The organism is Streptomyces sp. NPDC057010 (genome assembly GCF_042673805.1).
Lineage (GTDB): Bacteria > Actinomycetota > Actinomycetes > Streptomycetales > Streptomycetaceae > Streptomyces.
Map to the genome: position 1 here is coordinate 372,869 of NZ_JBHUSC010000002.1, position 41,510 is coordinate 414,378.

A 41,510-nucleotide genomic window follows, 5' to 3' on the forward strand; every position below is an offset into this window, starting at 1 on the left:
CGCAGGGTGCCCAGCAGGCCGAGTCCGGCCGTCAGCAGCACGCCGCCGACGACGAGCCAGGCCTTCCACTTGCCGGTCTTGGTGATCACCTGACCGGAAACGGTGGAGGAGACGAAGAGCCCGCCGATCATCGGAATGGTGAGGATTCCGGACATCGTGGGGGACTCGCCACGGGCCAGCTGGAAGAACTGGCTGAAAAACACGGTGCCCGAGAACATCGCGATGCCGACGAACAGCGAGGCGGCCGAGGCGAGCGAGATGGTCTTGTTGCGGAACAGCCGCAGCGGGATGATCGGGTCGCTCGCACGGGACTCGGTGAGGACGAAGAGCAGGCCAAGCACCACCGCGCCGCCGGTCATCGCCCAGGTCTGCCAGGAGATCCACTCGTAGGAGTCGCCGGCCTGCGTGACCCAGATCAGGAGCAGCGAGACGGCGCCGCTGATCAGGAAGGCGCCCAGCCAGTCGACCTTGACGTCGCGGCGGACGACCGGGAGGTGCAGGGTGCGCTGGAGCACGATCAGCGCGATGATCGCGAACGGCACGCCCACGTAGAAGCACCAGCGCCAGCCGAGCCACTCGGTGTCGGTGATGACACCGCCCAGCAGCGGGCCGCCGACGGTGGCGACGGCGAAGACGGCGCCGAGGTAGCCGCTGTAGCGGCCGCGCTCGCGCGGGGAGATCATCGCGGCCATCACGATCTGAGCGAGGGCGGACAGGCCGCCGACGCCGATGCCCTGGACCACGCGGCAGGCGATGAGCATGCCGGTGTTCTGGGACATGCCCGCGACCACGGAGCCGAGGACGTAGATCACGAGGGATATCTGGACCAGCAGCTTCTTGTTGAAGAGGTCGGACAGCTTGCCCCACAGCGGGGTGGCGGCCGTCATCGACAGCAGGGCCGCAGTGACCACCCAGGTGTAGGAGGACTGGGTGCCGCCGAGGTCGCTGATGATCTGGGGCAGGGCGTTCGAGACGATCGTGGAGGACAGGATCGCGACGAACATGCCGAGCATGAGCCCGGACAGTGCCTTCATGATCTGCGGATGGGTCATGGACGCGACGCCGTCGGACGTCGTCTCCGACTTGGCCATGTGTTTCCTTCGGTTCTAGAAGCTCGATCGGAGTCGGGCCAGCAGGGTGTTGAGTACGTCGATGTCCTCGGGGGACCAGTCGGCCAGCGCTCTTTCCAGCGCGGCCGTGTAGCGGGCGCCGAGATCGGCCAGCAGGGCCCGTCCGGCCGGGGTGAGCCGCAGGATCCGGCAGCGGCCGTCGCCCGGGTCGGGCTCGCGGTCGATCCAGCCGCGCCCCGTCACGTACGTGACGTGCCGGCTGGTGACCGAGATGTCGACGGCCATGAACTCGGCCAGCCGGCTCAGCCGCATCTCGCCGTGCCGGTCGAGCACGGTGAGGACGGCGGCGGCGCCGGGCGGGCAGTCCGGGGGCAGCATGCGGGCGAGGTCGCGCTTGACCGCGCCGATGCCGGTGAGCTGGCGGGCCAGCTCCTCGTGCCGGGAGCCCGGGCCGGAAAACGCCGTCAATGCCGTCACCGCCGCCCCCGTCGCTTCCGTCGTCTGCGTGGCCATCGGGCCGCCCCCCATCTCGTTGCTTTGAGCAACCATAGAACCGGATGGTTGCTACAGGCAAATGAATCCGGGGGGTGGGGCGGTAAAGGAATCGGAAAACCGGCTAGGGTCCTGCCCCATGGCTGACAACCACAACTCACAGGGCCCCGAGGGCAACTACGACCCCGCGGGCAGCACGCAGATGTTCCGCGCGTTCGTCGAGGAGGCCGCGCCGGCCCGGCAGGGGCCGACCGGCTCGCGCCGCCAGCGCCGCGAGGAGGCGCAGCAGGCCGCCGGCTCCGGGAAGGGCGCGTGGCTCGGGGTGGGCATCGCCCTCGTAGTCGCCATCGGCGCCGCCCTGTGGGTGGTCCTGCACTGACGGCGCAGGCCGTCCGACGGGCCCGGGCGGCTAGGCCGTCTCTTTCGGCCTAGCTCCAGGTGGCCGTGACCTTCTGCGTCTCCACCCGCATGCCCAGCGGGACCCGCCAGGCCTCCACGCACACCGTGTAGGTCTGCGTCCTCGCGCTTCCGCCCGCGATGGGCGCGGGCAGCGGCTGGGTGGTGGTGATCGTGGCCCAGTCGATGCCGAGGGCGCCGATGATGTGCGTCGCGAAGCCGACCGTGCCCGAACGGGCCGCCGTGCCGCCGGTGTTGGTGAACGTGACGGTGACCCGCTCGCACCAGCGGTCGGCCGCGGCCGCCCGGGCCGGCGTGGACAGCGTGAGCCGCGCGGGCGTGGCCGGGGGCGCCGGCGGGGTCGTGCCGGGCTTCGTCCCCGGCGCCGTCGGCGTGCCGGGGGTTCCGGGGGCGCTCGGCGTTCCGGAGCCGCCGGGGCCCCCCGACCCGCCGGGGCTCCCGGGTGGTGTGGTGGCCGGGCCGGCGCCGGGCGGGGTGCCGGGACCGTCCGCGGAGCCGCCGGGGCCGGTGGGTGTGGCTCCGCCCCGGGCGGAGCCGCCGGGCGGCTCGGACCCCGGGGTACCGGTCGACGTAAGGGACGAGGAGTCGGAGGATCCGCCCGCCGCTGACGGGCCGCCGAGCTGCTGGAACTCGACCCGGCCCTGGGGTGCCACGTTCTCCCCCGGCCCCCGCTCGGGGCCCGGGGCCGCGGCGCCCACGGCGACGTAGCCGCCGCGCGCAGGGCCGCCGCAGCCGGTGAGGCCGGCGACGGCCGTGCAGCACAGGGCGAGGAGGGTGGCTGCGCGAGGTCCCGTTCGCATCGCGCCAGTTTTGCTGACGCTCCGTCAATTGGGAACCCCGCGGCGCCCGGTCACTCCCCGATGAGGCCCACGCGCAGCTGCGCGAGCGTGCGCGTCAGCAGTCGGGAGACGTGCATCTGGGAGATGCCGACCTCCTCGCCGATCTGCGACTGCGTCATGTTCGCGAAGAACCGCAGCATGATGATCTGCCGCTCCCGGGGCGGGAGTTTGGCGAGCAGCGGCTTCAGCGACTCGCGGTACTCGACGCCCTCGAGCGCGGTGTCCTCGTAGCCGAGGCGGTCCGCGAGCGACCCCTCGCCGCCCTCGTCCTCGGGTGAGGGCGAGTCGAGCGAGGAGGCGGTGTACGCGTTGCCCACGGCGAGGCCGTCGACGACGTCCTCCTCCGAGACCCCGAGTACGGCGGCGAGCTCCGGGACGGTCGGCGAGCGGTCCAGCTTCTGGGCGAGCTCGTCGCTGGCCTTGGTGAGGGCCAGGCGCAGCTCCTGGAGGCGGCGCGGGACGCGCACGGACCAGGAGGTGTCCCTAAAGAATCGTTTGATCTCGCCCACGACCGTCGGCATCGCGAACGTCGGGAACTCCACGCCGCGTTCGCAGTCGAACCGGTCGATCGCCTTGATCAGGCCGATCGTGCCGACCTGGACGATGTCCTCCATCGGCTCGTTTCGGCTGCGGAAGCGCGCGGCCGCGTACCGCACCAGGGGCAGGTTCAGCTCGATCAGGGTGTCGCGTACGTACGCCCGGTCGGGGCTGTCCACGTCCAGGGCGGCAAGTCGCTGGAAGAGGGAGCGGGAGAGGGTGCGGGTGTCGATGGCTTCCGAGCGGTCAGACGCTGCAGGTGCTGTCGGCGCAGCGCTCTTGACGAGCGTGAGCACCTTGGAGCTGCCCTGGTCTACGGACATGCCACCCCCTTGAGGTCGCGGACGGTCGCGTGCGGCGCGCCCGTCGGAGGAACGCAGCCTCCACCTGAATACCGGAGGCGGGGCTGCGGCAAACGCGGTTCCAGCAGAATGTCACATGTCGGCAACACGCTGTAGCGCCAAGTCGACATATATCTCCAGCGACAGACGAGATCAGACGTGCCGTCAGCCCGATCTGTCGGGAAACGCGTGGATGATCTCCACCCGATCCGGTTACGCCTCGATCCTGTTTGCGGATCTCAGTCGGGCGAAGCTCCGGGCGAGCAGCCGCGAGACGTGCATCTGGGACACGCCCAGCTCGGCGCTGATCTGCGATTGCGTCAGATTGTTGTAGTACCGCAGGAGGAGGATCCGCTGTTCCCGCTCGGGCAGTTGTACGAGGAGGTGGCGGACGAGGTCGCGGTGTTCGACCCCGGCCAGCTCGGGGTCCTCGTAGCCGAGGCGGTCGAGCAGCCCGGGCATGCCGTCGCCCTCCTGGGCGGCTTCGAGCGAGGTCGCGTGGTAGCTGCGGCCGGCCTCGATGCAGGACAGCACCTCGTCCTCGGTGATGCGCAGCCGTTCGGCGATCTCGGGGGTGGTCGGGGTGCGGCCGTGGAGGGTGGTGAGGTCCTCGGTGGCGGCGTTGACCTGCACCCACAGCTCGTGGAGGCGGCGCGGCACGTGGACGGTGCGGACGTTGTCGCGGAAGTAGCGCTTGATCTCGCCGACGACGGTCGGCATCGCGAAGGTCGGGAACTGCACGCCCCGGTCGGGGTCGAACCGGTCGATCGCGTTGATGAGGCCGATCGTGCCGACCTGGACCACGTCCTCCATCGGCTCGTTGCGGCTGCGGAAGCGGGCGGCCGCGTACCGGACGAGGGGGAGGTTGGCCTCGATGAGGGCTCCGCGCACCCTGGTGTGCTCGCTGGTGCCCGGCTCCAGCCCTTTCAGCTGCCCGAAGAGGACCTGGGTCAGGGCCCGGGTGTCCGCGCCCCGGCTCGGCGGTCTGGGGGGCGCGGGGGCGGTCGCGGAGACGGTCGCGGAGGCAGCCACGGAAGTGGCCGGAAGCGGCTCCTCGGGAGGCTCCTGCCGGAGCTCGTGCCTCGGCTCGGGCGGCGGCTCGTGCCGGGGCGGTAGCTGGGGGTCCTGCTGGGGTGGCACCTGAGGCGCAGTACTGGCCGGCACGGTCACGCCACCCCTTCGGTCAACTCGGTCAACTCATCCGTCAAAAGCGGTCATAGCATCACAACACATGTGCACTGTGTGCAAGCACCGGATATCACCGTGTTGAAGGCAAGTTGGGCATATCGGGGCATTGCGCCCGACGGTGGGTACGCAAAAGCCCCCCACCCGTCGGAGTGGGGGGCCGGAAGTCCGGGAACCGGTTCAGCGTACGGGCTCAGCGCACCAGTTCGGTCATGAACTCGCCGATGCCGGAGGCGGCATCCGATATCCCCTGGAAACCGATTCCCACCATCTCGGCGGCCCGCTTGGGCTGGGTGATGATCACGAAGAGGACGAACACCGTGAGGGCGCCCGTGATGAGCTTCTTGGTGTCCATGAGCGGTGACGGCCTCCCCAACCGGTCCTGCACGGTCGGGTGAGTCTAACCGGTCAAGTTTGGACACTCACCCGGCCTTTAAGGACCAATGACCCGCCACCCCGGGTCCTTTGCCGCTGTGTCCCCGGTCGCGGTGGGCGCAGGATTGGTGTGAGCCCACCGGTTCTGGCAGGAAATCGGTGGGTGAGGGACCGGACCTCACTGCGGGGTCCGGGCCGCAGGCTTCCCCCTGATTGCGGCCCGGACTGGCAGGTCCCGTCCTCGTCGGGGGAAGTGGCTTTGTCCCCCCGATGCCACTTCCCCCGTCCCACACGTCGAAGGCCCCGACCCCGGTCGGGGCCTTCTTCGCGTTCCGCTACTCGATCGCGCCGGCGAGGTCGAGGACCGGCTGCACGGGGGCGATCACCGGCATCAGCTGGTCGGGGAGCGTCATCAGCTGGTTGAGCTGGTTGGCGCCCTCGCTGAGCTTCCCGCCGATCTCCTGGACGGAGGCGGGCTGGGCTCCCGCGGGCATCCCTGGGGCGGCCGTGGGGAGGTCCGGGAGGGTGAGGGGGGCGATCGGTGCGGCCGAGGCCGCGGGTGCGGCGAGGCCCGCGGCGGCCCCCGCGAGGGCGATGGCGGCGAGCATGCGCTGGGTCTTGGTCATGCCGTGACAACGGCCGAGGGGGCGGGCGGTCACGCCGGTGTCCTCCGGACAGGCGCCGGTTCCTCCGGGGTGCGGCCGCGGGTGCGGGTGCGGGTGCGGTCCGCGAACGCCGAGAGCCCCGACCCTTGCGGGGCGGGGCTCTCGATCGGAGCGGTAGTGGAGGGATTTGAACCCCCGATGGGTTGCCCCATACTCGCTTTCGAGGCGAGCTCCTTCGGCCACTCGGACACACTACCGAGATGGATCCTAGCCTAAGGAGCCTCATTCGCCGAAATCGGAATCCCCCGGCCGGTCACAGGCCGCGGAAGAAGTCCGTCAGCTGCCGCGCGCACTCGTCGGCGAGCACGCCGCGGACCACCTCGGGCCGGTGGTTGAGCCGGCGGTCCCGTACGAGGTCCCACAGCGACCCGGCCGCGCCCGCCTTCTCGTCGTCCGCGCCGTAGACGACCCGGGCGACGCGCGCCTGCACGAGCGCGCCCGCGCACATCACGCACGGCTCCAGGGTCACCACCAGGGTGCACCCCGGAAGCCGCCATTCCCCGAGCCGGGCGGCCGCCCGGCGCAGGGCGAGCACCTCGGCGTGCGCCGTGGGGTCGCCGGTCGCCTCGCGCTCGTTGTACCCGGTGGCCAGGATCCCGCCGTCCGGGCCGAGCACGAGGGCGCCGACCGGTACGTCACCGGCCGGCACCGCCCGGGCTGCCTCGGCGAGCGCGAGGCGCATGGGGTCCCGCCACGGCTCCGCTACGGGGTCGTGGCCGGGGTCGTGCGTGCCGTGCGCGCGGGCGCCGTGCACGTCGTACGGACGGGTCACTAGCGGACGGCCTCCAGGACCTCGGTGGCGCCGAGCGACTCGGCGATCTCCGAGAGCGCGTCGCCGTCCAGGCCCAGCAGCTGCTTGTGGGAGACCCCGAGGTCGTCGAGCAGCCGGGGGTCGCCGAGCGGTCCGGACGGCACCCGCTCCGCGCCGGTCCCCTCGTCCTCGTCCTCGTCGTCGTCCTGGCCGGAGAAGGCGGCGATGGCGTCCTCCTCGCCGTCCTCGGTGCCGTCCAGGTCCAGCGTGTCGAGTTCGTCCTCCTCCTCGTCGGTGCCCAGCAGCTCTTTGGTCAGCATCGAGCCGTAGGAGCTGCGGGCGGCCGCCGAGGCATTCGATACGAAGTACCGCGGGTCCTCCTCGCCGTCCACGCGGACGACGCCGAACCAGGCGTCCTCCTGCTCGATGAGGGCGACCACCGTGTCGTCTTCGACAGCGGCGGAACGGGCGAGATCGATCAGATCACTGAGGGACTCGACGTCGTCGAGTTCCATGTCGCTCGCTTCCCACCCGTCTTCGGTGCGCGCGAGCAGTGCGGCGAAATACACCGTGACTCTCCCACTGGTCTTAGGCGTGCCGGTTGGAGGTCCCCCCGGCCGGAGGTTGGGGCAAAGCGGCTGTGGTGCGCGCCGTCCTGCCCCGCCCAATCGGCATCGTGGCAGAAACGGCGGCTTTGCGAGAGGTCTTCGGCGCTTGCGTCGCGCCGCACGGCCTGTACGGGGGCCGTAAGGGGGAGGTGCCGTACGGGTCCGGGGGCCGGGGCGGGGCCCTTGCGCGTCGGGCGCGCCCCCGTCGTGTCGTACAGGCGGGGCGCCGCTTGCGGGGGCCGGCCCCGGGAAGCGCCGGGGACGGTCACCAGCGGAAGGTGCGCATGCGCATCTGCTGGCGCATGCGGGCCGCGCGGGCACGGCGGGGCTGGACACGGTCGCGGAGTTCGCGCGCCTCCATCAGGTCGCGCAGGAACTGCGCGCGGCGCGCTCGCCGCTGTGCGGCGGTCTCCGGCGCGTCGTCGCTCGGCTGTGTGTCGGGCATCGGCCACCACCCCGGCTGGTCGGTCGTCCCCCTCCGCTCCCACCTTCCCCCGGACGGGCCGTTTGATGCCACCCCGCTGCAGGTCAGACGTCGTCCGTGAGGGTCGGGACCACCGCCACCGGGCCGTGGGCGTGCTGGAGGACCGCGTTCGCCACCGAGCCGATCAACAGCGACATGGCGGTGCGCCGCGGGTGGTGGCGGCCGACGACCACCAGGGCCGCCGACCGGGAGGCGGTGACCAGCCGGCCCGCCGGGTCCCCGGGCACGGCGGCCTGCTCCACGGGGACGTCCGGGTAGCGGGCGCGCAGCGGCGCCAGACGCTCCGTCTGGGAGCGGAGCATCTCCCGCTCGGCCGGGACGCCGTCCCCCTCGTCGGCCAGGCCATCCGGCGGGATCACCGCGAACGGGCTGTCGATCACCATGGTCGGCGCCGGCGGCACGGCGTACGCGGACACCACCTGGACGGTGGTCCCCCGCACGGCCGCCTCCTCGAACGCGAAGGCCAGTACGTCGTCGGGCGTCTCCGCGGCGTGCAGCCCGAGCACCACCCGCCCGGCGGAAGCCCCCGTCTCGGCCTCCGCGCTCCGCTCCGCGTGCGGAACCACCACCACCGGGCACGGGGCCGTGGTCGCCACGGCCCTGCTGTTCGAGCCGAGCAGCAGGCTGGCGAAGCCGCCTCGCCCCCGGGAGCCCATCACCAGCATCCGGGCCTCCGCCCCGATCACTCGCAGCGCCTCCGGGACGGAGCCCTCCAACGACTCGTACTGCACCCCCTCCGGCAGTTCCGAGCGCCCGCCGAGCAGCGCCCGGATCCGCTCGCTCACCGGGTCGGTGAACTCCTCCGGCTCGGAGCGGTCGTGCAGTGCCGACCGGCGGCCCGCATACAACTGGGCGTGGTCGGGCAGTACATGGGCGATCAGGAGCCCCGTATCGTGCCGCAGGGCAGCGGCCCTGGCCCACTCCAGGGCCTTGAGGCTGTGCTCGGATCCGTCGACGGCTGCGACCACCGGTGCGTTGCTCGTCCCGTTGCTCATCAGTCCAGCCTGCTGGGCTCGCGCGCGGGTCGCATCCCCAGACCGACGCGAAGGGCCCGCTCCAGCGCGTAGCCTTTTGGGTGTGGGTCGCGTCTCGCGGCCGTTTTTGCAGGTCGCAGGCCGAGTTTTGGAGGATGTTGTGCGTTTGCAGGTAGTCGATCACCCCTTGGTGGCGCACAAACTCACCACCCTGCGCGACAAGCGCACCGACTCCCCCACCTTCCGGCGGCTCGCGGACGAGCTGGTGACCCTGCTCGCGTACGAGGCCACCCGGGACGTGCGCACCGAGCAGGCCGACATCGAGACCCCGGTCGGCCCGACCACCGGCGTCAAGCTCTCCCACCCGCGCCCGCTGGTCGTGCCGATCCTGCGCGCCGGCCTCGGCATGCTCGACGGCATGGTGCGGCTCCTGCCGACCGCCGAGGTGGGCTTCCTGGGCATGGTCCGCAACGAGGAGACCCTGGAGGCCTCCACGTACGCGACGCGCATGCCGGAGGACCTCTCCGGGCGGCAGGTCTACGTCGTCGACCCGATGCTCGCCACCGGCGGCACGCTCGTCGCGGCGATCCAGGAGCTGATCAAGCGCGGCGCCGACGACGTCACCGCCGTGGTGCTGCTGGCTGCGCCCGAGGGCGTCGAGGTCATGGAGCGCGACCTCGCCGGCACGCCGGTCACCGTCGTGACCGCCGCGGTCGACGAGCGGCTCAACGAGCACGGCTACATCGTGCCGGGCCTGGGCGACGCGGGCGACCGCATGTACGGCTCCGCGGAGTAGTCCCGGACGGGGGCGATCAGCACTTCTTGACGGGCGCGGGCTCGGGGTTGGCCAGGACGGCCAGCGCCTTGTCCGCGTCCTCCTTCGTGCTGAGCTCCTTGAAGGCGTCGCCGAGGATCAGGTCGATGTCGGCGGTCTCGCGGGCGTCGGTCTGCTGCGTGACGCCGGCCAGCTGGGTGCCCAGCACCGAGAAGGCCGCCTTGTCGGTCGCCGGGGAGCCGAGCAGTATCCCGGTCCCGGGGACCTTCTTGTCGAAATCGGCCGGGGCGTTGCCGACGTTGCCGATGACGAAGCCGCGCTTCTTCAGCTCGTCGCCGACGGCCTTGGCCAGGCCCGCCCGCGGGGTCGCGTTGTAGACGTTGACGGTGATGTCCCCGGGCTTGGGGAGGACGACCGCCGGTTTCGCCGCGGCGGGGGAGGCGGCGGCGGGGCCGCCCTTGGCGGCGGATTTGGGGGAGGCGGTCGGGCAGTCCCTGCCGCCAGCGGCCGTGTTCCGCTTGGGGCTGTCGCCCCGGAACACGTCGATGAGCTGCAGCGCCCCGTAGCCGACCAGGGCGAGGGCGAGGACCGAGCCGAGTACGGCGAGGACGATGCGGCGGCGGCTCCGCTTACGGCTCATCCGCGGGTAGGCGGCTCCCGTGACGCGGTACTTTCCGCCCATGCCGGGGGGAGTGAGCATGCTCATGGGCGCAGCGTAGTGCGGCCCGGGAGCGATGCCTACTAAATGATCTGCTGATAGGTCAATGCTGACCCGAAAGGCGCAATCCACGCGAAGCGCCGACGGCTCCGCGGGTCGCGTCAGTCCATTTCGAGGACGCGGGCGTGCAGCACCTGGCGCTGCTGGAGGGCCGCGCGGACGGCGCGGTGCAGCCCGTCCTCCAGGTAGAGGTCGCCCTGCCACTTCACGACGTGCGCGAAGAGGTCGCCGTAGAAGGTCGAGTCCTCGGCGAGCAGCGTTTCGAGGTCCAGCTGGCCCTTGGTCGTCACCAGCTGGTCGAGCCGGACCGGACGCGGCGCGACGTCCGCCCACTGCCGGGTGCTTTCCCGGCCGTGGTCGGGGTACGGCTTTCCGTTACCGATGCGCTTGAAGATCACACGGAAAGCCTACCGGGCCGGTGCCTGCGGGCGCAGCCTCGCGCCGTTGGTGCAAAAGTGTCAAACAGCGCCAATTCGGGAGTGATGCATGAGTGAGAGCACCGAGCCCGCCGTCTCGGCGGGCCCGGCGGACGAGATCGCCGCCGGATACGCCTTCACCGGACCCGCGCTCGACCTGGGGGCCCTGCTCTGGGACGGCGGCTGTCTGCCCGACCGGCAGATCCGCATCCCCCTCTCGATGCTCAACCGGCACGGGCTGGTCGCGGGCGCCACCGGCACCGGCAAGACCAAGACGCTCCAGCTCATCGCCGAGCAGCTCTCCGCCAACGGCGTCCCGGTCTTCCTCGCCGACATCAAGGGCGACGTCTCGGGCATCTCGGCGCCGGGCACCGCCAACGGGAAGATCGAGGAACGGGCCAAGGAGGTGGGCCAGGAGTGGCAGGCCACCGGCTTCCCGAGCGAGTTCTACTCGCTGGGCGGGATCGGCCCCGGCATCCCGGTCCGCTCCACGGTGACGGGCTTCGGCCCGGTGCTCATGTCGAAGGTGCTTCAGCTCAACCAGACGCAGGAGCAGTCGCTCGGGCTGATCTTCCACTACGCCGACTCCAAGGGCCTGGAGCTGATCGACCTCAAGGACCTGCGCGCGGTGGTCGCCTTCCTCGTCTCCGACCAGGGGAAAGCGGAGCTCAAGGGCATCGGCGGGCTGTCCACCGTCACGGCCGGGGTCATCCTGCGGGCGCTGACCGCCTTCGAGCAGCAGGGGGCCTCGGAGTTCTTCGGCGAGCCCGAGTTCGACACGAGCGAGTTCCTCCGTACGGCGGCGGACGGGCGCGGGCTGGTCTCCGTACTGGAACTCCCGGCGGTCCAGGACAAGCCGCAGCTCTTCTCCACCTTCCTGATGTGGCTGCTGGCCGACCTGTACACCGACCTGCCGGAGGTCGGCGACCTGGAGCGGCCCAAGCTCGTCTTCTTCTTCGACGAGGCCCACCTGCTCTTCAACGGCGCCTCGAAGGCCTTCTTGGAGTCGATCACCCAGACCGTGCGGCTGATCCGGTCCAAGGGCGTCGGCGTCTTCTTCGTGACCCAGACCCCCAAGGACGTACCGGGGGACGTGCTCGCCCAGCTCGGCAACCGGGTGCAGCACGCGCTGCGCGCCTTCACCCCCGACGACGCGAAGGCGCTGAAGGCGACGGTGAAGACCTTTCCGAACTCCCCGTACGACCTGGAGGAGCTGCTCACCGGGCTGGGCACGGGCGAGGCGGTCATCACCGTCCTCAGCGAGAAGGGCGCGCCGACCCCGGTCGCGGCGACCAGGCTGCGGGCCCCGCAGTCGCTGATGGGACCGATCGAGGCGGCGGCGCTGGACCGGGCGGTGAAGTCCTCGCCGCTGTACCCGCGTTACGCGGAGCCGGTCGACCGCGAGTCGGCCTACGAGAAGATCAGCGCCGAGCAGGCCGCCGCCGAGGCGCAGGCGGAGGCGGCAGCGGCGGCCGCCGCTGCCGAGAAGGAGGCCAAGGAGGCCGCGAAGGCGGCGCGCAGCGCCCCGAAGCCGGAGCCCTCGCTGGCCGAACAGGTGGTGGGGAGCGGGCTGTTCCGCTCGCTCACCCGCTCGATCGGGACCCAGCTGGGCCGGGAGATCTCCCGCTCGATCTTCGGCACCGCCCGCCGGCGCCGCTGACCCGCTCGCGGCGGGCGGGCCGCTCCAGACGGAATCCAGGGAACCTGGTGCCGGGGCCCGGGCGGTCGCTGACAGACTCGGAGCATGCGGAGCGAACTCAACGACACCACGTCCAGCAAGGTCAACCGGGCCCTGCTCGAAGCCCGCAGGGCCATCGGCAGCCCCACCATGGGCCTGGTCCTGACCCTCGTCATAGCCACCGACGAGGAGAACGCCTACGACGCCGTCCGCGCCGCCTCCGAGGCCTCGCGCGAGCACCCCTGCCGCATCATCACGGTGATCAAGCGGACCGCGCGCGGCCCGCACAGCCTGCGCACGAGCCGGCTGGACGCCGAGCTGCGGGTCGGCACGGACGCCGGCACCGGCGAGATCGTCATGCTGCGCCTGCACGGCGCGCTGACCGGGCAGGCCGGCTCGGTCGTCCTGCCGCTGCTCGTGCCGGACGCGCCCGTGGTGGTCTGGTGGCCGGCCGACGCCCCCGCCGATCTGGCCCAGGACCCCCTGGGAGCGCTGGCCCAGCGCCGGATCACCGACGCGAACGCCGCCTTCGATCCCGTGGGCGTACTCGACGAGCGCGCCGCGGCCTACCAGCCCGGTGACACCGACCTCGCCTGGACCCGGCTCACGCCGTGGCGGGCCCTGCTGGCCGCCGCGCTGGACCAGAAGCCGCTGCCGGTGACCGGCGCGACCGTGGAGAGCGAGGCCGACAACGTCAGCGCGGAGCTGCTCGCGCGCTGGCTGGAGGACCGCCTCAAGGTGCCCGTCGCCCGGCTGGAGAGCGCCGGCCCGGTGATCACCCGGGTCAGCCTCGAGACCACGGGCGGGGAGATCCGCGTGGACCGGCCGGCCGGCAAGCTGGCCACCCTCTCCCTGCCGGGGAGCCCCGACCGCAGGGTGGCCCTGAAGATCCGCAGCGACGCGGAGCTGATCGCGGAGGAGCTGCGCCGCCTCGACGCGGACGTGGTCTACGGCTCGGCGCTGCGCCGGCGGCCGCTCCAGGCCTCGCTCTCCGCGTAGTGGTTGTCGTACGTGGCCGAGCTGTCCTTGATGTCCTGCACGGTGGCCTCGCCCGCGTTGACGCGGCCGAGGAGCCGGTAGTAGTCGAAGCGGCCCATGCCGGGGGTGAAGCCGACGAACACGGCGGCCGTGTGACCGGCGGCGGGGGCGAAGGCGTGCTTGACCCCCGGCGGGATCGCGATGAAGTCACCGGCGCCGAGGGTCTGGATCTCGTCGCCGACGAGGACGTCGAGGCGGCCGGCCGTCACGTGGAAGAACTCCGTGGCCTTGGTGTGGAAGTGCACCGGGGCCCCGGCCGCGCCCTCGTCGAAGGTGGCCGTGTTGCAGGTGAGCTCGGCGGTGTCGGTGAGCAGCGTGATGAGGCTGCCGGGGGCGTCGTGGATGGCTTCGGCGGTGGCGGCGCGGGTCGCGATCTCTGTCATGTCCCCAATCTATGGACCGGATAGACCGGAGCCAGGGGTCAATCAGGAGCCGGTCCGGCCGGTCAATTCTTCTTCGCCGCCTTCGCGGCTGCCTTCATCTCCTGCTTGTGGGCCCGCACCTTGGCCAGGGATTCCGGTCCGGTGATGTCGGCGGCCGAGCGGTAGACGTTCGCCTGCCCGTAGCCGCCCGCGGCCTCCCGCCAGCCCTGCGGGCGCACCCCGAACCGCTTGCCCAGCAGGGCGAGGAAGATCTGGGCCTTCTGCTCGCCGAAGCCCGGCAGCGCCTTGAGCCGCTTCAGCAGCTCGTCCCCGTTCGCGGCGTCGGCCCAGACGGCCTCGGCGTCGCCGCCGTAGTGCTCCACCAGGTACGCGCACAGCTGCTGGATCCGCTTCGCCATCGACCCCGGGTAGCGGTGCACGGCGGGCTTTTCCGAGAGGAGGGCGGCGAAGGCCTCCGGGTCGTGGGCGGCGATGGCGTGCGCGTCCAGGTCGTCGGAGCCGAGCCGCTGGGCGATCGTCCAGGGCCCCGAGAACGCCCACTCCATCGGCACCTGCTGGTCCAGCAGCATCCCGACGAGCGCGGCGAGCGGGCTCCGGCCGAGCAGCGCGTCGGCCTCGGGCTGCTGCGCGAGCCGGATGGTGACGCCCTCGCGGCCCTCGCGGTCCGTGTGTTCCTTGTCGTTCATGGCTCCAGCGTCGCGTGCGGTGGGCGTCCGCGCGCGGTCGGCGCGCGGTTGTCGGACCCCCCGCCTAGCGTGGATCCGTACCGTCGACGAAGACAGGACGACACAGGAGTCGATCATGACCGAGTTCCCGGAAGGCGCTCCCTGCTGGGTGGACGCGATGTTCAAGGACGTGGAGGGGGCCAAGAGGTTCTACTCCGAGGTCCTGGGCTGGACCTTCGGCGAGGCGGCGAGCGAGTTCGGCAACTACACGCAGGCGTACTCCGGCGGCAAGGCGGTGGCGGCGGTGGTCCCGCCGATGCCGGGGGCCGACGCCCCGTCGCAGTGGTGCCTCTACCTCGCCTCCCCCGACGTGGCGGCGACGGCGGAGAAGATCAAGGCGGCGGGCGGCGAGCTGCTGATGGAGCCGATGCAGGTCGGCAGCTTCGGCTCGATGGCGATCGCCAAGGAGCCGAGCGGCGCGGTCTTCGGCGTCTGGCAGCCGGGGGACCACAAGGGCTTCGAGAAGCTCGGCGAGTCCGGCTCGTACGCGTGGGCCGAGTTCTTCAGCCGGGACGTGGCCAAGGTGGACGCCTTCCTGCCCAAGGTCTTCCCGTACGCCACCCAGCAGATGGACATGGGTGACAGCCCGGAATCGGCGGGCATGGACTACAAGATCTTCAGCCTGGGCGGCAAGGAGAACCCGGTGATGGGCCGGATGAGCATGGGATCCGAGTTCCCGCCGGAGATCCCCTCCTACATCCAGGTCTTCTTCGGCGTGGACAACTGCGACGAGGCGGTCGACAAGGCCAAGAAGCTCGGCGGCGCCCTCCACTTCGGGCCGATGGACAGCCCGTTCGGCCGTTTCGCCGCGCTGACCGACCAGCAGGGCGCGGCCTTCGCGGTGATCGACATGTCCACCACGGTCGGAGAGGTGCCGGCCTTCGGCTGAGCCTGCGTCGCGTGGTGCCGCGTGCCCCTGCCGGGAGTTCCACGGCAGGGGCACGGGCGCATGGGGGGCGACCGGCTCAACCGATCATGGCTGGAGGAATAGCGACCTCCTGCCGCGCCCCGCCAGTCCGGGTCACGCCTGATCACCCGTATGCCGCAGCCGATTCACCCCACGTTGTTGTTGGCGCATTTGCCGCAGCGTCTGGAGGGGGTCGGGCTGCGGAAGGCGCGGTCGCACTTCTCGCAGTTGTGCAGGGGGTCCGGCGGTACGAAGGCGGCTCTGCGGAACAGTGGTTCGAGCTCCGGCGGCCGCTGGACCGCGAGGCGGTGGGCGATCAGCCCGGCCGGGTTGCGGACCGGATGGGGGACGTTGGCCGTCAGCACGGCGGTCACCGCGTCGAAGGTCGCCCCGCGCTCCAGCCAGGCCTCGACCCCGTCGGCGAGACGCTCGATGTCCCGCTGGCCGAGCAGCAGCCGGGGGTCGGTCCGGCGCAGCCCGGCGAGCAGGGACATGGCCGCCCGGCGGCGAGGGGAGGGCGGCTCGGGTACGCGTACGGGTACGGGACCGGGTTCCGGTGCGGAATCCGCTACGGGCTCCGGCTGCGGCTGCGGCTGCGGCTGCGGCTGCGGCTGCGGCTCCGGTTCTGGCTCCGGCTGCGGCTCCGGCTCCGGCTCCGGTTCTGGCTCCGGCTGCGGCTCCGGTTCCGGCGCGGGTGCGGGCGGTTCGGGCTCGGGAGGCGGCGGCGGGGGAGGTGCCGACCGGTCCCGGGTGGCGGCCTCGGGGTGGTTGTAGGACACCGTACGAGTGACAAAGCGTCCGTTGGGAAGCTGCTCCCGGACCCGCCTCAGGTACCCGTGGGCCTCCAACTCGCGCAACGCGGAGGCGATCCGGGCCGTCCCCTCGGGAACCCGCCTGGCCAGCTCTTTGATGCCGACCGGCGAACCGGGGGGCAGCGACTGGATGTAGGCGCCCAGCCCGCGGGCGGTCAGCGTCAGCGTCGGGTTCTGGATCAGATGGTTGCCGATGACGGTGTACCGGGTCGTGTGTCGGACGTTCGAGTGATGAACGCCGAACATCGGGCGCGGGGGCGCGCTAAGGTGCTGGAGAGCCATGGGGAAGGTGTTGCTTCCTGCTTGGTTAGGCCCTCGTCCGGGATTCGCCGTCCCGACGGGGGCCGTCTCAGTTTCTGGGGTTGCCGGGGCGAGCATATGCCACGCAACCCGGCCGAAATCCAGCCGAGTTGGCCCGTTCACCCGTGTGAGTGAGCGAGGCCGCTGGGGAGGCTGGAGGGGTTGGGCAAGGTTCTTTCCCTGGGTAATGCGAAGCAAGAGAAACGTACGGCCCCACCGGAACCCGGAAAGCCGGAACCCGGCAGACTGTCCGCCGCAGCACATGATTTCGAGGGGCACGGGGGCGGACTTGATGGCGCGCAGGGTGGTTGTTTCGGTCGTGGGGTGCGGGCTGGCGATGCTGGCGGCGGCCTCGTGCACGACACCTCCCGCGCCGCCGCCGGCGCCGCGTCCGCTGCCTCCGCAGTCGTCCTCGCCGAAGCCGCTGCCGACACCGACGCCCTCACCGACGGCCACGCTCCCGCCCGTGCCCACGCCGACGGCCCCCGAACCGCCGTCGGACTCCGGGCCGGCGCGTGCGGTCGGCGACGGTAAGCCCACGGATGCCGACCAGCCGCTGCTGGAGCTGGTCCGGCAGGCTCCGGGAGCCGGTGTGCCCGGCGAGGACGAGGTCGTCGTCATCCACCGGGAGCCGGGCGGCCGGGCCGGCGAGCTCGCCTGGATGCCGGACGACCGGCACTACTGCCTCGCCGTGGTCCGGGAGGCGCGGGCCGTCACCGCCTGCGGAGACCTGCCGAAGTTCTGGACGCGCGTCGGGATCCTCCTGGTGGCCAAGGGCGGGCCGGCTCCCGACCCGGCAGGCACCACGCTCTACTTCGCCGTCGTGGACGGCGGCCACGGCCCCTACGCGTACTCCGGAAAGGGCACACCGCCCCCGGGCCCCGGCCCCGGCCCCGGCCCGGTGCGCGACGCCACGGCGGCCTTCGCCTCGGGCCGGACAGTGAGCCTGATGACGTACGAGCGCCCCGCCACGGGCCGCTCGGCGGCCGACACCTACATCTGCGGGGCGGACAACGCCATTTGCTTCCCCGCCATGGAGGCACTTCCCCTCCCCTGAACGCATCAGCGGGCCGCACGGGTGGTTCCGGTTGGTGGATGCGAGGGGTTGAACGCGAGTCAGTGGCACGGCTCGTACGGTCGATCCCGTGCGGTTCTTTCCCGGCCGCACCACCTGTCTACGCAAGAGGTCGAATTCCCCATGAGCCTGAGCATCCGCAACCAGATCGCCGGAACCGTCACCGCCGTCACCTCCGGTGAGGCCATGACGACGGTCAAGGTACGGCTGGAGGGCGGTCAGGAGATCACCGCCGCCATCACCACCGACGCCGCAAAGGACCTCGGTATTTCCACCGGCTCCTCGGTCAAGGCGCTGGTCAAGGCCACCGAGGTGGCCCTGGCGACCGGTCCGGTCGAGGGCCTGTCCATCCGCAACCAGCTCGCCGGTACGGTCGCCGATGTCGCCACCGGCCCGGCCATGGCCTCCGTCAAGGTCGACGTGGCCGGCGGCGGTCTGACCGCCGCCATCACCGCCGACGCCGTCGAGGCCCTCGGCCTGGCCGCCGGCTCCTCCGTCGTCGCCCTGATCAAGTCGACCGAGGTCTCCCTCCAGTCCGCGTAAGGCCGGAGGCGCTCGGTGCCGCCCGGTCCTCCCTTGCGGAGGGAACCGGGCGGCCGTTCCTCACGGGCTCACTGGATGAAGACGCTCCGGCCGTGCGCGATGGTGACCTCGCCGGGAACGACGGGGTGCACCACGCGCCCGTCGCAGGACGGGCCCGACCACACCCAGGCCACCTCGTCCGTGAAGTTGGCGACCTCCGGCGGGGCGAAGTCGCCCAGCGGGTAACAACCGCTCGGATCCTCGTTCGGAGCCCTGTCGATGAAGAGGACCCCCTGCGCCGCCTGTGCCGTGCCCGGGGCCGCCAGGGCCAGGGTCGCGGCCGCCGCGCACGCCCCGAGGAGCTTCGCCATCCTTCGCACTGCCATCATCCGCCTACCTCTTTCGCCTTCACCGTGCGTGACCACTTGCCGTCGCTCAAGGTATTCTCACGATTACGTTCCGTGACACGGCGCGTGAGGGTGAAGGAGGGGCGCATGGATCTTCAGGCAACGGTGGACGCGCTCGTCGCGTCCGGCGCCGAGAGCGGTCTCCAGGTCGCCGCGTACCGCAACGGCCGGCCCCTGGCCGAGGCGTACGCGGGCGTCCCCGGGCCCGGGGCGCTGATCCACGGCTTCTCCACCGGCAAGGGCTGCACGGCGACCCTGGTGCACGTCCTGGCCGAGCGCGGGCTGCTGGACTACGAGGCTCCGGTCGCGCGGTACTGGCCGGAGTTCGCGGCGCACGGCAAATCGGGGATCACCGTCCGGCACGCCCTGACCCACACGGCCGCGATCCCCCAGCTCCCCCGGTCGCTCACGGTCGCCGAGCTGTGCGACTGGGACACCATGTGCGGGATCGTCGCCGGTGCGCGGCCGCTGTGGGAGCCGGGTTCCGCGAGCGGCTACCACGGCTGGACCTTCGGCTGGATCCTCGGGGAGGTCGTGCGCCGGGCCACGGGGCTGACCCCGGGGCAGGCGCTGCGCGCGTACGTCGCCGAGCCGCTCGGGATCGCCGACGAGCTGTACTTCGGGCTGCCGGAGTCCGAACTGCCCCGGGTCGTCCCGCTGGTGGAGGGCGACTGGGAGGCGTACCTGGCGGGCCTCCCCTACGGCGCGGCCTTCACCCGCCTCGTCGCGCCGAACCGGGGCGTGTGGACCACCGCCGCCCTCGCCAACCGCCCCGCCTACCTGCGGGCCGACCTGCCCGCCTGCGGCACCATGACCGCCCGCGCCGCCGCCCGGATGTACGCGGCGCTGCTGGGTGAGGTCGAGGGGGTGCGGCTGCTGCCGCCCGGGCGGCTCGCGCAGGCCGCGGCGATCGCGGTGGAGGGCCGGGACCGGATGCTGATGCGGCACCACGCGAAGGGGCTCGGTTACTTCCTGGGCCTGCCCGAGATGGGCGGTGCGCCGACCGCCTTCGGGCACCACGGCAGCGGCGGCAGCATCGCCTTCGCCGACCGCGAGCGCGGCCTGTCCTTCGCCCTCACCCGCACGCGCCTGGTCGAGCCGGCCCAGCCGACCGCCAGGCTGCTGGCCGACGAGGTGCGCGCGGGGGCGGGCGAACCCTAGAGCCCGCCAGACCCCGCCAGACCCCGCTAGGCCCCGGCCAGGGCCGGGACGAGCAGCGAGCCGAACCACACGTGCGTGACCGCGCTGACGTACCGCGCCCCGCAGCGGTCCGACGGCACCACCAGCTGGCTGCCCGCCCCGTCCAGGTCCACCCCGTCCAGCCGGGTGGCCAGCAGGACCGGGCTGTCGCCGAAGTCTGCGTCCAGCTCGGCCCAGGACAGGACGGAGTGGTGGCCGTCCCCGCCGCTGATCGCGAGCAGGAAGCGGCTGCGGTCCTTCCGGCGCCGGGCGTCGAAGACCGGCCCGGCGTCCGAGACGACATCGCGCAGCAACGGCCCTTCGAAGACGTGGTGTTGCGGCCCGTTCGTCGCGCAGTCGAAGGTGACCGCGGCCCGGTGCTGTTGCCATTCCCGCAGGTCGGCGACGCTCAGGGTCGCGGGATGGTGCACATCTCCGTGGAGGATGAGTTCGGCCATGCGTACGTCATACCCGGCAGCCGTCATTCCGGAACCTCATCTGCAAGGTTGAGTGGTAGCTCCAACTGGCAGTTGTCAGCTGTTTAGTTGTTTTCTCCTTGCATCTTCTGCCACACCACATCGCGTGTCACCGGCATCTCCGTGAAGCGGACCCCCGTCGCGTCCCGCAGCGCGTTGGCGAAGGCCGGCGCCACCGGGTTGAAGGGGCTCTCACTCATGGACTTGGCGCCGAGCGGGCCGATCGCGTCGGAGGTCTCCATGAAGTGCACCTCCGTGCGCGGCACGTCCGCGTACTGCGGGAGCCGGTAGCGGCGGAACGCGGCCGTGGTGACCTCCCCGCGCTCGTCCACCCGTACGGTCTCGAAGAGGGTCGCGCCGAGCCCCTGGGCCACGCCGCCCTCCACCTGGCCGCGGCACTGCACCGGGTTCATGACCTTGCCCGCGTCCGCCGCGTGCACGCTGCGCAGGATCTTCATCTCGCCGGTGTCCGGGTCGACCGCCAGCCGGAACCACTGCGCGTTGAAGGCCACCGAGCGCGGGGAGCCGCCCCAGTGCCCGTCCGCCGCGATCTCGTCGAGCCTGCCCGTGTCGTACGCGGCCTCGTACAGCTCCTTGAGGGTGACGGTGCGGCCCGCGCAGTCGAAGGCCTCGGCCTCCAGCCTGCACAGGTGCCGGGCCACGCCCGTGTGCCGGGCCGCGAAGGTCCGCAGCCGCTCCGCCAGCGAGTCGGCGGCCAGCATCACGGCCTTGCCCGCCACCACCGTGCCGGCCGAGCCGAAGGCGCCGGTGTCGTGCCGGACCACGTCGGTGTCGGACTGCCGGACGGCGATCCGGTCGACCGTGGTGTTCAGCGCGCCGGCGGTGATCTGCTTGTGGACGGTGGTGGTGCCGTTGCCGAACTCGGCCGTGCCGACCGCTATGTCGTACGTGCCGTCGCGCAGCAGGCTGACCCGGGCGTCGGCGAAGTGGCCGCCCGGCGGCCCGGTCGCGATCATGGCGAGCGCCGACCCCGTACCGGTGAGCCAGCCCTCCGGCACCTCCTCGTGGCTGCGGTCCTCGGCGATGGCCTTGCGCACGACGTCCATGCACTGCTTCATCCCGTACGAGGCGATGAAGAGGTCCTCCTCGTGGCCGATCGGGGTCACCATGCGGTCGCCCGCACCGATGACGTTCCTCTCGCGCAGCACGAGCGGGTCCATGCCGAGCCGGCGGGCGAGTTCGTCCATCACCGATTCGAGGGCGAACAGGACCTGGCCCAGACCGTAGCCGCGGAAGGCGCCCGCGGGCACGCCGTTGGTGTAGACCGAGTACGCCTCCACCTCCTTGTTCGGCGCCTTGTAGACGGCGAAGGACTCGCCGACGCTGTGGAACATCACCGCCGGGCCGTGGTTGCCGTAGGCGCCGGTGTTGGAGAGCACGCGGATGCGCAGCGCGGTGAGGGTGCCGTCGGCCTTGGCGCCGATCTTGACGGTGATCTTGAAGGGGTGGCGGGTGGTGGCCCCGTAGAACTGCTCGGCCCGGGTGAATTCGAGTTTCACCGGGCGCCGCAGCTTCAGGGCGGCGAGGACCACGATGTCCTCGGTGAGCATCTCCTGCTTGCCGCCGAACCCGCCTCCCACGCGGCCCGCGACGACGCGGACCTCGTCCTCGCCCAGGTCGTAGAGGGCGCACAGCGCCCGCCGGGTCAGGAACGGCGCCTGGGTGGAGGAGCGGACGGTGATGCGCTCGCCGTCGCCGTCCTCCTTCGGCTCGAAGTACGCGAGGCTGCCGTGGGTCTCCAGGCTGGCGTGCTGCACGCGCTGGGTGTGGAAGGTCTCCTCGTGGACGACGTCCGCCTGCGCGTACCCCTCCTCCATGTTCCCGATGGTGCCGTGCACTTCGCCGCACACGTTGTTCTCGGGGCGGGCGATCCGCGACTCGGGTCCCTTGGGGTGGATGACGGGCGCGCCCGGCCGCATCGCCTCCTCCGGGTCGATCACGTACGGGAGTTCCTCGTAGGTGACGACCACGCGGCGGCAGCCCTCCTCGGCCGCCTGCTCGCTGTCGGCGACGACGGCCGCCACGCGCTGGCCGACGAAGCGGACCACGTCGTCCAGGACGCGGGTGTCCTCCGGGTCCTCGGTGGGGTGCTCGTGCCGGGCGGAGGAGTACAGCCGCTCGGGGGCGTCGTGGTGGGTGAAGACGGCGTGCACGCCCGGGACCTGGAGGGCGTCGGCGGTGTCGATGGAGACGATGCGTGCGTGCGGGTGCGGGGAGCGCAGCAGCTTCATGTGCAGCAGCCCGGGCACCTCGACGTCGAAGGTGTAGCGGGCGGTTCCGGTGACGACCTGGGGGCCGGCCGGGGCGCCCGGGCTCCTGCCGACGGCCTGGCCGGCCTCGGGGCGCTCGGTGTGCCTGACCCCGCGCACGGCGTCCTCGATGGCGCGGTAGCCCGTACAGCGGCAGATGTTGCCCTTGAAGGCGCGCGGGAGGTCGTCGAGCTTGCCGTCGTCGTGGTCGGTGCCCCGCTCGGCCTGGAGGGCGGCGGTGGTCATCAGGAACCCGGCGGTGCAGAAGCCGCACTGGAAGCCCTGGGCGTCGAGGAACTGCTGCTGCACGGGGTGGAGTTCACCGCCGGGTGAGCACAGCCCCTCGACGGTGGTGACGGAGCGGCCCTCGGCACGGACCGCCGGGTAGAGGCAGCTGTGCACCGGCTGTCCGTCCACGTGGACGGTGCAGGCGCCGCAGTCGCCCTGATCGCAGCCCTTCTTCACGCCGAACCAGCCGCGTTCGCGCAGGTAGGTGCGCAGGCACTGGCCGGCGCGCGGCTCGTCCTCGAAGCGCTGCCTGTTGATCTCGATGCCGTAGCTCATCGGGAAGACTCCTCCAGGGTGAGTTCGGCCCGGATCTCCTCCGCCAGGCGCAGGGCCATGTGGCGCCGCCAGGCGGGCAGGCCGTGGATGTCGTCGAACCACTCGTCGGCGCGGACGGTGTCGTCGATCGCCGCCCGCAGTTCGGCGGCGGTGGGCGGCAGCGCGAACCAGAAGCGGAAGGGTCGGGTCGTGGCGGCCGTGACGGTGAGGGCGAAGGAGCCGTCCCGGGGGTCGGCGGCGCCGATGACCAGGGCTCCGGAACGGCCCAGTCCGTAGAGGGAGGCCTGCCGGAAGGCCGTACGGCATGCCAGGGAGCGGGCCGGGATGCGGACGGAGCGCAGCAGGTCGCCGTCGCGCAGGTCCTTGACGCCCGCGCCGAGGATGAAGTCGGTCACGGGCAGCCGGCGGGTGGAGCCGTCCTGGCCCTGGAGCAGGCAGGTGCCGTCGAGGCCGGCGGACAGGGAGATGACCGGGCCGGCGGGCAGGGCGTTGCAGAGGTTGCCGCCGACGGTCGCCATGTTCCAGATCTTGAAGCTGGCCAGGAAGGCCCGGCAGCACTGCTCGATGAGCGGGGCGGCGGTGGCGGCCAGGGTCCGCCCGAACCGCGACAGCTCGGTGATGGTGCAGGTGGCGGCGATGTCGAGGGAGCCGTCGGGCTGCCACGACAGCGGGGGCCAGCCCATGCGGGACAGGTCGACGAGGCGGCGCAGGTGGGGCTGCGGCTCGGAGAAGAGGTACGTGCCGCCGCCGAGCCAGGCGTCGCCGGGGCGCCAGGGTTCGCGGCGCCGCGCGTCACGCACGTCGAGCACCGTGTTGAGATCCAATTCGCGCCACCGACCCCTCCGTACGGACGTGTTTCCGTCAGTGAAGCAACGGGGGCGTGGCCGAAACGACTGGTCCCCGGCATGGAAAGCGGACCCTGCCCGAGGGATTTCCCTGGAGGATCAACCAAGAGGTCGTATAGGCTTTCGTCCTTGCATTTACGATGAGATTTCTCGTATTGGCCTCGCGAATGTGGGCTGCCACCCACCGCAAGGAGTACCCGCCATGCACGTCCTCGACCTGCTCCACACCGACAATCTCGGCCTCACCCTGCTCTGGGGCGAGGACGCCCTTCTCGGCCAGGAGGTCAGCGGGGTCACCGCCACCGACCTGGAGGACCCGGGCCGCTTCCTGGGCCCGGGCGAGCTGGTCCTCAGCGGACTGGTCTGGTGGGCCGAGGGCGACACGGCGGAGGCGAAGGCGGAACGGTTCGTCACCGCCCTCGCCCAGGCCGGGGCCACCGCCCTGCTCGCCGGCGAGGAGACCCACGGCCGGGTCCCCGACGAACTGGTCGCGGCCTGCCGCGCCCACCGGGTGCCGATCGTGGCCGTCCCCGCGCGGACCAGCTTCCGCGCCGTCACCGAGGCGGTGTACCTGCGGCATTGGGGGGACCTGAGCCGCCGCCCGACCAGGATCTTCGCCCTTCCCGAGAACGTGCGCGCAGAGCTCAGCCGGCTGCTGGAGGGAGGCTCCGGACCGGCCGAACTGCTGGACCGCGCCTGCGCCCACCTGGGCCGGATCAGCGGTTACGTGCTCACCGCCAGCGGCCGCACCGTCGCCCGTACGCCGTCCGCCCCCGCTCTCCCGCCCCGGCGGGCGGTCGCCGCGTCCGCGCGGGGCGGGGTCTCGCTGCGCATCGAGGCCGAGAGTTCCCCGTACGACGCCTGGCAGCTGTACCTCCCGGACCCGGACGCGGCGCCTCCGCGGGTGCTCCACGAGATCGCCGAGGTCCTCGCCCAGTACCGCGACGGCCGGACCCGGCGGGCCGCCGGGGCGCGCTCGGCCGGGCAGGAGCTGATCGCCCTGCTGGAGGGGCCGGGACCGGCCGACCCGACGGCGCTGGAGGAGGCGCTCGGCGCGGCCGGTCTGCCGGCCGGCGGTCCCTACCGGGCCCTGGCGGCGACCTCGGGCGACGCCCTGGAGGAGGCGCTGGGCCACCTGGAGGGGGTCCCGTACGCGGTCGGGCGCTCGGCGGCCGTGCTGTACGAGGACCCGGCCGCGACGTCCGACGCGGCGGCCCGGCTCCGCGAGGCGTGGCCGCTGCTCCAGGCGTGCGTCGGCCCGGAGGCCGATCTGCGGCTGGGCACGGGCACGGCGGCCCGCTCCGCCGAGGCGCTACGCGCGTCGCTCGGCCAGGCCCGGTTCGCCCTGGCGGCGGCGGCGGACGGGGCGGGCCCCGTGCGCGGGGTCGTCGAGCTGGACACCCTCGCCCGGCTGCTGGCGGGGGTGCCGGCGGAGGTACGGGCGGTGTTCCGGTCGCAGGTCCTGGGGGCGCTCGGGGACGGGATGCTGCGGGAGACCCTGGAGGTCTTCCTGGCGAACAACTGCTCCTGGGCGCGCACGGCGGAGGCCCTGCACCTGCACGTGAACACGGTGCACTACCGGATCGAGCGGGTGGAGGTCCTGACGGGCCGCGACCTCTCCCGGCTGGACCACAAGCTGGACCTGTACGCGGCGCTGCACTGCGGCTGAGGCCGCGTTCCGCATCAGGCGAGGCCGATGTGGACCTCGGTGGACTTCACGCGCGCCGTGACGGTCACCCCCACCGCGATGCCGAGGGCCTCGACCGACTCCCGCGTCACCAGGGACACCAGGCGGTGCGGGCCCGACTGGATCTCGACCTGGGCCACCACCTCGTCGAGCCGCACGCCGGTGACGATCCCGGCGAAGGAGTTCCGTACGGAGGTCGCCGGCGCGTTCGCGGGCAGCGGGTGGAGTCCGGCGGCCCGCTCCCTGGCGAGGGCGGCGAGGGCCGCGCCGTCGACGGTGCGCGTCCCGTCGGGGGCGCGGCGCGCGGGCAGCCGCCCCGCGTCGGCCCAGCGGCGGACGGTCTCGGGACTCACGCACAACAGGTCGGCGGCCTGGCCGATGGAGTACGACGGCACGCCCGCAGCCTAGGAGAAGTTTTTTCGCGGCGCGGTCACACTCCGGCGGGGCGGCGGGTCATTGAAGCGAGACCGACCGCAGGGACAACAGAGGAGCACACACCATGTCCACCACCGCCACCGTCGTCACCCTCGTCGCCGCCTTCATGGCCGGGTTCTCGGGAGCCTCGATCTTCTTCCGCGCCTCGTACGTGGTCGGGCCGCTCGCCCAGTACGGCGTCCCGCGCGGCGCGTGGAACCTCCTCGGCGCCGCCAAGGTCGCCGGCGCGGCGGGCCTGGTGGCCGGGTTCTTCGTCCCGTTCATCGGCGTCGCCGCGGCCGTCGGCCTGATCCTCTACTTCGCCGGCGCCGTCATCACCGTCGTCCGGGCCAGGCACTACGCCCACGTCCCCTTCCCGCTCCTGTACGCGGCCCCCGCGGTCGGCGCCCTCGCCCTCTTCTGAGCGGGACGCGGATCGGGCGGATCGGGGGGCCGGGGGATCGGGGGCCGGGGCATAGGCCGGCCCTATGGGTCCATCGATCCGCGGGTCCTACCGGTGTCCGGCGCCCGGGCGGAGGCTGAGGTCAAGAGCCTTCCGATGAAGCAAGGACACCATGTACACCCTTCTCTTCCTCCTGATCTCCCTGTGCGTGTGGGCGGTGTTGCGCGACTGGCCGCGCGGGACGCGGCTGCTGGTGTGGGCGGGCACCCTGGCCGCCACCACGCTCGCGTTCCTTCCCCACCTCGACCGCGCCTTCGGCCTGAGCTTCTGAGGAGGAGCCGACCATGACCACCGCAACCGCCGCCCCCGCCCCCGCCCCCGTGGACGCTCCCCCCTCCGCCCGGCTGTCGAACCGCCTCGGACTCTGGTTCGCCCACGCCTACGTCCTGGGCATGTGCGCCACCATCGGCGGCGCCTACGTCTTCCAGTTCGGCCTGTGGGAGTACCCCTGCCCCATGTGCCTGCTGCAGCGCATGTTCATGCTGCTCAGCGCCATCGGGCCGGCCATGATCATCGCGCGGTCCCGCAAGGGCCGGGTGAGCACCGCCGAGTTCACCTCCGGCTGGGGCATCGCCATCGTCTCCGCGCTGATCGGCAGCACCGTCTCGGGCGCGCAGGTGCTGATGCACATCGTGCCCCCGGACCCCGGCTACGCCGGCGCCCTCTTCGGCCTGCACCTCTACACCTGGGCCGCGATCACCTTCCTGACCGCCGTCCTCGCCGGCGGCGTGAACCTGGTCCTGGCCCGCGAGGCCCAGCCCCTCGACGCCGCCCGGACCTCCCCCGCCCTGCACCGCGCGGCCGCCGTGACCCTGGCCGTCCTGGCCTTCTTCGTGGTGAGCAACCTGGTGGCCTGCTTCCTCCTCCAGGGCTTCCACTGGCAGATGCCGGGCGACCCCACCGGCTACCGGTTCTTCTCGGACCTCTTCTGAGCCGGAGCTCGCGGAAGGCCCCGACCGGTTTCCGGGTCGGGGCCTTCCGCGTTCACGGCCGGCTGCCGAGGGCGGCGCCGAGGAGGGCGCGGAGGTGGTCGGCCTCCGGGAGCAGGGCGGCTTCGATCTCGGCGTCGGTGCGGCCGGCGAGGGTGAGCTCCTGGATGCGGCGGAAGAGCAGGCGGTCGGCCGCGGCGATCAGGGCGGCGGCGGCCCGGGGCGCGATGGGCGGATCGGTGTCCGGCGCGGTCTCCGTCGCGGCGGCGGCGAGGGCCGCGGCGAGCGCCTCCTCGCGCTGGTCGTGCAGTTCGCGGAGCCGGGCGGTGAGGGTGGGGCTCTCGGTGACCATGCGGGCGAAGGCGAGCCCGGTGGGGACTGTGCTCCAGCAGGGCGGCGCGGAAGGTGCGCCCCAGGGCGGCGAGCGGTTCCTCGCCGGGCTCGCGCTCGGCGACGGTCCGGGCCAGGCCCTGGGTGAAGGCCTCGTGGTGGTCGAGGGCGAGGTCTTCCTTGCGGGGGAAGTAGTTGGTCACCGTCTTCTTGGCCACGCGGGCGGCGGCGGCGATCTCGGCGATGGTGGTCTGCTCGAAGCCCTGCTCGATGAAGAGTCGGGTCGCGCAGTCGGAGATCAGCTGCCTGGTCTACGTCGATGAAGCACGCCCACGCGGCTGCCGTCTTGCTACCGACCGTGTGGCTTCACCGTCGCGTTTCGTGGCCGGGCCAGGGCTCATCTGCGTGAGTTCGGCCCGTAGTTGGCTTGATCGGAGTGTTTCCCCAGGCTGCTGTCGCAGGGTTACAGTCCGGCAGTGGCAGATCGGGAACCAGGGGAGGGGCCGACATGCTGGAGATCATCGCCCTCAGTGCACTGACCGCATTCCTCACCGCGGTGGGCAATGGTGCGGCCGGTGAAATGGGCAAGCAACTGCTGCTGTCGACCGGCGCACTGGCGAGAAGGGCCACCGGGCGAGAGACGCCCTTGCCCACCACCAGGGAAGGCTGGGAGTCGCTGGCCGGCCACGTACACGCTCGTCTGGGTGACGACCGGCGCCAGGCCGGCGAATGGTCCCTCCTCCTCCGGAGCCTTCCCGAGTCCGCAGCCGGGCTTCCTGCCGGAAGCGGGCTCCCCCCGGCCACACGCCACTTCACCGACCGCAAGGATGTTGTGAAGCAGCTGCGGCGGGAGGCTACCCGCCCGGCCGCCGGGCGCCCGCGCGTTGCGCTGCTGTACGGCCCTCCGGGGATCGGTACCAGCGCGGTGGCCCTGCACCTGGGTGCCGTGTGCCGGGACCGCTTCCCTGACGGACAGTTCTACGTCGACCTCCGAGACGGCTCCGGGGAGCTGAGCCCGGCTCCGTCGGCGGTCCTGCTGCGGCTGCTCCGGCAGATGGGCGTGGAGGCCGAGCGGATTCCGCCTACCGAGGCGGGCCGTGAGCAGCTCTATCGGCGGCTGACCGACGGCCGCCGGGCGATGGTGGTGGTCGACCACGCGTCCTCGGTCGCTCAGGTCCGCAGTCTCATCCCGGCCACACCGGAAGTCTTCCTGCTGGTGGTCGTGTCCGGGCCGCCTCTCGCCATGGAGGCGGAGCCCGTCCCCGTATCCGGGCTGAGCGACCGTGATGCCCTGGAGATGATGAGGAAGGTCGCGGGCCGGGAGAGGGTCGCGCGTGCCACGTCGCAGATGCCGGGCCTACTGGCCCAGTGCGCGGGCAACGCCTTCGCCGTGAGGGCGACGGCGATGCGCCTGCTGACCGAGGACACGGAGCCGGCCTTGTCGGATCTGGTGCCGGGGGCACCGGGGAGCGATCCGGTACGCGCCACGACCGAGGCCGGTTGTCGCCGGATCGGGCCGGAGACGGCGCGGCTGTGCCGGTTGAGCGCCCTGGGCGGCTGGCCGTCCATCACCGTGCCGCTCGCCGCAGCGGCCGCGGGCGTCGCCGAGGACCAGGCCGCCCGCATGCTGGCGGAAGCGGCTGACGCCCAGCTCATGGAACCCCTGCCCGACGAGCGGTACCGGTTCCGGCCCGAGGTCCGCCGCCACCTGGCCGACGCGGCCGGCCCGGCGCACGGGATCCCGGAGTGCTCGGCGGCTCTCGCCCGGACCCTGGACCACCTGCTCAACCGGGCGCTGCACGCGGCACACGCGGCCCTCCCCCAGAGCTGGCGGACCGAGCCGGCACCTGAGCGGGGGGAACCGTACCGCGACGAAGCCGAGGGCGTGGCGGCGCTGGCCGCGGAGGCGGGAAACCTGGTCCGCGCCGTGTTCGTCGCCCGCGAGTACGAGCACACCGGCACAGCGCTACGGCTCGGGCGCGCCCTCTGGCCCCTCCAGCTCAAGGCGGGGCACTGGGACGACGTACTGCCCGCACTGCGTCTCGCGGCCCGCTGCGCCGATGAGCACCAGCCGGGCACCCGCATCGCGGGTGCGCTGCACTTCCAGCTCGCCCACTGCCTGGGGGAGCTGGGCCGCTGGGACGAGGCGGACCGGGAGGCGAGCGCCGCAGCCAGGGCGGAGCACGAGGCCGGCCACCTGCGAGGTGAGGCGTCGTCCGTGGAGCTCCAGGGGCTGCTGAACTTGAACCGCTGGCTGTACGAGGCGGCACTCGAGCGGTTCGTCGCGGCAGACGCGATCTACGCTGCGATCGAGCCGGACCAGGAGGGCGCGGGCGACCTTCCACGTGCGCACGCCCTGTCCCGGCGTCACCACGGACGGGCCCTGCGTGGAATGGGAAGGCTCGACGAGGCGCGCAGCCTGCTGGAGGCCGCGGCGGACTTCTTCGCGGAGCAAGGAGAGGCGTACAACCAGGCCCGCGCTCTCACCGACCTGGCCGAGACCCTGCACGACGCGGGTGATAACGCCGAGGCACTGGCGAGGATCGCAACTGCGGAGCGGCTGCTCCCGCCGGCCGCCATCCCGCACCTCGGGTACCTGGCTGCCCTACGGCTGCGCTGTGAGGTCGCTCGGTAGCACGGGCTCGACCGACACCGGGTGCACTCCACCGGCGACCCGTATCCGCAGCGTGCTGCCGCCTGGGGGCACGCGGCCACCAGTGGCGAGCCACGCGGCCAGCGCGGAGGCGCAGGCCGCCGGATCGGCATCCGACTCCGGGGCGGCCGACAGCCGGTACAAGCCGTGCTCTCGGCTCCGGACGGTGCATGTGTGCGGTCCCGTCACGTACGCGGCGACCGCGCAGTGCGGATACCGGCCGAGCACCTCCGACGTCCATGCTTGCGGGCTGCCCAGGCGCGGATCGTCCGGCTGTCCGATCTGCGTGATTACATCGGCGGACTCCAGGATGCCGGGGTCGAGAGTGTCCTCGTGCACCGCGAGGTGCGCGATGCCGCCAGCCCCGTACGGATGTCCCGTGGAGCGCTGGACCACGACCTCGGTCCCCTGGACCTCCGTCCGTACGAGTAGCGGGGCGGTACGCAGCGGGGGCTCGTACGGCGGCAGGGGCAGCGGCTCCAGCAGTGCGGGGGCCTCAGGCTCCGGCAGGTCCATCAGGGCGTAGAAGTGCCGACGCAGGAGGGCTGCCGAGGCGCCGGGCGCCGAGCTGGTGAACTCGGGGGGCCCGGTGAGTGGCCGGTGAGCGGCGATGACCCTCTCCACCTGCTCCCGCAGGGAGCGGTGCGGATCGAGCCGGGGTGCTTCCCGTACGAATGTTGAGAGCGGGGCTTCCGGGTCCAGCCGCTCCTGTCCGGTGGCCGCCAGCATCACGGGAATGCCGAGGGCCGCCGCGTAGTAGGAGACCGCGCCGAAGTCGCCCAGGACGACGTCTGCGGCGAGCAGGGCCTGCCGCCAGGCATGCACGGGGTCGATCAAGGTAAGCCCGCTCCGGCGTGCCTGATCCAGCCAGGCACGGACCTGGCCCGGCCCGTGCCCGTACCAGACGTTCGGGTGCAGGATGGCGGTCAGTCGGTAGTCGTCGGCCGGCAACTCGGCGGTGAGCCGTGGCAGCAGGCTCGGCAGGACGTCCTGGCCGCCCCCGTTCCCAAAGAACCCTTCAGGGTTCCACGTGGAGTTCAGTACGACCAGGCGCTGGCCGCGGCGTACCCCGAGGGCCCGACGGAACCTTTCGCGGTATTGCCGTGCGGCCAGCATCCGGTCGTAGCAGGGATCCCCGGCGAGGACCGCCGTGTCTTCGGCTTCGGGGCATGCGCGGCGCAACCGCTCCAGCTGCTCCGGGTGAGACAGTACGAGACCGTCCACGAACGGCTTGCCATCGTGCAGGAGCCAGTCGGCCGACAGGCCGAAGGTCGGCTCCCGGCTCCCGGCTCCCGGCTCCCGGCTCCCGGCTCCCGGCCTCGCCAGCTTCTTAGTATATCCAACACCATGTGATAGAATGATCAATTTGCCCTGAATTTCGGGGAGTTCTCCGCCGAAGCTGGCCGACACTGCGAGGTCTACCGGCATTGACCGGGCCTGCCCCCAAGGCACTATGGGCAGCTCCAACTCGGCGATGAGTTCGTGGAGCCCCGACCGGAAGGCGGACGAACCAGTAGAGGTGACCAACAGCTGCACGCGGAAGTCGTCGCGGAACAGCGGCAGGACGTCCAGCAGTCGTCCGGCAGCAGTGACGTTGTGGGCCACTAGCAGAACCTTGCGACTCGTCGTCCTGGTGCTCCACAGATGGGAGTCTTCCCCTACCGGCACCCGTATCGCCGAGGGGTCAGCAACCCCCACCTCTCACCTCCAACTGGCTGTGCAGCGTCCTCGCTGTTTCGGCCCACCCTAGCTGTGGCCGCACTCACCCCGCCCTCATCCGGCGAATGACTGCTGGGTCTCAGGGAGCACCCAGCTTCACGCTGAGGCAGTCGTTCGAGCCCACGCCCATCCCCGTCGGAGTGAAGGCGATGACGCCGTGCTTGGGATCGGCCCAGTGCGCGCATCGCGGTGCAGTGCTGACCGGCGTCACCACTGGTGTACTGGATTCGAGCCCAGCGGCTGTGGCCAGCTCGTGAACGATATGGGCTGTGCCCTTGACCAACTCAAGTGTCCCGTGGCGCCTGCCGCATGTGAGGCAGGCTCGGTCAGCCACCTCGAGTGTTTGAAGCGATGCTCCTGACGCGCGGAACCGGCTGCCGACCACCCTCTGGTTGACGCGGAGGCGCCACGACGCGATCAGTGATCGCGGTTGCGACAGGTGCGGACCAACTGTTCAGCGGTCGTGCGGGCCAGGCTCACGGTGTCCCTTCCATGTGGACGGACCGATGTGCCTGGGCGCGGGGCCCGCCGCCCGGCCTCGCCGAAAAGATCTTGGATGGGAGGAGGGGCGGGGGCAGGGACGCCGGCTTCGCCGACCCGACGGCATCGTGAACCGACCGCAGGGCTTTGCCGAGCACGTTCAGCTCGCGGTCCCGTCCCTCATTCGAATGCGGCGCTCATAACGCCATGGATGCGGGAGAGGGTGAAGACACGCTCGGCGTCCCGGAGGTGGCACCAGGCTTCGAGGTAGGGCGGATCGAGGTCCAGACGGCTGAGGGTGCGCACAGTCCGGTTGCCCGATGTGGCGACGTACTCGACCGTGATGGCCTGACCGGCATCGATGGCATGAGCGAGCTGGCGGACATCGCTGTACGGCAGGCGCTTCGCCCATCCCGCGACCGTCTCCTCGGTGTCCGTGGCGAAGGGCACTCCTCCGTCGAACGGCGCCGGTTCGGGAGTCGTGGCCGGGGCGGCCAGCAGCCGGGTCGCCAGAGCGCTCGGGTCGAGGGCGGCGGATTCCTCCGCCGCGCTCGTGGCAGCGGTCCGGTCGCCGACTCTCGCCCTGGAGCCACGTGGAGCCGGAACGGCGGCGGCCGCCCGCCGAGGCCGGGCCCTTTCGACGCGTACCGTGCCCTCGGCCGTCTCGGCCACGGGGGGCGTATCCCTCGGCCCGGAGCGCGGCGAGAGTCTTGTCGAGCGGGCTGCGGCTGACCAGTACCGTCGGCGCCAACTGTCGCAATCCAAGCTTGGCGAGCCTGCGATGGGCGGCGAGTTCGGCCAGGAGGGCGGGCTCGTCGCCGTGGAGGACGCAGGCGGCGGGGGCGATGCGCACGCGTCCGTGGCCGCGTGCGGTGTCGGCGATCAGGTACGACAGTGGCTGCGGCAGCGGCCCGGTGGCGACGGCGGCCAGCTCGGCCGTGATGTCCTCGGGCACACAGCCGGCGTCCAAGGCCCGGCGGACGCTGCCGGCACTGAACCGCCACACCGACGCCGTGCCGCTGGTCTCCCGGTCGGCGACGGAGTCCAGGAGTGAGGCCAGTCGCGCGGACGGTGTGCCGGTGACGACGGCGGTGAGGTCGGCGCCGATCCGGGCTGTTGCGGCAGCCGAGGGCAGCAGCCGCCGGCACTCGATGCCCAGCGCCTCCGCGTCGCCGGTCCGCAGGTGGATACCGATGGCGGACAGGGCCCCGCGCGCGAGCACGCCAAGGAGTTCCGCCTCGCGGATCACCGCGGCGAACGGCTTTCCGCCCTGGGGCGACGAGTCGGCGAGTGGGCGGTGCCAGGCGATCAGCGGCCCCAGATCCGACGCGACCCTCACGCCCTGCCTTGCCGGGAGCCGCGCGGCTGCGGTCAACAGCCCGTGGCGGGCCTGCACACAGCCATTGCAGGGCGGTGGGCCGGCGAGCGCGGGGAGCGCCTTGTTGTCCTCGTCGCGGGCCTGGGTGGGGGTGAGCGTCAGGTTCCGCCATGCCTGGAGCAGTACGGCGAACTGCGCCGGGGGTTCGTGTTCGGCCCAGGCGTCGTATGCCTCGGTGGGTGCCATGCGATCGCCGTCCCGGGCCAGCAACCCGGCGGCGTACGCGGTCTCCAGGGTGAGGCGTACGACGGCGTCGTCGGCCTGGGCGGCCTTGCCGATCCGGGCCAGTTCGCGCGCACCGATCCCGCCGGACTTCAGCGGGGCCGGCGGGGCCGCCGAGCAGGCCGACAGGACCGAGGCGGCGCCGGCGGCGAACGCCGAGGCGGCGGCCGACGCCTCGCGGTCGACCTCCCTCGGGGTGACGGGCGCCAATCCCACGGGGGACGGAACGGGCTGGAACGGAGCGTGCCAGCCGGGCCCGCGCAGCGCGAGCGCCACTTCGGCGGGCATACGGGCCGGGCCGTAGCGGTGACGCTCCTGGATCAGAAACCCCCGGTCCAGTGCCCATCGATCGCCCGGTTCGGAATGGGGGCCCGGACTCCCGAACATGACGAATCGCGCGGGCCCAGCCGCCGCTCGGCCTTCGAGCAGCTTCCGGGTCGCCGCAGGGGCCTTCGCGACCACGGAGAGGATCCGCCCCGGGTCGCTGTGGTGTTCCACCAGCGCGGCCAGCCGCTGCGACTTGCTGCTCGGCGGTGTTACGCCCAGTGCCGCCAGCATTCCGCGCAGCTCGTCGGAGGTCGTGCCGGCGAGCAGTTCCTCCAGCTGGGCATCCAGACCCAGGGGTGTGTCCCACGACTGCCGCAGCGGTCCGGCCATGCGGAGTCTCTCCACGCCGTCCGGCCAGACCAGAGCACGATCGGTCAGAGCCTCTAGTACGGCCTCCAGTTCGCGTGTGGTGTCGTCGTCGGCCGCTCCCAGTAGTTCTGCCAGGGCATCGCGCGACGCGGGCGCAGGCAGCGCGGCCAGCGCTTCGGCGACCTGGAGATGTGGCAGCGCGAGCTGTGGCAGGGCAAGCGCCACCGATCCCGGGCGCTGAAGACGGTCGGCCAGTTCCCCCATCGAGCGCGGCTCCGGAGTGGCCGCGGCGTCCCTCCGCGTCCCGAGCACGCGTGCCAGACGGCAGCCGTCGAGGCCGCCCAGCCAAGTCGCCAGCGTCGATCGGGGCTTCATGCCGGGGCACCTCGCGAGATCAGGACCATGGCGGCGGGGAGACTCGCCGCGCGTTTCAAGGATGTCGTACCCCTGTGATCCCAGATGCCGTATGGGACAGGACTCCACCTTTGGTGGGCGCCGACATCCGCGGGGCGCCGCGGTGCGGCGGGAGCGGGGCTACCCAGTTGACCGAAACGCCCTAATTCGGCGTGTGTAAACGCAACCAGAACTGCAACCACAGGAGTCGGGCCCTTGATCACGTGACCTGACCGATCCAGTGCGAGGACACACCCCGGACCCTATCGGGCCCACCTTCCGCCTCCGTCGCGCGCCGGAGCACGCACCGGGGTAAGGGAGCACCGGCCCCGGATGGTGCCCGTGGCGGGAAGCGCGCGCCTTACAACTCTCTTGACCGTGCAGGGCAGCCGGCCCCGCGCGGGCCGAGAGGAGCGAGCATGTGGCTGTACGACAAGCGCTGGCGCGGGCTGCTGGAGCTGGCCCCGAAGCAGAAGCAGACGTTCTGCCCGGGTGACGTCCTGGTTCCGGGAAACGAGGATTTGGGCTATGTCCTGGCCCTCACCGACGGCGTGGTCAACGCAACCGTCACCACAGCCGACGGCCTGCAGCTGCAGCTCGCGCGGCGCGAGCCACCGTGCGTTCTGGGTGACCTGTCGGCCCTCCGCGGCGGTCGCACGAGCGCCTGGGTGACAGCGATCACGGACGCGACCGCCGTGCGGATCACGGCTCCCGCCTTCACGGACTACCTCAACGGCCTAGGCCTGCCCGGCCGGTTGCTCGCCGAGGTGCTGGAGTGGGCGTACGGAGAGGATCTCAAGCGGGCACGAGAGCGTGTCCTGCCCCTGCGGTCCCAGGTGGCCGCGTTCCTGCTGACCGTAGCCGGAGAAATGGACTCCGGGCATCTGGAGGGCATGGACCAGGAAGAACTGGCGGCTCTCTTCCACGTATCCGGGAGGACCCTCCGGGATAAGGCCCTGCGGCCTCTGGAGCAGGCCGGCGCCCTCGTTCGCGGCCGCCGGCGCGTCACGATCGCAGACGAGATGGCGTTGCGCCGGGAGATCGCCGGCTTCGGCGCCCACTGACCGGACCGCACCGGAGGGCAAGCACAAGCGGCCGGTCGCCTGCCGGAAACCCTTCCGCCTGCGGGCGGCGGCCGCCGCGCATCCTCGGATCAGTCGCAGCAGCGCCTGAACCGACACTTCCCTCGTCAGGAGGATGCCAGTGTCCGAACCGCACCTCGTTCCCTGGGGCGAGAGCCGCACGATGCCCCCGTACGTCGGTGTCCTCGCCGTCGACGCCAAGGACTCACCCGCCTCCCGGCCCTTGCGCACCCCGATGTCAGCCGCCGCGTGCCCGCGCTCGTGGACCGGGCCCTGCGCGCCGCCGGACTCGCCGAGCTGGCACGCGCCAAGCGGTTCCCGGCCCACACCGGCGACGGCATCGCCTTCGGTCTGCCCACCGCGCTCCTGCCCTTCGTCGTCTGGCCCTTCGTGGACCGGCTGCAGGACGCCCTCACCGAACACAACGCACGCACCGACAGCCGCTTCGGCCTCCGTCTCCGCATGAGCGTGCACGTCGGCCCCCTCCCCGACACCGGGCACGCCGGCGACGGCGAGGGCACGGCGCGCAATGACACCCACCGGCTGCTGGACTCAGAGCCGGTGAAGGAGGCCCTCGCCCGTTCCAGCGCGGCGGTCACGCCGCTGGCGGCGGTCTTCTCCCAGAGGGTCTACGAGGACGTGATCCTCAGCGGCTTCGCGGGCCTGCACCCCGACCGCTGCGTCCGCGTCGAGGCCGTCGTCCCGGGCAAGGCTTTCCGGCAGCCGGCGTGGCTCTACGTACCCAGCCCCTCCGGTGACCTTCTGGGCGACGGGCTGCGCCGCACGGACGGCGTTGCCCCCGCACGCGACGAAGCCCCGGCAGCCGCCCCGAAACCCACCCTCGGAACCCAGCACGTGGGCCACGGAGTCGCGGTCATGGGATCCGTCTCGGGCGGCCTGAGCTACCAGCAGGGCCCGGCTCCGCGAGCCGGACGAGGCACCACACCGCCATCCGCTGCACCCCGGTGACCACGCTCCCGCACCAGGCGGTCGGCCACGGCATCGGTGTCCAGGGCGAGGTCAACGGAGGCATCACGCAGAACACCTTCCACATCGTCTTCGGCGTGCCACCGTCCCAGACCATCCCCACCACGCAGCACCCGCCGTCCGGCCCCTTCGAGCTCTGGCTGGAGGCCCTCATCGCGCTGGGCCGGGCTTCCTCCCTGTCCGCCCGGCTCTTCCTGCCCCCGCACGTGACGAAAGGAGACGACGACACATGGGAATGACCCTGTTCAGCTCCCTGGAACGAGAGATCGGCGCGGCAGACGCCGATGCCGGCAACCCTCTCCTGATCACCGCGCCCCTCGCCGGGGGACCGGCATACCTGACCCCGCGGGCGGCCCGCGACCTGATCCGGCAGCCGCGCGCCGAGGCGGCTGTCGCGGTGTGGCGGGAGGTCGTCGGTGCTGCACAGAGGGAAGCGGAGGGATCCGGCCGCTGGACGCTGCTCGCGCTGTGGCTGGCCCTGCCGAGATTGCGTGGCCCCGTCGCGTTTGCTGTGCGTCGGTTCTTCATGGACGAGGCGGACGCCGAGTCCGAGGCGGCGGCCGCGTTCCTGGAAGCGCTGGCCGCCGCCGACCCGGGGGACCCCCGGCTGGGCTCCGCGATGGCGGATTTGGCGTGCCGTCGGCTCTGGGCGTACGGAGCCCGTGTGCTGCGCGAGGTCCCCGTCGCCGATGTCGCGGCGATCGCGGCGGCTCGGACCGAGGGCCTGCCCGCCGAGGAGGACCTGCCCGACGCGGAGGGGTGGAGCCTCTACGTCGCTCCACCCGACAGGAAGGACGGACTCTCCGCGCCGCTGCGCTTCACCCTCTCGTCCGCCGCGGTCGAAGAGGCCCGACTCACTGCCCTTGCGGACCGGATGGGGCTGAGTGACCTTGTGTTCCGGGCCCGGAGGCCCGGCGAGGGCCCGCCGATCGGCACTCTGTCCCTGCGCCCCGTGGGAGCACCCCGGTGAGCGCCTGGGAACGGCGACGGTCGCTGTCCTTCTCGGAAGCCTTCGATCTGCCCCTCTCCGTCGATCTGCGCACGGCCGCTCGCGCCTTCGGAATCTGCTCCGCGACCGCGTACAAGCTCATCCGCCTCGGCAGGTTCCCCTGTCCCGTCCTCAGGGTCGGCCGCTGTTACCGCATCCCGACGGCTTTTCTCCTGCGCGCTCTCGGCATCGAGGAGAGGCCCGTGTATGCGGTGCCTCTCGAAGAGGACCCGGCCGACCCGTCCACTCATTGCGACGACCGTCCCGAAACGGAGGACCGCGCATGACCACCATCACGCCCCCCGCCGTCCGCACGACCGAAGACCTGGCAGACCCCCCGCGCACCTGGTCGTGCTTCGTGATCACCCCGATCGGCAACGAACATGCAGAGCAGGGAAGCCTCGAACGGGAGGCGTACGAACACTCGTTGCGGATCTTCGAAGAGGTCGTCCTGCCCGCCTGCTCCCGTTACGGGGTCACGCCGGTCCGCTCCGACGGTATCGCCGAGGCGGGCGAGATCACCGACCAGATCTGCCGCCACGTACTCCAGGACGACCTTGTCATCGCCGACGTGGGCGGCGGCAACCCCAACGTCATGTACGAGCTCGGGCTGCGCCACGCCACGGGCAAACCGGTCATCCACATCGGCGAACACGGACGGCTGCCGTTCGACATCTCGCCGATCAGGACCATCCAGTTCCAGGCCGACACCAAAGGCGGTCTGGTCGATGCCCGGAAGAAGCTCGAAGCCGCCTTGGAGACCATGCTCCGTGGTGCCTTCGAACCGCTGACGCCGGCCAGGATCCTCCGTGGCCTGGGCACCGACCCGTTCTCCCCGGCCCGCGTGGGGGAGGATGAGGAGGACGAGAACTCCCCCGGCCTCGTGGAGCGCATGGCCGTCGTCGAGGAGCAGATGGAGGCGATGACGGAGGACTTGGACGGTGCCACCGACGCCCTCCAGCGCATCACCGGTGCCGCCGAGGAGTTCCTGCCGACGCTCTGGCAGCCCGACGCCCCCTCCAGCACCCAGCAGGCGATCCTGCACCGGTTCGCGCGGGCGATCGAGGACCCGGCCGCCGACCTGAAGGGTTGTGCCCAGCGGTTCGCGGACAAGATGGGTTCCCTCGACGCCGCGGTACGGGCGGGTCTTGCCTTCCAGCGGAGCATGCCGTTGCAGGCTTCGGACACGCCCTCGGAAGGTCCGGCCGACCTCCTGGAACAGCTGACGGGGTTGTCGGCATCGGTCCAGGACGGTGTCGAGGCCATCGCCCTGTTCGAGGCCCTGTTCAAGGCCTTCTCCTCGCTCAGCCGCTCCCTGCGCGCCCCGGGCCGGGAGATCGCGGCGGCTCTGAGGCTCTTCCGCCAGTCGGCCTCTTACTTCGCGCAGTGGGAGCACCTGGCGCGGACCGAGGACGGCTGAATCGCACCGTGAAACCGGGGAGACGCCCGAGGGCCGGGCCGCTGATGCGGTCCGGCCCTCGGGGCTGGCGGAGGATACGAGATTCGAACTCGTGAGGGGTTGCCCCCAACACGCTTTCCAAGCGTGCGCCCTAGGCCACTAGGCGAATCCTCCGCCGCAAACAATACAAGACGTTGAGGGGTGCTCGCGAACGTGATCGTCTGCGGGGGTCCTGGTGGGGGGTCGTGGGATCGGGGCGGGGGGCGCGGGCTCGATTCCGGGGGCCGGGATCCGCTAGGGTGGGGGCCAGCCCCTCACGTGGCGCTATCTCACCCAACTCCCCCAGGGCCGGAAGGCAGCAAGGGTAAGTGGGCTCTGGCGGGTGCGTGGGGGGCCCTTTGCGTTCCCGGGAGCCCTGAGTGGCGTCGGCGGGCCACCGTTGTCGGTGGGCCCGGATAACCTCGTAGACGTGTCGTCCCTTGCGCTGTACCGCCGCTATCGCCCCGAGTCGTTCGCCGAGGTCATCGGGCAGGAGCATGTCACTGCACCGCTGATGCAGGCCCTGCGGAACAACCGGGTCAATCACGCGTACCTGTTCAGCGGGCCGCGCGGCTGTGGAAAGACGACCAGCGCGCGCATCCTGGCCCGGTGCCTGAACTGTGAGCAGGGTCCCACTCCGGATCCCTGCGGGGAGTGCCAGTCCTGCCGCGACCTGGCCCGCAACGGGCCGGGGTCCATCGACGTCATCGAGATCGACGCCGCCTCGCACGGTGGTGTGGACGATGCCCGTGACCTGCGGGAGAAGGCCTTCTTCGGGCCCGCGTCGAGCCGGTACAAGATCTACATCATCGACGAGGCGCACATGGTCACCTCGGCGGGCTTCAACGCCCTGCTGAAGGTGGTCGAGGAGCCGCCGGAGCACCTCAAGTTCATCTTCGCGACCACCGAGCCCGAGAAGGTCATCGGGACGATCCGGTCCAGGACGCACCACTACCCCTTCCGGCTGGTCCCGCCCGGGACGCTGCGGGACTACCTGGGCGAGGTCTGCGGGCGCGAGGGTGCCAGTGTCGAGGACGGCGTGCTGCCGCTCGTCGTGCGCGCCGGCGCCGGGTCCGTGCGTGACTCGATGTCCGTTATGGACCAGCTGCTCGCCGGTGCGGGTGATGCCGGTGTGACGTATGCCATGGCGACCTCCCTCCTCGGGTACACCGAGGGCTCGCTGCTCGACTCCGTCATCGACGCTTTCGCCGCCGGGGACGGGGCCGCCGCCTTCGAGGTCGTCGACCGGGTGGTGGAGGGCGGCAACGACCCCCGGCGCTTCGTCGCCGACCTGCTGGAGCGGCTGCGGGACCTGGTCATCCTGGCCGCCGTGCCCGACGCCGGGGAGAAGGGGCTGATCGACGCCCCCGCCGATGTCGTGGAGCGGATGCAGGCCCAGGCCTCCGTCTTCGGGGCCGCCGAGCTGTCGCGCGCCGCCGATCTGGTCAACACCGGGCTCACCGAGATGCGGGGCGCGACCTCGCCGCGGCTCCAGCTCGAACTGATCTGCGCCCGCGTGCTGCTGCCCGCCGCCTTCGGCGACGAGCGGTCCTTCCAGGCTCGGCTCGACCGGCTGGAGCGCAGCGGGGCCGCCGCCTTCGCGGCCGCCCCCGCCCCCTCGATGGGGTACGTGCCCGCCCCCGAGGCGCACGCCATGGCGCCGGTCGGCCCCGGTGGCGGTGTCGCCGCCGCTCGGGCCGCCGCCCAGGCTCCGGCGCACGTGGCTCCCGTCGAGCCGGTACGGGCTCCCGCGCCGCCGGAGCCCGCGGTCCAGGCCGCGCCGCCCGCGGCGCCGCCCGCACCGCCCGTCTCCGCGCCCGCGCCCGCACCCGCTCCCGGCGCCTGGCCCGGCGCCGCGCAGCCCGGGGCCGGAGCCCCCGGCG

The 41,510-nt window shown here is 72.0% G+C and carries 43 protein-coding genes, 2 tRNA genes, 1 other RNA gene and 2 pseudogenes (1 of these 48 cut by a window edge); 21 read left to right on the plus strand and 27 right to left on the minus strand.

Features of this window, described 5'->3' with window-relative positions; genetic code table 11:
- Positions 1–1,091, minus strand: the 5' portion of a protein-coding gene (locus tag ACFTXQ_RS04270) for an MDR family MFS transporter (RefSeq protein ID WP_382635699.1). The gene continues 535 nt to the left of window position 1, outside the view; 1,091 of the gene's 1,626 nt are visible here — the first part of the coding sequence; the start codon lies at positions 1,089–1,091; its stop codon lies beyond the left edge, outside the window.
- 15 nt (positions 1,092–1,106) lie between these two features.
- Positions 1,107–1,583 (minus strand): MarR family winged helix-turn-helix transcriptional regulator, encoded by a 477-nt coding sequence (locus ACFTXQ_RS04275; protein ID WP_382635701.1) that lies wholly within the window; start codon positions 1,581–1,583, stop codon positions 1,107–1,109.
- 118 nt (positions 1,584–1,701) lie between these two features.
- Between ACFTXQ_RS04275 and ACFTXQ_RS04280 the strand changes: the two genes are divergently transcribed.
- On the plus strand, positions 1,702–1,941 hold the full coding sequence (locus ACFTXQ_RS04280; RefSeq protein ID WP_382635703.1) for a hypothetical protein: 240 nt from the start codon (positions 1,702–1,704) through the stop codon (positions 1,939–1,941).
- Between the two features lie 49 nt (positions 1,942–1,990).
- On the opposite strand, the gene ACFTXQ_RS04285 is transcribed toward ACFTXQ_RS04280, so the two are convergent.
- The 10 genes from ACFTXQ_RS04285 to ACFTXQ_RS04330 all read right to left on the minus strand — a co-directional run bounded on the left by ACFTXQ_RS04285 (position 1,991) and on the right by ACFTXQ_RS04330 (position 8,759).
- Positions 1,991–2,779: a hypothetical protein gene (locus tag ACFTXQ_RS04285; RefSeq protein WP_382635705.1), complete on the minus strand. Its 789-nt coding sequence runs from the start codon at positions 2,777–2,779 to the stop codon at positions 1,991–1,993.
- Between the two features lie 50 nt (positions 2,780–2,829).
- Complete coding sequence (locus ACFTXQ_RS04290) at positions 2,830–3,678, minus strand: RNA polymerase sigma factor SigF (protein ID WP_382635707.1); 849 nt, start codon at positions 3,676–3,678, stop codon at positions 2,830–2,832.
- A 231-nt stretch (positions 3,679–3,909) separates the two neighbouring features.
- A complete protein-coding gene (locus tag ACFTXQ_RS04295) occupies positions 3,910–4,728 on the minus strand; it encodes an RNA polymerase sigma factor SigF (protein ID WP_382635709.1) in 819 nt (272 codons plus the stop codon).
- A 346-nt stretch (positions 4,729–5,074) separates the two neighbouring features.
- Positions 5,075–5,236 carry a hypothetical protein gene (locus ACFTXQ_RS04300; protein WP_215014193.1) on the minus strand — a complete coding sequence of 54 codons (162 nt, stop codon included), beginning with the start codon at positions 5,234–5,236 and terminating at the stop codon, positions 5,075–5,077.
- A gap of 355 nt (positions 5,237–5,591) precedes the next feature.
- A complete protein-coding gene (locus ACFTXQ_RS04305; RefSeq protein ID WP_382635711.1) occupies positions 5,592–5,915 on the minus strand; it encodes a hypothetical protein in 324 nt (107 codons plus the stop codon).
- 118 nt (positions 5,916–6,033) lie between these two features.
- A tRNA-Ser gene (locus ACFTXQ_RS04310) sits at positions 6,034–6,118 on the minus strand.
- 56 nt (positions 6,119–6,174) lie between these two features.
- Positions 6,175–6,603, minus strand: coding sequence for a tRNA adenosine(34) deaminase TadA (tadA, locus tag ACFTXQ_RS04315; RefSeq protein WP_382635790.1), 429 nt, complete (start codon positions 6,601–6,603; stop codon positions 6,175–6,177).
- 89 nt (positions 6,604–6,692) lie between these two features.
- Positions 6,693–7,241, minus strand: a complete 549-nt coding sequence (locus tag ACFTXQ_RS04320) for a hypothetical protein (RefSeq protein WP_382635712.1) — start codon at positions 7,239–7,241, stop codon at positions 6,693–6,695.
- A gap of 304 nt (positions 7,242–7,545) precedes the next feature.
- Positions 7,546–7,725, minus strand: coding sequence for a hypothetical protein (locus ACFTXQ_RS04325; protein WP_361590131.1), 180 nt, complete (start codon positions 7,723–7,725; stop codon positions 7,546–7,548).
- An 83-nt stretch (positions 7,726–7,808) separates the two neighbouring features.
- The gene (locus ACFTXQ_RS04330) at positions 7,809–8,759 is read right to left on the minus strand and encodes a universal stress protein (protein ID WP_382635715.1); all 951 of its coding nucleotides are present in this window, start codon (positions 8,757–8,759) and stop codon (positions 7,809–7,811) included.
- 139 nt (positions 8,760–8,898) lie between these two features.
- Between ACFTXQ_RS04330 and upp the strand changes: the two genes are divergently transcribed.
- Positions 8,899–9,534 (plus strand): uracil phosphoribosyltransferase, encoded by a 636-nt coding sequence (gene upp, locus ACFTXQ_RS04335; protein ID WP_382635716.1) that lies wholly within the window; start codon positions 8,899–8,901, stop codon positions 9,532–9,534.
- A 16-nt stretch (positions 9,535–9,550) separates the two neighbouring features.
- Here upp and ACFTXQ_RS04340 read toward each other — a convergent pair whose 3' ends face one another.
- Both ACFTXQ_RS04340 and ACFTXQ_RS04345 read right to left on the minus strand, forming a co-directional pair.
- On the minus strand, positions 9,551–10,219 hold the full coding sequence (locus tag ACFTXQ_RS04340; protein WP_382635718.1) for a LytR C-terminal domain-containing protein: 669 nt from the start codon (positions 10,217–10,219) through the stop codon (positions 9,551–9,553).
- Positions 10,220–10,332: 113 nt separating this feature from the next.
- Positions 10,333–10,629: a type II toxin-antitoxin system VapB family antitoxin gene (locus tag ACFTXQ_RS04345; RefSeq protein ID WP_015034993.1), complete on the minus strand. Its 297-nt coding sequence runs from the start codon at positions 10,627–10,629 to the stop codon at positions 10,333–10,335.
- Between the two features lie 88 nt (positions 10,630–10,717).
- On the opposite strand from ACFTXQ_RS04345, the gene ACFTXQ_RS04350 reads away from it, so the two are divergent.
- A complete protein-coding gene (locus ACFTXQ_RS04350; RefSeq protein ID WP_382635719.1) occupies positions 10,718–12,307 on the plus strand; it encodes a helicase HerA-like domain-containing protein in 1,590 nt (529 codons plus the stop codon).
- 84 nt (positions 12,308–12,391) lie between these two features.
- Positions 12,392–13,324 (plus strand): glucose-6-phosphate dehydrogenase assembly protein OpcA, encoded by a 933-nt coding sequence (gene opcA / locus ACFTXQ_RS04355; RefSeq protein WP_382635722.1) that lies wholly within the window; start codon positions 12,392–12,394, stop codon positions 13,322–13,324.
- On the opposite strand, the gene ACFTXQ_RS04360 is transcribed toward opcA, so the two are convergent.
- Together ACFTXQ_RS04360 and ACFTXQ_RS04365 are read right to left on the minus strand one after the other, a co-directional pair.
- The gene (locus tag ACFTXQ_RS04360) at positions 13,273–13,746 is read right to left on the minus strand and encodes a cupin domain-containing protein (RefSeq protein WP_382635723.1); all 474 of its coding nucleotides are present in this window, start codon (positions 13,744–13,746) and stop codon (positions 13,273–13,275) included. The genes opcA and ACFTXQ_RS04360 overlap by 52 nt on opposite strands.
- 62 nt (positions 13,747–13,808) lie before the next feature.
- Positions 13,809–14,432: an HhH-GPD-type base excision DNA repair protein gene (locus tag ACFTXQ_RS04365; RefSeq protein ID WP_382635725.1), complete on the minus strand. Its 624-nt coding sequence runs from the start codon at positions 14,430–14,432 to the stop codon at positions 13,809–13,811.
- Positions 14,433–14,547: 115 nt separating this feature from the next.
- Here ACFTXQ_RS04365 and ACFTXQ_RS04370 point away from each other — a divergent pair, with 115 nt between their 5' ends.
- Positions 14,548–15,360, plus strand: a complete 813-nt coding sequence (locus ACFTXQ_RS04370; protein ID WP_382635727.1) for a VOC family protein — start codon at positions 14,548–14,550, stop codon at positions 15,358–15,360.
- Positions 15,361–15,524: 164 nt separating this feature from the next.
- On the opposite strand, the gene ACFTXQ_RS04375 is transcribed toward ACFTXQ_RS04370, so the two are convergent.
- Positions 15,525–16,472, minus strand: coding sequence for a helix-turn-helix domain-containing protein (locus tag ACFTXQ_RS04375; protein WP_382635728.1), 948 nt, complete (start codon positions 16,470–16,472; stop codon positions 15,525–15,527).
- A gap of 484 nt (positions 16,473–16,956) precedes the next feature.
- Between ACFTXQ_RS04375 and ACFTXQ_RS04380 the strand changes: the two genes are divergently transcribed.
- Together ACFTXQ_RS04380 and ACFTXQ_RS04385 are read left to right on the plus strand one after the other, a co-directional pair.
- Positions 16,957–17,547 (plus strand): hypothetical protein, encoded by a 591-nt coding sequence (locus ACFTXQ_RS04380; protein WP_382635730.1) that lies wholly within the window; start codon positions 16,957–16,959, stop codon positions 17,545–17,547.
- 141 nt (positions 17,548–17,688) lie between these two features.
- Positions 17,689–18,108, plus strand: a complete 420-nt coding sequence (locus ACFTXQ_RS04385) for a molybdopterin-binding protein (protein ID WP_382635732.1) — start codon at positions 17,689–17,691, stop codon at positions 18,106–18,108.
- Positions 18,109–18,176: 68 nt separating this feature from the next.
- Here the strand turns inward: ACFTXQ_RS04385 and ACFTXQ_RS04390 are convergent, their stop codons facing one another.
- A complete protein-coding gene (locus tag ACFTXQ_RS04390; RefSeq protein ID WP_382635734.1) occupies positions 18,177–18,458 on the minus strand; it encodes a hypothetical protein in 282 nt (93 codons plus the stop codon).
- Positions 18,459–18,581: 123 nt separating this feature from the next.
- Between ACFTXQ_RS04390 and ACFTXQ_RS04395 the strand changes: the two genes are divergently transcribed.
- On the plus strand, positions 18,582–19,655 hold the full coding sequence (locus ACFTXQ_RS04395; RefSeq protein ID WP_382635736.1) for a serine hydrolase domain-containing protein: 1,074 nt from the start codon (positions 18,582–18,584) through the stop codon (positions 19,653–19,655).
- 26 nt (positions 19,656–19,681) lie between these two features.
- Here ACFTXQ_RS04395 and ACFTXQ_RS04400 read toward each other — a convergent pair whose 3' ends face one another.
- From ACFTXQ_RS04400 to ACFTXQ_RS04410, 3 genes are all read right to left on the minus strand, one after another.
- Positions 19,682–20,131 carry a molybdopterin-dependent oxidoreductase gene (locus ACFTXQ_RS04400; protein ID WP_382635738.1) on the minus strand — a complete coding sequence of 150 codons (450 nt, stop codon included), beginning with the start codon at positions 20,129–20,131 and terminating at the stop codon, positions 19,682–19,684.
- Positions 20,132–20,214: 83 nt separating this feature from the next.
- A complete protein-coding gene (locus ACFTXQ_RS04405) occupies positions 20,215–22,983 on the minus strand; it encodes a molybdopterin-dependent oxidoreductase (protein WP_382635740.1) in 2,769 nt (922 codons plus the stop codon).
- Positions 22,980–23,807, minus strand: coding sequence for an FAD binding domain-containing protein (locus ACFTXQ_RS04410; protein WP_382635741.1), 828 nt, complete (start codon positions 23,805–23,807; stop codon positions 22,980–22,982). Before ACFTXQ_RS04410 ends, ACFTXQ_RS04405 begins: the two co-directional genes overlap by 4 nt.
- 223 nt (positions 23,808–24,030) lie before the next feature.
- Here ACFTXQ_RS04410 and ACFTXQ_RS04415 point away from each other — a divergent pair, with 223 nt between their 5' ends.
- Positions 24,031–25,497 (plus strand): PucR family transcriptional regulator, encoded by a 1,467-nt coding sequence (locus ACFTXQ_RS04415; protein ID WP_382635743.1) that lies wholly within the window; start codon positions 24,031–24,033, stop codon positions 25,495–25,497.
- A 14-nt stretch (positions 25,498–25,511) separates the two neighbouring features.
- Here the strand turns inward: ACFTXQ_RS04415 and ACFTXQ_RS04420 are convergent, their stop codons facing one another.
- Positions 25,512–25,910 carry a TOBE domain-containing protein gene (locus tag ACFTXQ_RS04420; RefSeq protein ID WP_382635745.1) on the minus strand — a complete coding sequence of 133 codons (399 nt, stop codon included), beginning with the start codon at positions 25,908–25,910 and terminating at the stop codon, positions 25,512–25,514.
- A gap of 104 nt (positions 25,911–26,014) precedes the next feature.
- On the opposite strand from ACFTXQ_RS04420, the gene ACFTXQ_RS04425 reads away from it, so the two are divergent.
- The 3 genes from ACFTXQ_RS04425 to ACFTXQ_RS04435 all read left to right on the plus strand — a co-directional run bounded on the left by ACFTXQ_RS04425 (position 26,015) and on the right by ACFTXQ_RS04435 (position 27,324).
- A complete protein-coding gene (locus tag ACFTXQ_RS04425; RefSeq protein ID WP_382635747.1) occupies positions 26,015–26,353 on the plus strand; it encodes a DoxX family protein in 339 nt (112 codons plus the stop codon).
- 151 nt (positions 26,354–26,504) lie between these two features.
- Entirely contained in the window at positions 26,505–26,663 is a 159-nt protein-coding gene (locus ACFTXQ_RS04430; protein ID WP_382635749.1) for a hypothetical protein, read from the plus strand.
- A 13-nt stretch (positions 26,664–26,676) separates the two neighbouring features.
- Entirely contained in the window at positions 26,677–27,324 is a 648-nt protein-coding gene (locus ACFTXQ_RS04435; protein WP_382635751.1) for a disulfide bond formation protein B, read from the plus strand.
- Positions 27,325–27,376: 52 nt separating this feature from the next.
- Here ACFTXQ_RS04435 and ACFTXQ_RS04440 read toward each other — a convergent pair.
- Positions 27,377–27,953, minus strand: a pseudogene (locus tag ACFTXQ_RS04440) (TetR/AcrR family transcriptional regulator).
- A gap of 206 nt (positions 27,954–28,159) precedes the next feature.
- Between ACFTXQ_RS04440 and ACFTXQ_RS04445 the strand changes: the two are divergent.
- On the plus strand, positions 28,160–30,286 hold the full coding sequence (locus ACFTXQ_RS04445; RefSeq protein WP_382635753.1) for an ATP-binding protein: 2,127 nt from the start codon (positions 28,160–28,162) through the stop codon (positions 30,284–30,286).
- Here the strand turns inward: ACFTXQ_RS04445 and ACFTXQ_RS04450 are convergent.
- The 3 genes and pseudogenes from ACFTXQ_RS04450 to ACFTXQ_RS04460 form a co-directional block, all read right to left on the minus strand.
- The gene (locus ACFTXQ_RS04450) at positions 30,257–31,909 is read right to left on the minus strand and encodes a hypothetical protein (RefSeq protein WP_382635755.1); all 1,653 of its coding nucleotides are present in this window, start codon (positions 31,907–31,909) and stop codon (positions 30,257–30,259) included. The two genes, ACFTXQ_RS04445 and ACFTXQ_RS04450, sit on opposite strands and share 30 nt — an antisense overlap.
- A gap of 774 nt (positions 31,910–32,683) precedes the next feature.
- The gene (locus tag ACFTXQ_RS04455) at positions 32,684–33,175 is read right to left on the minus strand and encodes a WYL domain-containing protein (protein WP_382635792.1); all 492 of its coding nucleotides are present in this window, start codon (positions 33,173–33,175) and stop codon (positions 32,684–32,686) included.
- 133 nt (positions 33,176–33,308) lie between these two features.
- A pseudogene (locus tag ACFTXQ_RS04460) lies at positions 33,309–35,114 on the minus strand (helicase-associated domain-containing protein); the annotation flags it as partial.
- Between the two features lie 437 nt (positions 35,115–35,551).
- On the opposite strand from ACFTXQ_RS04460, the gene ACFTXQ_RS04465 reads away from it, so the two are divergent.
- The 6 genes from ACFTXQ_RS04465 to ACFTXQ_RS04490 all read left to right on the plus strand — a co-directional run bounded on the left by ACFTXQ_RS04465 (position 35,552) and on the right by ACFTXQ_RS04490 (position 39,609).
- Positions 35,552–36,196, plus strand: coding sequence for a Crp/Fnr family transcriptional regulator (locus ACFTXQ_RS04465; protein ID WP_382635757.1), 645 nt, complete (start codon positions 35,552–35,554; stop codon positions 36,194–36,196).
- Between the two features lie 267 nt (positions 36,197–36,463).
- Positions 36,464–37,183: a hypothetical protein gene (locus ACFTXQ_RS04470; protein WP_382635758.1), complete on the plus strand. Its 720-nt coding sequence runs from the start codon at positions 36,464–36,466 to the stop codon at positions 37,181–37,183.
- Entirely contained in the window at positions 37,180–37,440 is a 261-nt protein-coding gene (locus ACFTXQ_RS04475; protein ID WP_382635760.1) for a hypothetical protein, read from the plus strand. The genes ACFTXQ_RS04470 and ACFTXQ_RS04475 overlap by 4 nt, the downstream gene beginning before the upstream one ends.
- On the plus strand, positions 37,431–38,171 hold the full coding sequence (locus tag ACFTXQ_RS04480) for a hypothetical protein (RefSeq protein WP_382635762.1): 741 nt from the start codon (positions 37,431–37,433) through the stop codon (positions 38,169–38,171). The genes ACFTXQ_RS04475 and ACFTXQ_RS04480 overlap by 10 nt, the downstream gene beginning before the upstream one ends.
- Positions 38,168–38,476 carry a DNA-binding protein gene (locus tag ACFTXQ_RS04485; protein WP_382635763.1) on the plus strand — a complete coding sequence of 103 codons (309 nt, stop codon included), beginning with the start codon at positions 38,168–38,170 and terminating at the stop codon, positions 38,474–38,476. Before ACFTXQ_RS04480 ends, ACFTXQ_RS04485 begins: the two co-directional genes overlap by 4 nt.
- Positions 38,473–39,609, plus strand: coding sequence for a hypothetical protein (locus ACFTXQ_RS04490; protein WP_382635765.1), 1,137 nt, complete (start codon positions 38,473–38,475; stop codon positions 39,607–39,609). Before ACFTXQ_RS04485 ends, ACFTXQ_RS04490 begins: the two co-directional genes overlap by 4 nt.
- 65 nt (positions 39,610–39,674) lie before the next feature.
- Here the strand turns inward: ACFTXQ_RS04490 and ACFTXQ_RS04495 are convergent.
- Positions 39,675–39,762 (minus strand) — tRNA-Ser (locus ACFTXQ_RS04495).
- A gap of 132 nt (positions 39,763–39,894) precedes the next feature.
- On the opposite strand from ACFTXQ_RS04495, the gene ffs reads away from it, so the two are divergent.
- An RNA gene (gene ffs / locus ACFTXQ_RS04500) (signal recognition particle sRNA small type) lies at positions 39,895–39,989 on the plus strand.
- A 68-nt stretch (positions 39,990–40,057) separates the two neighbouring features.
- The coding region (locus tag ACFTXQ_RS04505) for a DNA polymerase III subunit gamma and tau (RefSeq protein ID WP_382635767.1) at positions 40,058–41,510 on the plus strand (1,453 nt) is incomplete at its 3' end.

Excerpts from the sequence above, each read along its gene's own strand:
- ACFTXQ_RS04275 (WP_382635701.1), bottom strand. The coding sequence starts at position 1,583 with ATGGCCACGCAGACGACGGAAGCGACGGGGGCGGCGGTGACGGCATTG.
- ACFTXQ_RS04280 (WP_382635703.1), top strand. The coding sequence starts at position 1,702 with ATGGCTGACAACCACAACTCACAGGGCCCCGAGGGCAACTACGACCCC.
- ACFTXQ_RS04285 (WP_382635705.1), bottom strand. The coding sequence starts at position 2,779 with ATGCGAACGGGACCTCGCGCAGCCACCCTCCTCGCCCTGTGCTGCACG.
- ACFTXQ_RS04290 (WP_382635707.1), bottom strand. The coding sequence starts at position 3,678 with ATGTCCGTAGACCAGGGCAGCTCCAAGGTGCTCACGCTCGTCAAGAGC.
- ACFTXQ_RS04300 (WP_215014193.1), bottom strand. The coding sequence starts at position 5,236 with ATGGACACCAAGAAGCTCATCACGGGCGCCCTCACGGTGTTCGTCCTC.
- tadA (WP_382635790.1), bottom strand. The coding sequence starts at position 6,603 with ATGCGCCTCGCGCTCGCCGAGGCAGCCCGGGCGGTGCCGGCCGGTGAC.
- ACFTXQ_RS04325 (WP_361590131.1), bottom strand. The coding sequence starts at position 7,725 with ATGCCCGACACACAGCCGAGCGACGACGCGCCGGAGACCGCCGCACAG.
- ACFTXQ_RS04330 (WP_382635715.1), bottom strand. The coding sequence starts at position 8,759 with ATGAGCAACGGGACGAGCAACGCACCGGTGGTCGCAGCCGTCGACGGA.
- ACFTXQ_RS04340 (WP_382635718.1), bottom strand. The coding sequence starts at position 10,219 with ATGAGCATGCTCACTCCCCCCGGCATGGGCGGAAAGTACCGCGTCACG.
- ACFTXQ_RS04350 (WP_382635719.1), top strand. The coding sequence starts at position 10,718 with ATGAGTGAGAGCACCGAGCCCGCCGTCTCGGCGGGCCCGGCGGACGAG.
- opcA (WP_382635722.1), top strand. The coding sequence starts at position 12,392 with ATGCGGAGCGAACTCAACGACACCACGTCCAGCAAGGTCAACCGGGCC.
- ACFTXQ_RS04360 (WP_382635723.1), bottom strand. The coding sequence starts at position 13,746 with ATGACAGAGATCGCGACCCGCGCCGCCACCGCCGAAGCCATCCACGAC.
- ACFTXQ_RS04365 (WP_382635725.1), bottom strand. The coding sequence starts at position 14,432 with ATGAACGACAAGGAACACACGGACCGCGAGGGCCGCGAGGGCGTCACC.
- ACFTXQ_RS04370 (WP_382635727.1), top strand. The coding sequence starts at position 14,548 with ATGACCGAGTTCCCGGAAGGCGCTCCCTGCTGGGTGGACGCGATGTTC.
- ACFTXQ_RS04375 (WP_382635728.1), bottom strand. The coding sequence starts at position 16,472 with ATGGCTCTCCAGCACCTTAGCGCGCCCCCGCGCCCGATGTTCGGCGTT.
- ACFTXQ_RS04385 (WP_382635732.1), top strand. The coding sequence starts at position 17,689 with ATGAGCCTGAGCATCCGCAACCAGATCGCCGGAACCGTCACCGCCGTC.
- ACFTXQ_RS04390 (WP_382635734.1), bottom strand. The coding sequence starts at position 18,458 with ATGGCGAAGCTCCTCGGGGCGTGCGCGGCGGCCGCGACCCTGGCCCTG.
- ACFTXQ_RS04395 (WP_382635736.1), top strand. The coding sequence starts at position 18,582 with ATGGATCTTCAGGCAACGGTGGACGCGCTCGTCGCGTCCGGCGCCGAG.
- ACFTXQ_RS04400 (WP_382635738.1), bottom strand. The coding sequence starts at position 20,131 with ATGGCCGAACTCATCCTCCACGGAGATGTGCACCATCCCGCGACCCTG.
- ACFTXQ_RS04405 (WP_382635740.1), bottom strand. The coding sequence starts at position 22,983 with ATGAGCTACGGCATCGAGATCAACAGGCAGCGCTTCGAGGACGAGCCG.
- ACFTXQ_RS04415 (WP_382635743.1), top strand. The coding sequence starts at position 24,031 with ATGCACGTCCTCGACCTGCTCCACACCGACAATCTCGGCCTCACCCTG.
- ACFTXQ_RS04425 (WP_382635747.1), top strand. The coding sequence starts at position 26,015 with ATGTCCACCACCGCCACCGTCGTCACCCTCGTCGCCGCCTTCATGGCC.
- ACFTXQ_RS04430 (WP_382635749.1), top strand. The coding sequence starts at position 26,505 with ATGTACACCCTTCTCTTCCTCCTGATCTCCCTGTGCGTGTGGGCGGTG.
- ACFTXQ_RS04435 (WP_382635751.1), top strand. The coding sequence starts at position 26,677 with ATGACCACCGCAACCGCCGCCCCCGCCCCCGCCCCCGTGGACGCTCCC.
- ACFTXQ_RS04445 (WP_382635753.1), top strand. The coding sequence starts at position 28,160 with ATGCTGGAGATCATCGCCCTCAGTGCACTGACCGCATTCCTCACCGCG.
- ACFTXQ_RS04465 (WP_382635757.1), top strand. The coding sequence starts at position 35,552 with ATGTGGCTGTACGACAAGCGCTGGCGCGGGCTGCTGGAGCTGGCCCCG.
- ACFTXQ_RS04480 (WP_382635762.1), top strand. The coding sequence starts at position 37,431 with ATGGGAATGACCCTGTTCAGCTCCCTGGAACGAGAGATCGGCGCGGCA.
- ACFTXQ_RS04490 (WP_382635765.1), top strand. The coding sequence starts at position 38,473 with ATGACCACCATCACGCCCCCCGCCGTCCGCACGACCGAAGACCTGGCA.